Annotated in this window: 46 protein-coding genes, 2 tRNA genes and 1 riboswitch (1 of these 49 running past the window's edge); of the genes, 26 read left to right on the top strand and 22 right to left on the bottom strand. The window is 70.5% G+C overall.

The window, feature by feature from the left end; translation table 11 throughout:
- Positions 1–45 precede the first annotated feature (45 nt).
- A complete protein-coding gene (locus tag BEK98_RS10915; RefSeq protein WP_094216232.1) occupies positions 46–1,416 on the bottom strand; it encodes an ABC1 kinase family protein in 1,371 nt (456 codons plus the stop codon).
- A complete protein-coding gene (locus tag BEK98_RS10910; RefSeq protein WP_094216231.1) occupies positions 1,409–2,623 on the bottom strand; it encodes a TOMM precursor leader peptide-binding protein in 1,215 nt (404 codons plus the stop codon). The genes BEK98_RS10915 and BEK98_RS10910 overlap by 8 nt, the downstream gene beginning before the upstream one ends.
- 290 nt (positions 2,624–2,913) lie before the next feature.
- On the opposite strand from BEK98_RS10910, the gene BEK98_RS10905 reads away from it, so the two are divergent.
- The 4 genes from BEK98_RS10905 (at position 2,914) to BEK98_RS10890 (ending at position 6,776) form a co-directional block, all read left to right on the top strand.
- Positions 2,914–3,510 carry a M48 metallopeptidase family protein gene (locus BEK98_RS10905; RefSeq protein WP_094216230.1) on the top strand — a complete coding sequence of 199 codons (597 nt, stop codon included), beginning with the start codon at positions 2,914–2,916 and terminating at the stop codon, positions 3,508–3,510.
- Positions 3,511–3,639: 129 nt separating this feature from the next.
- Positions 3,640–5,310 carry a TerD family protein gene (locus BEK98_RS10900; RefSeq protein ID WP_094216229.1) on the top strand — a complete coding sequence of 557 codons (1,671 nt, stop codon included), beginning with the start codon at positions 3,640–3,642 and terminating at the stop codon, positions 5,308–5,310.
- Positions 5,311–5,321: 11 nt separating this feature from the next.
- Positions 5,322–6,002, top strand: coding sequence for an AIM24 family protein (locus BEK98_RS10895; RefSeq protein ID WP_094216228.1), 681 nt, complete (start codon positions 5,322–5,324; stop codon positions 6,000–6,002).
- Positions 6,003–6,020: 18 nt separating this feature from the next.
- Positions 6,021–6,776, top strand: a complete 756-nt coding sequence (locus BEK98_RS10890; protein WP_094216227.1) for an AIM24 family protein — start codon at positions 6,021–6,023, stop codon at positions 6,774–6,776.
- Positions 6,777–6,831: 55 nt separating this feature from the next.
- Here BEK98_RS10890 and BEK98_RS10885 read toward each other — a convergent pair whose 3' ends face one another.
- Both BEK98_RS10885 and BEK98_RS10880 read right to left on the bottom strand, forming a co-directional pair.
- Entirely contained in the window at positions 6,832–7,353 is a 522-nt protein-coding gene (locus tag BEK98_RS10885) for an NUDIX hydrolase (RefSeq protein ID WP_094216226.1), read from the bottom strand.
- Positions 7,350–8,798: a zinc-dependent metalloprotease gene (locus BEK98_RS10880; protein WP_094216225.1), complete on the bottom strand. Its 1,449-nt coding sequence runs from the start codon at positions 8,796–8,798 to the stop codon at positions 7,350–7,352. The genes BEK98_RS10885 and BEK98_RS10880 overlap by 4 nt, the downstream gene beginning before the upstream one ends.
- Positions 8,799–8,990: 192 nt before the next feature.
- Here BEK98_RS10880 and BEK98_RS10875 point away from each other — a divergent pair, with 192 nt between their 5' ends.
- The 4 genes from BEK98_RS10875 to BEK98_RS10865 all read left to right on the top strand — a co-directional run bounded on the left by BEK98_RS10875 (position 8,991) and on the right by BEK98_RS10865 (position 12,258).
- On the top strand, positions 8,991–10,100 hold the full coding sequence (locus BEK98_RS10875; RefSeq protein ID WP_094216224.1) for an SDR family oxidoreductase: 1,110 nt from the start codon (positions 8,991–8,993) through the stop codon (positions 10,098–10,100).
- A gap of 218 nt (positions 10,101–10,318) precedes the next feature.
- Positions 10,319–10,780 carry a molybdenum cofactor biosynthesis protein MoaE gene (locus BEK98_RS10870; protein WP_094216223.1) on the top strand — a complete coding sequence of 154 codons (462 nt, stop codon included), beginning with the start codon at positions 10,319–10,321 and terminating at the stop codon, positions 10,778–10,780.
- Positions 10,781–10,936: 156 nt separating this feature from the next.
- Positions 10,937–11,110, top strand: coding sequence for a hypothetical protein (locus BEK98_RS48930; protein ID WP_167444129.1), 174 nt, complete (start codon positions 10,937–10,939; stop codon positions 11,108–11,110).
- A gap of 50 nt (positions 11,111–11,160) precedes the next feature.
- Complete coding sequence (locus tag BEK98_RS10865; protein WP_208643069.1) at positions 11,161–12,258, top strand: YlbL family protein; 1,098 nt, start codon at positions 11,161–11,163, stop codon at positions 12,256–12,258.
- Between the two features lie 138 nt (positions 12,259–12,396).
- Here BEK98_RS10865 and BEK98_RS10860 read toward each other — a convergent pair whose 3' ends face one another.
- Positions 12,397–12,939: a PPA1309 family protein gene (locus BEK98_RS10860; RefSeq protein WP_094216222.1), complete on the bottom strand. Its 543-nt coding sequence runs from the start codon at positions 12,937–12,939 to the stop codon at positions 12,397–12,399.
- Between the two features lie 164 nt (positions 12,940–13,103).
- On the opposite strand from BEK98_RS10860, the gene BEK98_RS10855 reads away from it, so the two are divergent.
- The 4 genes from BEK98_RS10855 to BEK98_RS10840 all read left to right on the top strand — a co-directional run bounded on the left by BEK98_RS10855 (position 13,104) and on the right by BEK98_RS10840 (position 18,252).
- A complete protein-coding gene (locus BEK98_RS10855; RefSeq protein WP_244201829.1) occupies positions 13,104–15,980 on the top strand; it encodes a UPF0182 family membrane protein in 2,877 nt (958 codons plus the stop codon).
- A 41-nt stretch (positions 15,981–16,021) separates the two neighbouring features.
- Positions 16,022–16,095: transfer RNA gene (locus tag BEK98_RS10850), tRNA-Met, on the top strand.
- A 204-nt stretch (positions 16,096–16,299) separates the two neighbouring features.
- Positions 16,300–18,111, top strand: a complete 1,812-nt coding sequence (locus tag BEK98_RS10845; RefSeq protein ID WP_208643067.1) for a tetratricopeptide repeat protein — start codon at positions 16,300–16,302, stop codon at positions 18,109–18,111.
- A gap of 67 nt (positions 18,112–18,178) precedes the next feature.
- Positions 18,179–18,252, top strand: a tRNA-Met gene (locus BEK98_RS10840).
- A gap of 104 nt (positions 18,253–18,356) precedes the next feature.
- On the opposite strand, the gene BEK98_RS10835 is transcribed toward BEK98_RS10840, so the two are convergent.
- The 4 genes from BEK98_RS10835 to hisN form a co-directional block, all read right to left on the bottom strand.
- Complete coding sequence (locus BEK98_RS10835) at positions 18,357–18,773, bottom strand: Fur family transcriptional regulator (protein ID WP_094216219.1); 417 nt, start codon at positions 18,771–18,773, stop codon at positions 18,357–18,359.
- A gap of 106 nt (positions 18,774–18,879) precedes the next feature.
- On the bottom strand, positions 18,880–19,272 hold the full coding sequence (locus tag BEK98_RS10830; protein WP_094216218.1) for a CBS domain-containing protein: 393 nt from the start codon (positions 19,270–19,272) through the stop codon (positions 18,880–18,882).
- Between the two features lie 187 nt (positions 19,273–19,459).
- Positions 19,460–20,773, bottom strand: coding sequence for a phosphatase PAP2 family protein (locus tag BEK98_RS10825; RefSeq protein ID WP_425276602.1), 1,314 nt, complete (start codon positions 20,771–20,773; stop codon positions 19,460–19,462).
- A 59-nt stretch (positions 20,774–20,832) separates the two neighbouring features.
- Positions 20,833–21,633: a histidinol-phosphatase gene (gene hisN / locus BEK98_RS10820; protein ID WP_094216216.1), complete on the bottom strand. Its 801-nt coding sequence runs from the start codon at positions 21,631–21,633 to the stop codon at positions 20,833–20,835.
- 188 nt (positions 21,634–21,821) lie between these two features.
- Here hisN and BEK98_RS10815 point away from each other — a divergent pair, with 188 nt between their 5' ends.
- A complete protein-coding gene (locus BEK98_RS10815) occupies positions 21,822–22,433 on the top strand; it encodes a TetR/AcrR family transcriptional regulator (protein ID WP_244201826.1) in 612 nt (203 codons plus the stop codon).
- Positions 22,434–22,468: 35 nt separating this feature from the next.
- On the opposite strand, the gene BEK98_RS10810 is transcribed toward BEK98_RS10815, so the two are convergent.
- The 4 genes from BEK98_RS10810 to BEK98_RS10795 form a co-directional block, all read right to left on the bottom strand.
- The gene (locus BEK98_RS10810; RefSeq protein WP_094216214.1) at positions 22,469–22,792 is read right to left on the bottom strand and encodes a DMT family transporter; all 324 of its coding nucleotides are present in this window, start codon (positions 22,790–22,792) and stop codon (positions 22,469–22,471) included.
- Between the two features lie 84 nt (positions 22,793–22,876).
- Positions 22,877–23,887 (bottom strand): ribosome small subunit-dependent GTPase A, encoded by a 1,011-nt coding sequence (rsgA, locus tag BEK98_RS10805; RefSeq protein WP_094216213.1) that lies wholly within the window; start codon positions 23,885–23,887, stop codon positions 22,877–22,879.
- 16 nt (positions 23,888–23,903) lie between these two features.
- Entirely contained in the window at positions 23,904–25,220 is a 1,317-nt protein-coding gene (aroA, locus tag BEK98_RS10800) for a 3-phosphoshikimate 1-carboxyvinyltransferase (RefSeq protein WP_094216212.1), read from the bottom strand.
- 28 nt (positions 25,221–25,248) lie between these two features.
- Complete coding sequence (locus BEK98_RS10795; RefSeq protein ID WP_094216211.1) at positions 25,249–25,971, bottom strand: M50 family metallopeptidase; 723 nt, start codon at positions 25,969–25,971, stop codon at positions 25,249–25,251.
- A gap of 49 nt (positions 25,972–26,020) precedes the next feature.
- Between BEK98_RS10795 and BEK98_RS10790 the strand changes: the two genes are divergently transcribed.
- The 10 genes from BEK98_RS10790 to BEK98_RS10745 all read left to right on the top strand — a co-directional run bounded on the left by BEK98_RS10790 (position 26,021) and on the right by BEK98_RS10745 (position 35,916).
- Positions 26,021–26,836, top strand: coding sequence for an SOS response-associated peptidase (locus BEK98_RS10790; protein ID WP_094216210.1), 816 nt, complete (start codon positions 26,021–26,023; stop codon positions 26,834–26,836).
- 9 nt (positions 26,837–26,845) lie between these two features.
- A complete protein-coding gene (locus BEK98_RS10785; protein ID WP_094216209.1) occupies positions 26,846–27,472 on the top strand; it encodes an alpha/beta hydrolase family protein in 627 nt (208 codons plus the stop codon).
- A 255-nt stretch (positions 27,473–27,727) separates the two neighbouring features.
- On the top strand, positions 27,728–28,411 hold the full coding sequence (gene sigR, locus BEK98_RS10780) for a sigma-70 family RNA polymerase sigma factor (protein ID WP_208643066.1): 684 nt from the start codon (positions 27,728–27,730) through the stop codon (positions 28,409–28,411).
- Positions 28,408–28,710: a mycothiol system anti-sigma-R factor gene (gene rsrA, locus BEK98_RS10775; RefSeq protein ID WP_094216207.1), complete on the top strand. Its 303-nt coding sequence runs from the start codon at positions 28,408–28,410 to the stop codon at positions 28,708–28,710. The genes sigR and rsrA overlap by 4 nt, the downstream gene beginning before the upstream one ends.
- A gap of 122 nt (positions 28,711–28,832) precedes the next feature.
- Complete coding sequence (locus BEK98_RS10770) at positions 28,833–30,176, top strand: HD-GYP domain-containing protein (RefSeq protein ID WP_094216206.1); 1,344 nt, start codon at positions 28,833–28,835, stop codon at positions 30,174–30,176.
- Complete coding sequence (locus tag BEK98_RS10765; RefSeq protein WP_094216205.1) at positions 30,173–31,402, top strand: HD-GYP domain-containing protein; 1,230 nt, start codon at positions 30,173–30,175, stop codon at positions 31,400–31,402. Before BEK98_RS10770 ends, BEK98_RS10765 begins: the two co-directional genes overlap by 4 nt.
- A 108-nt stretch (positions 31,403–31,510) precedes the next feature.
- Complete coding sequence (locus BEK98_RS10760; RefSeq protein ID WP_094216204.1) at positions 31,511–32,491, top strand: hypothetical protein; 981 nt, start codon at positions 31,511–31,513, stop codon at positions 32,489–32,491.
- A 65-nt stretch (positions 32,492–32,556) separates the two neighbouring features.
- Positions 32,557–33,207 carry a peptide deformylase gene (def, locus tag BEK98_RS10755; protein ID WP_094216203.1) on the top strand — a complete coding sequence of 217 codons (651 nt, stop codon included), beginning with the start codon at positions 32,557–32,559 and terminating at the stop codon, positions 33,205–33,207.
- 259 nt (positions 33,208–33,466) lie between these two features.
- Positions 33,467–34,549 (top strand): epi-isozizaene synthase, encoded by a 1,083-nt coding sequence (cyc1, locus tag BEK98_RS10750; protein ID WP_094216202.1) that lies wholly within the window; start codon positions 33,467–33,469, stop codon positions 34,547–34,549.
- Entirely contained in the window at positions 34,546–35,916 is a 1,371-nt protein-coding gene (locus BEK98_RS10745; RefSeq protein ID WP_094216201.1) for a bifunctional albaflavenone monooxygenase/terpene synthase, read from the top strand. Before cyc1 ends, BEK98_RS10745 begins: the two co-directional genes overlap by 4 nt.
- Before the next feature lie 56 nt (positions 35,917–35,972).
- Here BEK98_RS10745 and BEK98_RS10740 read toward each other — a convergent pair whose 3' ends face one another.
- The 3 genes from BEK98_RS10740 to BEK98_RS10730 all read right to left on the bottom strand — a co-directional run bounded on the left by BEK98_RS10740 (position 35,973) and on the right by BEK98_RS10730 (position 40,568).
- Positions 35,973–36,938 carry a helix-turn-helix domain-containing protein gene (locus BEK98_RS10740; RefSeq protein WP_094216200.1) on the bottom strand — a complete coding sequence of 322 codons (966 nt, stop codon included), beginning with the start codon at positions 36,936–36,938 and terminating at the stop codon, positions 35,973–35,975.
- A gap of 247 nt (positions 36,939–37,185) precedes the next feature.
- A complete protein-coding gene (locus BEK98_RS10735) occupies positions 37,186–38,196 on the bottom strand; it encodes a ribonucleotide-diphosphate reductase subunit beta (protein ID WP_094216199.1) in 1,011 nt (336 codons plus the stop codon).
- Positions 38,196–40,568, bottom strand: a complete 2,373-nt coding sequence (locus BEK98_RS10730) for a ribonucleoside-diphosphate reductase subunit alpha (protein ID WP_094216198.1) — start codon at positions 40,566–40,568, stop codon at positions 38,196–38,198. Before BEK98_RS10730 ends, BEK98_RS10735 begins: the two co-directional genes overlap by 1 nt.
- 125 nt (positions 40,569–40,693) lie before the next feature.
- Positions 40,694–40,817: riboswitch (cobalamin riboswitch) on the bottom strand.
- Positions 40,818–41,068: 251 nt separating this feature from the next.
- Here BEK98_RS10730 and BEK98_RS10725 point away from each other — a divergent pair.
- Positions 41,069–44,698, top strand: coding sequence for an NACHT domain-containing protein (locus BEK98_RS10725; RefSeq protein ID WP_094216197.1), 3,630 nt, complete (start codon positions 41,069–41,071; stop codon positions 44,696–44,698).
- A gap of 75 nt (positions 44,699–44,773) precedes the next feature.
- Here BEK98_RS10725 and mctP read toward each other — a convergent pair whose 3' ends face one another.
- From mctP to BEK98_RS10700, 5 genes are all read right to left on the bottom strand, one after another.
- Complete coding sequence (gene mctP, locus BEK98_RS10720) at positions 44,774–46,384, bottom strand: monocarboxylate uptake permease MctP (protein WP_094216196.1); 1,611 nt, start codon at positions 46,382–46,384, stop codon at positions 44,774–44,776.
- Positions 46,381–46,647 carry a DUF3311 domain-containing protein gene (locus BEK98_RS10715; RefSeq protein ID WP_094216195.1) on the bottom strand — a complete coding sequence of 89 codons (267 nt, stop codon included), beginning with the start codon at positions 46,645–46,647 and terminating at the stop codon, positions 46,381–46,383. Before BEK98_RS10715 ends, mctP begins: the two co-directional genes overlap by 4 nt.
- Positions 46,648–46,783: 136 nt before the next feature.
- Positions 46,784–47,545: a GntR family transcriptional regulator gene (locus tag BEK98_RS10710; protein ID WP_094216194.1), complete on the bottom strand. Its 762-nt coding sequence runs from the start codon at positions 47,543–47,545 to the stop codon at positions 46,784–46,786.
- A 156-nt stretch (positions 47,546–47,701) separates the two neighbouring features.
- A complete protein-coding gene (nagB, locus tag BEK98_RS10705) occupies positions 47,702–48,487 on the bottom strand; it encodes a glucosamine-6-phosphate deaminase (protein ID WP_094216193.1) in 786 nt (261 codons plus the stop codon).
- A gap of 135 nt (positions 48,488–48,622) precedes the next feature.
- Positions 48,623–49,375 (bottom strand): SDR family oxidoreductase, encoded by a 753-nt coding sequence (locus BEK98_RS10700; RefSeq protein ID WP_094216192.1) that lies wholly within the window; start codon positions 49,373–49,375, stop codon positions 48,623–48,625.
- Between the two features lie 96 nt (positions 49,376–49,471).
- Between BEK98_RS10700 and BEK98_RS10695 the strand changes: the two genes are divergently transcribed.
- Both BEK98_RS10695 and BEK98_RS10690 read left to right on the top strand, forming a co-directional pair.
- Positions 49,472–50,101, top strand: a complete 630-nt coding sequence (locus tag BEK98_RS10695) for a TetR/AcrR family transcriptional regulator (RefSeq protein WP_094216252.1) — start codon at positions 49,472–49,474, stop codon at positions 50,099–50,101.
- A 339-nt stretch (positions 50,102–50,440) separates the two neighbouring features.
- Positions 50,441–51,916 (top strand): sensor histidine kinase, encoded by a 1,476-nt coding sequence (locus BEK98_RS10690; protein WP_094216191.1) that lies wholly within the window; start codon positions 50,441–50,443, stop codon positions 51,914–51,916.
- 200 nt (positions 51,917–52,116) lie between these two features.
- On the opposite strand, the gene BEK98_RS10685 is transcribed toward BEK98_RS10690, so the two are convergent.
- Positions 52,117–52,258 carry the 3' portion of a WhiB family transcriptional regulator gene (locus BEK98_RS10685; RefSeq protein WP_016639615.1) on the bottom strand. The gene runs 116 nt beyond the window's last position, so only the last 142 of its 258 coding nucleotides appear in the window; its start codon lies beyond the right edge, outside the window; it ends in the stop codon at positions 52,117–52,119.

Genomic DNA, 52,258 nt, shown 5'->3' with positions numbered 1-52,258 from the left:
CCGGCAGCCCGGCAGCCCGGAGGACCCGTACCCCCGTACCCCCGATCAGGCCTCCGCCGCCGGTTCCTCCTCGGTCCATTCGTCCTCGAGTGCGAACCCGGGCAGCCACTCCTCCAGTTCCTCGCGCAGCCGTACCGTGGCTCCCAGTTGGCACAGCACGCCGATGGTGCTCAGCGTCACCCGGTGTATCAGCAGATAGGCCGGCGGCAGGTTGAGCTGTTTGCCCAGCTGGTAGGCGGGGGAGCGGGGGTCGGCGATGCGGGCGGCCTGGCTGCGCATCCACGAGCGGGTGAAGGTGAACGCGTCGACCCGGGCCGGCTCGATGATCGGCAGCAGGTAGTCGAGGACCGCGTCGGGGTCCAGCTCTATGGAGTCCTTGACGAACCCCTCCGTGCACAGCAGCTCGTAGACGGTCTCCGCCTCGCCGTCCAGGGTCATCCGCAGTGAGATGCCGATCGGTGAGGGCAGGCCGCCCGGGAGCCGGTCGACCGTGCCGAAGTCCAGGACGCCCAGGCGCCAGTCGTCGTCGCCGTCCGGGCCGCCGGGCAGCAGACGGAAGTTGCCGGGGTGCGGATCGGCGTGCAGCAGGCCGGTGCGGGCCGGTCCGGAGAACAGGAAGCGGGCCAGGAGCTGGCCGGCACGGTCGCGCTGCTCCTCGGTGCCGTCCGTGATGATCTCCGACAGCGGGATCCCGTCGATCCACTCCGTGACCAGGATCTGGTCGCACTGGTGCACCACGGCCGGGACCACCACGTCCGGGTCGTCCGCGAACTCCTGCGCGTGGGCGTCCTGGGCCTGGGCTTCCAGCGCGTAGTCCAGTTCCTCGGAGACGCGGTCCCGCATCTCCGCGATCAGCGGCTTGATGTCCATGCCGGGGATGAGCGGCCCCAACAGCCGGGCGAAACGGCTCAGTTGACTCAGGTCGGACAGCAGGGCCTCGCCCGCGCCCGGGTACTGCACCTTGACCGCCACCTCACGGCCGTCGTGCCACACCGCCCGGTGCACCTGCCCGATGGAGGCCGCGGCCGCCGGTTTGTCCTCGAACTCCAGGAACAGGTCCCGCCAGTCCGCTCCCAGCCGCTCCTCGAGCACCGCGTGCACCGTGCGGGTCGGCATCGGCGGAGCCGCGTCCTGGAGTTTGGTCAGTGCCGCGCGGTAGGGACCGGCGACCTCCTCCGGGAGGGCGGACTCGAAGACGGACAGGGCCTGCCCGAATTTCATGGCTCCGCCCTTCAACTCCCCGAGGACTTTGAACAGCTGCTCCGCGGTGCGCTGTTGCAGCTCCCGGCCGACGATCTCCGCGGACTCGCCCACGATCCGCTTGCCCAGCCCCCAGGTCGCCCGGCCTGCGAAGCCGAGCGGGAGCGCGGCGAGCTTGGCGGTACGGGTGACCGCCTTCCGGGGAAGATCAGACATGCGCCCTCCAAGTCCCAGTCGGCCGCGCCGCGCCTGCCTTGCTTCGTCGCACCGTCGTCGGCCGTTGCACCGCCATTGTCTCGCGCGGCTCCCCGTCGGTTGAGGAGTGTTCCCCCTTTCCTCTCTCCGCCGCCCCGCACCCGCACGCCGGGTGTGGCCGCACCGGCCGGGAACGCCAGTTCAGACGGGGCAGGGACGTCTCCCAGCGGGCGCCCGCGCTGGACGGCGACGCCCCGTCGAGGAAGGCGAGGGCGTGTGCGGCGGCCAGTCCCGCGACCGTCGTGGCAAGCGCCAGGTCGCAGGCGCCCACGCGGCGGGCCTTTCCGGAGCGCCACTGGGCGACCAGGCGGGGCCAGGCAGGGTCCCGGTCCGTGCGGTCCTGGTGCAGGCAGCCGGCGCAGCTCGTCTCGCCGGGCAGGACGAGCGGTCCGACGACTCCGGTGCCTTCCACGACGCCTGCGTAGAGATGGGGCGTTCCGGAGGCCATGAGCGGTTCGGCGGCGAACGGGTCCGGTGTGTGCACGGCGACGTCGTCCCGGGGGGTGAGGATCACCAGGGAGAGTCCGGGATCCTCCGTGCCGCAGCGGGTGGAGCGGGTGTGGCGCGGTGGGCGGTCGGGGGCGGCGCGGCGGACTGCTGCCCGTGCCGCTGTGTCCCGGCGCTCTCGGAGGGACTCGGCGGGCAGCCCGCCCGGGGCCACGTCCCACGGTTCCACGCGTCCCACGTCGCGCACGTCGACCTCGCCGATGCCTGCCCCGGACAGTACCGAGGCCAGTACGGCGCCGACCCGCCCCGCGCCCCGGACCTGCACCCGCAGGGAGCGGCGGGCCGCGAGCCGGCCGAGGGCGCCGCCGGGTTCGGGGGTGCTCAGGGAGAGCGAGGCGAGGTCGGGGCGCAGCCGCTCCAGGACGTCCGTCTTCTCGCGCAGGGTGTCGGCGGCCGGTCCGCCGCCGCGCGTGTCGTCGAGCAGGCCGGCCCGGGCCAGCCGGTCGAGGAGTGCGTCGACGTGGTCTTCCTGCAGGTCCATGCGCCGGCCCTCCTCGCGCAGCAGGGGGAGGGCGCGGGTGCCGTTGAGCAGTTCCAGGAAGCTGCCGGTGGCCGTGTCCATCGGTCCCAGTGTCATCGCGTGCGCCGGAGTCATCCCGAACTGCACGGTGTTGAGGTCGCGCCAGCCGCGCCGCAGCGCGGGTTTCACCATCGGGTGCATGACAGGTCCCCCGTATCGCGTGAATTGCCCTGAAACATTCCTTGAGCGAGTGGATGTCGATGGACATCCGTGTTGTCGGTGGAGCCGGTCGTGCTCTGTCGACGTCTGCCAGCATGCCGGGACGTGCTGACGGGTGGCGGGCGTTGTCCACAGGCGGGGGATGATCGTCGTACGAATCGGCCGCACCAGTCGGACATATCGGTCGTACAAATCAAACGCATGGTGGGGCATCGGCATCGAACCGTCCCGGAGCCGGGACTTCGGCGCTGTGCAGCGGGTAACGTCGGGGCGTGCCCGCCGACCCCCTGCACCGCGCCGGAAAGTCACAGCGCAGCACGACGAGCCAGCCGCCGAGCGGCTCGGGGGCGAGCGCGATCGAGGTCCGCAGGAGTACCCGGCGCCGCCGCACGGTCTCCGCGTACCGCGAGGGCGATCGCACCGTCGTGCTGATCCCCGCCCGGATGTCCGAGGCGGAGGAGCAGCGCTGGGTGACCGTCATGCTCGACAAACTGGCCGCCCAGGAGAGCAAACGGGTGCTGGGCGACGCGGAGCTGACCGAGCGCGCCGAGCGGCTGTCGGCCCAGTACTTCGACGGCCGGGCGCGCCCCGCCTCCGTGCGCTGGGTCACCAACCAGAACACCCGGTGGGGTTCGTGCACCCCGGCCGAGGGCAGCATCCGGCTCTCGCACCGGCTGCAGGGGATGCCGGAGTACGTCGTCGACTACGTGCTCTGCCATGAGCTGGCGCATCTGCTGGTGCCCGGTCACGGGCCGGACTTCTGGCGGCTGCTGGAGTCCTACCCGCGCACCGAGCGGGCCCGTGGTTACCTCGAAGGGGTGGTGGCGGCCGAGCGGCTGCCGCATGTGCCCGGCGCGCGCGGGGAGTGAGCCGGGCGCCGTACGTCCTCCGCCGCTCGCGGTTGTGTACCGGGTCTGTACCGACTGCGTCCGTTGTCGGGGTTTGCCGTTAGCCTGGCGCGACGCACTCACATTCGGGATGGGGGACGGTCGTAACGCATGGCCAGGGAATTCCAACGCGGCCACAAGGCCAAGGTCGGTGACCTCACGGCGGGCACGGATCTGTACGTAGGTGTGCAGATCTCCGCCCCCGGACTGACCTTCGACATCAGCTGCTTCGGTCTGGACGCCGACGAGCGTCTCTCGGACGACCAGTACTTCGTCTTCTTCAACCAGCCGAAGTCCCCGGAGGAGTCCATCCAGCTGCTGGGTGCCCAGTCGGGCGACACGGAGTCGTTCCGGGTCACCCTGGACCGGATCCCCTCCCACATCCGCAAGCTGTCCTTCACGGCGACCATCGACGGTGCCGGGCAGATGTCGCAGATCGATCCCGGATACGTGCGCATCGTGGCGGGCGGCGAGGAGGTCGCGCGGTACTCCTTCAACGGCTCGGAGTTCTCCACCGAGCGGGCCGTGATGCTCGGTGACTTCTACTTCAAGGACGTGTGGCGGTTCGCCGCGGTCGGGCAGGGCTTCGACGGCGGCCTGGAGGCGCTGCTGAAGAACTTCGGCGGCGAGGTGATGGAGGAGGAGGCGCCCGCCGCCCCGCAGCAGCCGCAGTCCGGCGCCGCCCCCGGTTTCGCCCCGCCCGCACAGGCCGGCCCGCCGCCCGCGTTCGGCGCCCCGGCCGCACCGGCACCCGCCCCCGCGCCGGCGCCCGCTCCGCAGGGATTCGCGCCGCCGGCCGCACCCGCGCCCCCGGCCCCGGCGCCCGTGCCGAACGTGCACGCGGCGCCGACGATCGTCGCCCCCCTGACCCCGCCCCCCGGCGGCACGGTCCATCCGCCGGCCCCGGCGCCCGCGCCCTACGGCCAGCCGCCGCAGCAGCCGTCGTACGGCGGCCAGCCCGGCGCGCCGATGCCTCCGGGCTACGGCCAGCAGCCCTCCTACGGTGGCCAGCCGGGCGCGCCCATGCCCCCGGGCTACGGCCAGCAGCCGCCCTACGGCGGCCAGGTCCCCGGCCAGCAGGCAGCCCCCTACGGAGTGCCGCAGGGCGCTCCCCAGGGCGGTGCCGGTGTGTCGGCCGCGCTCCAGGCGTTCAAGGAGACGCCCACCGGGCAGCGCTGGACGCAGCAGAACTCGAAGCTCGTCCGGGTCGACCTCGGCATCGGCGGGCAGCCCGTGCTGGCCCGGCAGGGCAGCATGGTGCTCTACCAGGGCAAGGTCGACTTCGGCTACAAGGGCGCCGGGTTCGCCGGGCGGCTCGTCGGCAACGCGACCGGCCAGGAGATGCAGCTGATGCGCTGCACCGGCCAGGGCCAGGTGTTCCTCGCCGAGAACTCCACCTACCTGCACCCCGTCGAGCTGCAGGGCGACGCGATCTGCGTCTCCTCGGAGAACGTCCTCGCCTTCGACGAGAGCCTCCAGTACGAGGTCCGCCGGATCGAAGGGCACGGCATCCCCGGCGGCGCGCTGTTCACCATGCAGTTCCAGGGCACCGGCACGATCGTCGTCAAGACGCACGGCACGCCCGTCGTGCTGCCCGTGACGCCCACGACCTTCGCCGACTGCAACGCGGTGGTCGCCTGGTCGGCCGCCTCCCAGGTGATCGTCTCCAGCCAGGTCCGGATGCGCCGCAACGCCTACCCGGGCGACACCGGCGAGAGCGTCAACCTGCAGTTCCGGGGCGCGCCCGGCAACTTCATCGTCGTCCAGCCGTACGAGGTCTGAGGGAGCCCGTCATGAACCAGCCGCTCGCGGGCTACGCCCCCGCACCCGTCACCGCCCGTATGGAGAACCACGGCGACCACATGCTGAAGGTCGCCCTGCAGACCGGGAACGACCTCCTCGCGCGCGTGGGGTCGATGGTCGCCTACGAAGGCTTCATCCAGTACGAGCCCAACCCGCCGGCCGTGCGCCAGATCGCCCGCGACTGGATCACCGGCGAGGGCGCGCCGCTGATGAAGTGCTCCGGCGACGGACTGCTCTACCTCGCCGACTACGGCGCGAACGTCGTCGTGATCAACCTCAACGGCGACGGTATCTCCGTCAACGCCACCAACCTGCTCGCCTTCGACGCCCACCTCAGCTGGGGCGTGGAGCGGGTCAAGGGGCTCGCCAAGTTCGCCGGGCAGGGCCTGTGGAACACCAGGATCTCCGGGCAGGGCTGGGTCGCGCTGACCTCCCGGGGCAAGCCGATCGTCGTCGACTGCGGCGGCGGCGAGGACGAGACGTACGTCGACCCCGACGCGCTCGTCGCCTGGTCGCCGAACCTGAAGGTGAAGGGCAAGCGCAGCTTCAAGGCGCAGTCACTGATCGGCCGGGGCAGCGGTGAGGCCTACCAGATGGCCTTCTCCGGCCAGGGCATCGTCGTCGTCCAGCCCAGCGAGGACAGCACCGACCGTCTCCGGTTCCGGGGCTGAGGGGGAGTCAGAAGCACCATGCAGAGTCCGCTTTTCGCGTACAACGACTCCCAGACGCAGGAGCGTTGGAGCCTGCAGAACAAGCAGATGCTCCGTGTCACCCTGGAGGGCCACGACGACCTCCTCGCCCGCAAGGGCACCATGGTCGCCTACCAGGGGCTGGTCGAGTTCGACGCCGAGTACCGCAGCAACAACCAGGCACGCGCGCGTGCGTACACCGGCGAGGGGCTGGACCTGATGCGCTGCCACGGGCAGGGCACGGTCTACCTCGCCAACCTCGCCCAGCATGTGCACGTCCTGGACGTCGAGCAGGACGGCCTGACGGTCGACAGCAGCTACGTCCTCGCCATGGACTCCTCGCTGCACCACGAGGTCATCGCCGTCGACAGCCTCTACGGCATCTCCGGGTCCGGGAAGTACCAGCTGAACATCACCGGGCGCGGCAAGGTGGCCCTGATGACCTCGGGTGCGCCGCTGCTGATGCAGGTCACGCCCGACAAGTACGTCAACTGCGACGCCGACGCGATCGTCGCCTGGTCCACCGGGCTGCGCGTGCAGATGCAGGCCCAGACGCACTCCTCGGGAGTGTGGCGGCGGCGGGGCAACACCGGTGAGGGCTGGGAGCTGAGCTTCATGGGCTCCGGGTTCGCGCTCGTGCAGCCCAGCGAGCTGCTGCCGCCGCAGAACGCCCAGATCGGTCAGGGCCTCGCCGCGCAGTTCGGCATGGGGCAGCAGGGGGCGCGCGGTCAGAACCAGGGCAACGTCTGGAGCTGACCGTCCGGAAAGCAAACGTAAGGGGCGACCGCTATGGCGGTCGCCCCTTACCCGTTCACAGCCTGGCGCGTGTGGCGTCCAGCAGGCGTACGACCGACTCGTCCGCCACGTCCGGCACCTCGTCGTAGGCGAACCAGCGCACGTCCAGCGACTCGTCGCTGATCACGTGCTCGGCGTCGCTCGGGGCCAGTGCCGCGTACTGCACGTCGAAGTGCCAGTGGCACGGCGCCGGGATCGAATGCCGGTCCAGTCGCACCGGTCCGCCGGACAGCAGCGTCAGCCCCGGAATGCCGGACTCCTCGGTCGCCTCGCGCAGGGCCGCCGCGGCCAGCGAGGCGTCGCCCGGCTCGCAGTGGCCGCCCATCTGCAGCCACATCCGCAGCTTCCGGTGCAGCGTGAGCAGCACCCGGCCGTGCTCGGGGTCGATCACCAGCGCGCTCGCCGTGACGTGGCCCGCGTGGCAGGCCTTCCATATGCCGTCCGGGTGCGCCGCCAGATGGTCCAGGTAGGCCTGGCGCAGGTCTCCCTGGTCCTCGTACCCCTTCAGCACGAGGACCGCGTCGTCGTACAGGCTCACTCGGCGTCGTCGCCCTTGGGCTCGTCGTCCTTGTCGTCCTTCGTCAGGTTCGGCTTCTCGCCGGAGCCGCTCGCCGCCTCGCCGAGCATCTTGTCCAGCTCGGAGAAGTCCAGCTGCTCACGGTGCACGAAGCCGTCCGGGTCGTCCAGGTCGGAGGCCGTCGGCAGCATGTCCGGGTGGGCCCACAGGGCGTCCCGGCCGTCGACCCCGCGCGCGTCCGTGAGCGAGGCCCACAGACGGGAGGCGTCGCGCAGCCGGCGCGGGCGCAGCTCCAGGCCGATCAGCGTGGCGAACGTCTGCTCCGCGGGGCCGCCGGTGGCCCGGCGCCGGCGCAGGGTCTCGCGCAGGGCGTCGGCGGACGCCAGACGCGGCTTCGCGGCCGCGTGGACCACCGCGTCCACCCAGCCCTCGACGAGCGCCAGAGCCGTCTCCAGACGGGCCAGAGCCGCCTTCTGCTCGGGCGTGTCCTCCGGCTGGAACATGCCCTGCTGGAGGGCGTCCTGCAGCTGCTCGGGGTTCTGCGGGTCGAATTGGCCGACCACGTCCTCCAGCTTGGCCGTGTCGACCTTGATCCCGCGCGCGTACCCGTCGACCGCCCCGAACAGGTGCGAGCGCAGCCACGGCACATGCGAGAAGAGGCGCTGGTGGGCGGCCTCGCGCAGGGCCAGGTAGAGCCGGACCTCCTCCTGCGGCACGCCGAGGTCCTTGCCGAAGGCCGCCACGTTGGCCGGGAGCAGCGCGGCCCGGCCGGCCGGGCCCAGCGGCAGGCCGATGTCGGTCGAGCCGACGACCTCGCCCGCGAGCACGCCTACGGCCTGCCCGATCTGCGTGCCGAACATGGCACCGCCCATCGAGCGCATCATGCCGATCAGCGGGCCCGCCATGGCCTGCATCTCCTCCGGCAGGACGTCACCCATGGCCGCGCCGACCCGCTCGGCGACCGGGTCGACCAGCTCCTGCCAGGCGGGCAGGGTCGCCTCGACCCACTCCGCGCGGGACCAGGCCACCGCCGAGGCGGCGCCCGACGGCAGGGACGTCGCGTCGTCCAGCCACAGGTCGGCCAGGCGGACGGCCTCCTCGACCGCGGTGCGCTCGGCGGTGCCGACGCTCGCGTCCTTGACGCCGTCCGGGGTGCCCTGGGAGACCGTCTGGCGGGCGATCTGCTTGGCCATGTCCCAGTTCACCGGGCCGCCCTCGTAGGAGAGCATCTGGCCCAGCTGCTGGAACGCGGCGCCCAGGTCGGTGGGGTTCAGGGAACCGAACATCGCTGCGAGCGGATTGTCGGCGCCGGAGCCGCCAAAGCCCCCGGCTCCGGGCAGGCCGCCGAAACCGAACGGGTTGGCCGGTCCCTGCCCACCACCGCTCTGCTGGTCCTTCTTCTTGCCCTCGTCGCCGTCTTCCGGCTCCTCCGGCGGAAGGCCGAATCCGAATGGGGTGTCACTCACGGGGTTCCTCGGCTGGTAAGGCCGCCGGTCTGTCTCCGGCGGCGCGGCTGCCCGACTTCACCACCCAGCGTAGACACCCGGACCCGATCGGGCCTCGGTGCTTCGTCCAGAGAACGCCTGCGGCAGGATGGATGCACCTGGTACGGACGCGTCGGTCGCGCTCGTACTGAAGACAACCGCTGGAGACGCCCGGTGAGTTCCCCAGATCCGCAGGTTCGCGCAGCGCGAAACCCCTCAACCCCGCCCTCCGTGCGCGGACCCGTCGTCGCGGTCACCGGTGCCGCCGGCGGGGTGGGCGCCCTGCTCACCGAGCGGCTCGCCGCGTCCGAGGAGATCAAGCAGGTCATCGCCATCGACGAGCGGCGCGGCGAGTGCGCGGCCGCGCAGTGGCACATCCTCGACGTGCGCGACCCCGCGATCGCGGACAAGCTGCGCGGCGCGGATGTCGTGGTGCATCTGGCGCTCGACCTCGACCTCGGGAGCGACACGGCCGCCCGCACCGCTTACAACGTCCGGGGGACACAGACCGTGCTGACCGCGGCTGCGGCTGCCGGCGTGCACCGGGTGGTGCTGTGTACGTCCGCGATGGTGTACGGCGCGCTGCCGGACAACGAGCTGCCGCTGTCCGAGGACGCCGAGCTGCGGGCCACGGCCGAGGCCACCGGGGTCGGGGATCTGCTGGAGATCGAACGGCTGGCGCGGCGCGCTCCGCGGGCGCATCCGGGGCTGAACGTGACCGTGGTACGGCCGGCTGTGCTGGTGGGAGGTACGGACACCGCGCTGACGAGGTACTTCGAGTCGCCTCGGCTGCTGGTCGTCGCCGGGTCGCGGCCCGCGTGGCAGTTCTGCCATGTCGAGGATCTGTGCAGTGCTCTGGAGTACGCGGTTCTGGAGAAGGTCGACGGGGAGCTGGCGGTCGGCTGTGACGGGTGGCTGGAGCAGGAGGAGGTGGAGGAGCTGAGCGGGATCCGGCGGATGGAGCTGCCGTCGGCGGTCGCGCTCGGCGCGGCGGCCCGGTTGCACCGGATCGGGCTCACTCCGTCTCCGGCGGGGGATCTGGCCTACACGATGTATCCCTGGGTGATCAGCGGGAGCCGGCTGCATGACGCCGGGTGGCGGGCGCGGTGGACCAATGAGGAGGTGCTCGCGGAGTTGCTGGAGGAGGTTTCCGGGCGGCATACGGTTGCCGGGCGTCGGCTGGGGCGTAAGGACGCGACGGCTGCGGGTGCTGCGGGGGCGACGGTTGCCCTGCTGGGCGCGGCTGCTGTCGTACGGCGGGCTCGTAAGGCTCGGCGGCGCTGAGGCAAGGGGCTCCGCCCCTTGGACCCCGCCAGGGGGCTCCCGCCCCCTGGACCCTCGGCCTATGCCCACCCACCACCCGACTCGGTCGGCTGAGAGGTGGCCCTACCACCCGACCCTGTGGGTCGAGAGGTGACTGTAGAAGGCTCCAAAGCATCCCGCGCGCGTGCATGGTGAAACGCGTATTCCTCGTTGTCGGGGGCATGCGGCACGATGGACGTATGGCAGTTACGAACGATCACCCCGGTGAGCAGGCGGCTCAGGACCCCATCAAGCTGATCGGCATCCGGGAGACCGCGCTGTCCGTGGACGAGGTGTTCCGGGCCGTGGGGGACGACGCCGCCGGTGGTATCGCGCTGTTCGTGGGGACCGTGCGGAACCACGACGGAGGTGCCGACGTCGACCAGCTCGGGTACTCCTGCCATCCCAGTGCCGAGGCCGAGATGCGGCGGATCGCCGAGAAGGTCGTCGCCGAGTACCCGGTGCGCGCGCTGGCCGCCGTCCACCGGGTGGGTGACCTCGAGGTCGGGGACCTCGCCGTCGTCGTGGGTGTGTCGTGCCCGCACCGGGGCGAGGCCTTCGAGGCGTGTCGCAAGCTGATCGACGACCTCAAGCACGAAGTGCCCATCTGGAAGCACCAGAAGTTCTCCGACGGGACCGAGGAGTGGGTCGGCGCCTGTTGACATCAGCCACACCCGAGTGCACGCACACCTGTGTTCACGTTCGGCCCACCACCCCCTCCGGTTGCGTAACCGCCCCCCTGGCGTGAGCGTTGTCAGTGCGGATGGTTAATCTGCTGATCAGTCAGTTGCGGACGCTCATGGGGTTGGGAGGTCGGCATGGCGGCGCTTGCCTGGTTGCTGATTCCGCTGGTGGCTGCGGTCGGTGCCGGACTGTGGGGCAGCTGGGCCAACCGGACCCGCAAGGCCCGCAGCGACGGGCCCGAACTGGACGGGTACGCGCGCTTCCGCGAGGCTATGGAGAAGCCGCGCTCGGGTGCGCGCGGCGCCTGACGGGGGTGCCCTGACGGTGCGCTGACAGGGGCGTCCCGTACTGTCGTGACATGCCACGCCGCACCGCGACGATGCTCGCCTCCACCCTGATGCTGATCGCGCTCCTGTGCGCGGGAGTGCTCATCCCCGTGCCGTACTCGGAGATGTCCCCGGGGCCGACCGTGAACACGCTCGGGGAGCACGACGGCGAGCCGGTGCTGCAGATCGACGGGCACAAGACCTATCCGACGGACGGGCATCTGAACATGACCACCGTCCGGGTCACCAGCGCCGACTTCCGGATGAACCTGGTGGAGGCCGTCTACGGCTGGCTGGCGCGCGACGCCAAGATCGTGCCGCACGACACGCTCTACCCGGACGGCAAGACGGAGGAGCAGTCCACCCAGGAGAACGCCGAGGAGTTCAGCCAGTCCCAGGAGAGCGCCAAGGTCGCCGCCCTGAAGGAACTGGGCGTCCCGGTGAAGTCCTGGGTGATCGTCTCCACCGTCGTCAAGGGCACCCCGGCCGAGGGCCGGCTGCACGCCGGTGACGTGATCAAGGCCGTGGACGGCACGGCGGTGAAGCAGCCGTCCGACGTCGCCAAGCTCGTCACCAAGCACAAGCCGGGTCAGGACGTCGTCTTCACCGTCGTCCCCGCCAAGGAGCAGGCCGCCGCCGAGAAGGAGCACAAGACGGCGACCAGGACCCAGGACGTGACGATCACGACGGCGGCCTCCTCCGACAGCGGCCCCAAGCGGGCCATCGTCGGGATCTCCGCCGGGACCGACCACACCTTCCCGTTCACCATCGACATCAAGCTCGCCGACGTCGGCGGGCCCAGCGCCGGACTGATGTTCGCGCTCGGCATCTACGACAAGCTCACCCCGGGCAGCCTCACCGGCGGCAAGTTCGTGGCGGGCACCGGCACCATCGACGACAACGGCACGGTCGGGCCGATCGGCGGCATCGACATGAAGACCGTCGGCGCGCGCAGCAAGGGCGCCCAGTACTTCCTGACACCCGCCGACAACTGCGCGGCCGCCGCCAAGGACACCCCGAGCGGGCTCACCCTGGTCAAGGTCAAGACCATCGGCGACGCGCTCGACGCCCTGAAGGACATCCGCAGCGGCGACACCGCCGACCTGCCGAAGTGCACCGCCAAGGGCTGACGAGCGGACCCCGGTACACGGCTGGGGGCGCCCCTTGTCACAGGGGCGCCCCCAGCGCCGTACCAGCCCTACGAAAAGCGGACCTGCGGAAAGCGGACCTACGAGAAGCGGACCTGCGAGAACTACGAGAAGCGGACGTCAGTCCTCGAACGTGGCCGACAGGGCCTCCGCCAGGCCCGGCACCAGGTCCGGGCCGGTCAGCACCTCCGTCGAGGAGTCCTTCTCACGCAGCCGCAGCGCCGACTCACGGCTGCCGTCGCGCAGCACCGCGACCGTCATGCGGACCTCCTGGCGCTCGGGGTGGTCCGCCACCCACTTGGCCAGCTTGCCCTCGCTCAGGCCCTGCGGGACCTGCGCCTCGGCCGACGGAGGCAGCATCAGGCGCTCCACCGTCAGCGCGCAGCCGACCACCGCGTCCGGCCAGGCGATGGTGCCGAGGAACTCGTCGAGCGGCTTGTCCGCCGGGATCTCGTCCTGCTCGATCGGGGTGAGACCGGTGGTCTCGGGCGCGTCCTCCAGGCCGAGCTGGGCGGCGAGCGAGGGTTCCTGAACCCGCAGCCGTGCGGTGTCTACGAGGGCGAAGAGGCGAGCGGGCTGGTCCCAGCCGAGGCCGGAGGCGTACTCGTCGATCTCGAGTACGGCCCGGGTGAGCGGGCTCGCTGCCATGGGAGTGTTGGACATGGTCACAATCCTGCCTCGTTACCGGCCGGAATCGGGAACCGAGTAAACCGTGAGTAAGTTGCATAGGTGTGGGCCCGCGATCACGGGGGGCCACGGAGGGCCCGCGAACACGAGGGCCTGACGGATCGACAGCGAACTTCGAGGTGCGCACCTTGGCTTTCCAGATGCCGGACCGCGGCGGAGGCCCGACGGGGCCGCGGATCAGAGCGGGCCGCCCGTCCCGGCGGGTCCGGACCCTGCTCATGACACTGGGCGTCCTGTCCGTCCTCGGCATGGCGTTCACCATGTTCGCGGGCTTCTGGACGGACTGGCTGTGGTACCGGTCGGTGCACTACTCGTCCGTGTTCACCACCACCCTGTCGACCAAGATCGGGCTGTTCTTCGTCTTCGGCCTGCTGATGGCTCTCGCCGTGGGCTTCAACATCTGGCTCGCGCACCGGCTGCGGCCCCCGCTGAGCGCCATGTCCATGGAACAGCAGAGCCTGGACCGCTACCGGATGGGCATCGCGCCGTACAAGACGTGGATGCTGCTCGCCGTCACCTCCCTCGTCGGTCTGATCGCGGGTGCTTCGGCCTCCAGCCAGTGGCGCACCTGGCTGATGTGGGTCAACGGCGTGCCCTTCCACCAGAAGGACCCGCAGTTCCACCTCGACGTCTCCTTCTACGCCTTCGATCTGCCCTGGTACCGGTTCCTGCTCGGCTTCGGCTTCGCCACCGCGATCCTCTGCCTGATCGCCGCCGCGCTCACCCACTACCTGTACGGCGGCCTGCGGGTCACCAGCCCGGGTGCTCGTGCCACCGCCGCCGCGACCGGGCATCTGTCGGTGCTCCTCGGCATCTTCGTGGCGCTGAAGGCGGTCGCCTACTGGCTCGACCGGTACGGCCTCGCCGTCAAGTCCAGCGACTTCAAGGCGACCGGCAACTGGACCGGTCTGCGCTACGTCGACGCCAACGCCTATCTGCCGGCCAAGACGATCCTGTTCTGCATCGCCGTCATCTGCGCGCTGCTGTTCTTCGCCACCCTGTGGCGGCGCACCTGGCAGCTGCCCGTCATCGGCTTCGGCCTGATGGTGCTCTCCGCGATCCTGATCGGCGGCCTGTACCCGGCCATCGTGCAGAAGTTCCAGGTCCAGCCCAACGAGCAGGCCAAGGAAGCCCCGTACGTCCAGAAGAACCTCAAGGCGACCCGTGAGGCGTACGGCATCGACGACGCCAAGGTCACCGAGTACGCGGGCAGGTCCACCACCGCGGACAAGACCAAGCTGCGCGACCAGGTCGACGACACGGCCAGCATCCGCATCATGGACCCGAACGTCGTCTCGCCGACGTTCCAGCAGCTCCAGCAGATCAAGGCCTACTACGGGTTCCCGACCAACCTCGACGTCGACCGGTACTCCACCAAGGACGGCAAGGACCAGGACACCGTCCTCGGTCTGCGCGAGCTGAACCTGGACGGTATCCCGAAGAACAACTGGATCAACGACCACTTCCGCTACACGCACGGCTACGGCGTGGTCGCCGCCAAGGGCACCGAGGCCGACAGCGAGGGCCGGCCGGTCTTCATCGAGAAGAACCTCCCGTCCCAGGGCGACCTCGGCACGTACAAGCAGCAGATCTACTACGGCGAGAAGACCACCACGTACTCGATCGTCGGAGGCCCCCAGAAGGAGGTCGACTACTCCGACAACGAGCGCGAGAAGACCACCAGCTACACCGGCAAGAGCGGGGTCAACCTCGACAACCCGATCAACCGGGCCGCGTACGCGGTGGCGTTCAACGAGCCGCAGATCCTCTACTCCGGCGCGATCGGCAAGGGCTCGCGGATCCTGTACAACCGCACGCCCAAGGACCGTGTCGAGGCCGTCGCCCCCTGGCTGACCATCGACGGCGACGCCTACCCGGCCGTGGTGAACCACCGGATCCAGTGGATCGTGGACGCGTACACGACCACGAACGGATACCCGTACGCCTCCCGTACGACCCTCGGTGACACGACGGCCGACTCGCTGACCGCGACCAACAACTCCCGTGCGGTGGTGGCCCAGCAGAACCAGGTCAACTACATCCGCAACTCGGTGAAGGCGACCGTCGACGCGTACACCGGCGAGGTCAAGCTGTACCAGTGGGACACCGCTGACCCGGTGCTGAAGACCTGGATGAAGGCATTCCCCGGCACGGTGAAGCCCCGCGCGGACATCTCCGCCGACCTGATGGCCCATCTGCGCTACCCGCAGGACCTGTTCAAGGTCCAGCGCGAGCTGCTCACCCGTTACCACGTGACCGACGCGCAGACCTTCCTCAGCGGCAGCGAGGTGTGGGAGGTCCCGGACGACCCGACCAACGACTCCGGCAGCGCGGTGCCGCCGTACTACCTGAGCATGAAGATGCCGGACCAGAGCGCCCAGGCGTTCTCGCTGACGACGACGTTCACGCCCAACGGGCGGGACAATCTCAGCGCCTTCATGGCCGTCGACTCCGACCCGCGCACGAACGACTACGGCAAGATCAGAATCCTGAAGCTGCCGACGAACACGACCGTCGACGGACCCAAGCAGGTCCAGAGTCAGTTCAACTCCGAGTCGGACATCGCCGAGACCATCAGCCTGCTCAGCCGCGGGCATTCGAAGGTCGAGTACGGCAATCTGCTGACCGTGCCGCTCGACGGTGGACTGCTGTATGCGGAGCCCGTCTACGTCCGCGGTGGTTCGCTCAAGTACCCGTTGCTGAGGAAGGTCCTGGTCACCTACGAGGGCAAGACCGCCTTCAAGGACACCCTGGACGAGGCCCTCAACGAGGTGTTCGGGGTGAAGAGTTCGACCACGCCACCGGAGACCACCAACCCGCCCAACTCCAGCAATCCCACGGTCAGACAGGCACTGGAAGACGCCCAGAAGGCCTTCGACGCCGGGCAGCAGGCCCTGAAGGAGGGGCCGGACTGGGACGCGTACGCCAAGGCGCAGAAGGACCTGCAGGACGCGCTGAAGCGGGCCGAGGACGCGCAGTCCAAGGCCGACAAAACGGGCGACAAGAACAAGAGTTGATCAAGACCCTCCGTGCCGTGGTACTGTTACCAGGCAAACGGCGCGGGGTGGAGCAGCTCGGTAGCTCGCTGGGCTCATAACCCAGAGGTCGCAGGTTCAAATCCTGTCCCCGCTACTGAAGTCGAAGGCCCGGATCCTCAGGGATCCGGGCCTTCGTGGTGTGCGAACTCATGTACAGGCGGGTGAGACGGCCGCGCCGCCATGGGGAGTTGGGCGACCTGTGTTTGACTTATCTCTCTGTGGGCATGTCGACAAAACGCTGAAGTGACCTCACGGGCTGCGGTATACCGGGTGTACCCAGGTTGCAGGTGGTGCGACGATGGACGTTATGGGGGACAAGGCAACTCTGTTCGAGACAGGGCGATTTGTGCAGCCTCCGAGTGAGGAGCCGACGCGGGACGAGATGGGCGACATGGGGGAAGCCGCCGAGGAGGTACGCCTCCGGCTCGCCGCGGAGACCGGCGACACCGAGGCGATCAGCGTCCTCGGAGCCATGCTGCTGCGCCGCGGCGACCTCGACGGAGCCGAGCCCCAGCTGCGTGCCGCCACCGCGGCCGGGGACCGGGCCGCCGCCAACAACCTGGGCGTCCTCCTGCACCAGCGCGGCTATCCCGAGGAGGCCGCCGGCTGGTGGCGGATCGCCGCCGTCGCCGGCTCGGCCGCCGCCGCGCACGCGCTCGGCCGGCACCACCGCGAGCGCGGGGACGAGCCCGCCGCCGAGTACTGGCTGCGCCAGTCCGCCGAACAAGGTCATGTGCTGGGCGCGTACGCGCTCGCCGACCTCCTGGAGCACCGCGGGGACGCCAGTTCCGGACAGTGGATGCGTGCCGCCGCCGAGCGCGGGCACCGCGAGGCCGCCTACCGGCTCGCACGCGCGCTCGACCGCAAGGCCGCACACGAGGACGGGGACGCCCCTGACAACGCTGTCGGGGAGATCGAACAGTGGTACCGGCAGGCCGCCGCGCGCGGCCACCGGCGGGCCGCGCTGCACCTCGGGGCGATCCTGGAGAAGCGCGGGGAGCTGAAGGAGGCCGGGCGCTGGTACCTGACCTCCGCCAAGGACGGGGAAGCGCGCGCCGCCTGCGCCCTCGGGTTCCTGCTGCGGGACGCCGGGGACACCGAGAGCGCGGCCGTGTGGTGGCTCAGGGCCGCGCAGGACGGCGACGGCAACGCGGCCAACGCGCTGGGCGCGCTGCACGCCGAGCGCGGGGAGACACAGACCGCCGAGCGCTGGTACCGGGCCGCGCTGGACGCCGGGGACGACAACGGGGCGTACAACCTCGGGCTGCTCTGCGCCGAGCAGGGGCGGACCGCCCAGGCCGAGCAGTGGTACCGGCGGGCCGCCTACGCCGGGCACCGGGAGGCGGCGAACGCGCTGGCCATCCTGCTGCTCCAGGGCGGCGACACGAGCGGCGCGGAGCCGTGGTTCTCCAAGGCCGCCGAGGCCGGGAGCGTGGACGCCGCGTTCAACCTGGGGATCCTGCACGCCGGGCGGGGCGAGGCGCCGGCCGCGCTGCGCTGGTACGAGCGGGCGGCCGCCGCTGGGCACACCGAGGCCGCGCTGCAGGTCGGGATCGCCCGGCTGCGCGAGGGGGACGAGCGGGAGGCCGAGCGGCATCTGCGGTGCGCGGCCGGCGGCGGCAGCTCCGAGGCGGCGTACCGGCTGGCCACCGTGCTGGACGCGCGCCGGCCTCCGGAGCCCGCGCACGAGCTGGGCGAGGTCGTGCACGAGAAGACCGAGTGCGAGGAGTGGTACGAGCGGGCGGCCTCCCAGGGGCACCGGCGGGCGCAGGTGCGGGTGGGCATGCTCGCGGCGGCCCGGGGTGACGTGGTCGAGGCGGCGCGGTGGTACCGGGCGGCGGCGGAGGCCGGGTCGCGCAACGGGGCGTTCAACCTGGGGCTGCTGCTGGCCCGGGAGGGGAGCGAGCCGGAGGCGGCGATCTGGTGGACGCGGGCCGCTGACGCGGGGCACGGGCGGGCGGCGCTGCGGCTGGCCCTCGTCTACGCGCGTCGCGGCGAACTGGCCGAGGGGCAGAAGTGGGCCGACCGGGCGGTGGTGCTCGGGCCCGCGGAGGTTGCGGAGCGGGCGGGGCGGTTGCGGGACGCGCTGCGGGAGGAGCTGTCGGCGTGACCGCGGCCACTCCCCGCCCATCGATTTGCTTCCGCGGGCTTCCCTCACGTAATGTCGTGTTCACCGACGCGGGGTGGAGCAGCTCGGTAGCTCGCTGGGCTCATAACCCAGAGGTCGCAGGTTCAAATCCTGTCCCCGCTACTGAAGGCCTAGGGCCGGAATCCAGAGATGGATTCCGGCCCTAGGTGTGTTCGCGGGCACAAAGTGTTCGCGGGCAAAAAAAGGGGGGCTCGCGCCCCCCTGTGTCACGCGCTCGCGCAGTTCGGGCACAACCCCCGGTACGTCACCTCGACGTCCGACACCGTGAAGCCGAAACGCTCCGTGTCGGGGAGGTCGGCGAGCGGGTTGCCCGTGGGGTGCACGTCACGGATCGAGCCGCACTGGGCGCAGACCAGGTGGTGGTGCGGCCGGTGCGCGTTCGGGTCGTACCGCTTGGCGCGCTTGTCGGTGGTGACCTCGAGCACCTCGCCGAGGGAGACCAGCTCGCCCAGCGTGTTGTAGACGGTCGCCCGGGAGATCTCCGGCAGTTTCGCCACGGCCCGCGCATGGACCTCGTCGGCCGTCAGATGGACGTGCTCGCCGTCGAGAACCTCGGCCACGACGCGACGCTGTGCGGTCATCCGCCATCCGCGTCCGCGCAGCCGTTCCAGAAGGTCGCTCATGGAATCCAGCGTAACAGCATCGAGACCAGGTTCTGAACGGGTGTGACTTTGGAACTTTGTCACCCTTAGACAAAGTCTAAGGGTGCTCGAGGCCGGCTTCGAGGGTTCACACGGGTACCTCCCGCCGTGCCGGCGCCCAGCAGCGGATGATGTCGCGGACCGAGACGATGCCGGCGGGCTCGCCGCGATCGAGGACGACCAGATGCCGGAAGCCGCCGTGCGCCATGGCGCGGGCCGCCTCCTCCAGGGTCCAGGCCGGGGCGGCGAAGACGACGTCGGTGGTGGTGTGGGCGTGGGTGCGCTCCGTGTCCGGATCCTGGCCGAGGCCCACGGAGTTGAGGATGTCGCGTTCGGTGATGATGCCGATGCCGCCGGCGTCGGGATCGAGGACCACGGCGGCGCCGACCCGGCGGGCGGACATCAGGGAGGCTGCCTGGCGGAGGGTGTGGTTGGGGCCGAGAGTGAGGACCACGGTGCTCATGGCGTCACGGACGAGCATGGGATGGGCCACCTCCTATGGGAGTCCCCGGACCGCGGCACCCGGCCGTTAGTTCAGGGATTCACAAGTTCACAAGTGGGGGTGGCTTCAGGGTGACAGGTAAAGGGCGGGTCAACAAGAGGGCGCGCGTGGCCAGTTGAGGGCGTGCGCGGGCTTCTCTCCTTGCTCAGGAGCGCCGCCAATGCGCTCAGACCATCTCGGGTTGCGGTTCCGGTCGCGGCGCCGGTGCGGCCTCCCGCTCCCACTCGTTGGTGGTCCGTACGTAGCCCTGGATCACCGAGGCCATCGCCAGAAGGAGAAGTGGTCCGGCCACCCATGGATGTTCGGCCATCTGCATCGGCAGATAGCGATACGACACCAGGAGCGCGGCGAAGACCGTCGCGCCGCGAGCGACCAGCTGGGTTCCCGACCGGTCCCAGCCGCGTGCGAGCGAGCGCAGAGCCGCCTCGATCGTGAGGGTGAACACCACCCCGGCGATGAGATCCGCGCCGTAGTGGTAGCCGAAGCCCAGCGTCGCGCCGAGCGTGCTGACCAGCCAGAACGCGCCGAAGAACCGCAGGGTTCGTGGGCCCTTGCGGGAATGGATGAAGATCGCGGTGGCCCACGCCGTGTGCAGGCTGGGCATGCAGTTGCGGGGGGTGAACTCGTCGAACGGCATCGGGTGCGGGGTGCTGATCGGCGGTGGCGTGTCCGGCCACAGGTCGGCCGCCGCCCAGTGCACGCCACCCGTGCCGAAGGCGCCCGGGCCGTAGGCGAAGACCGGTCCGACCACCGGGAAGATCATGTAGATGGCCGGCCCGACGAGGCCGATCACCAGAAAGCTGCGCACCAGATGATGGCTCGGGAAGCGGCGCTCGACCGCCACGTTGCGCAGCTGGTACAGCGTGACGACGACCGCGGCCACCGCCAGCTGGATGTAGACCCAGTCGAGAACGTGGGCGCCGATCGGACCGGTGGCCTCGACCATCCGGCCCACCAGCCACGACGGGTCGCCCAGCGCGTGATCGGCGGTCGCCACGTACTGGTCGAGCACCGTCGGACGGGTCTTCGACGTGATGAGGAGCCAGGCGTCGCCGGTCTTGCGGCCGGTCACCAGCAGCAGGCCCAGCCCGACCCCCTTCAGCAGCAGGGCACGTTCCCGGCCGGTGCGGCGCGTGACGGCGATGACCGCACAGCCCAACATCACCCACAACGCGCCGTTGCCGAACATCATCTTGGCGTCGAAGGCCCACCGCACCAGAAAGAAGGCGACGTCGATGCCGATCGCGACACCTGCCGCGATGAAGCGTTGCCGCCAGGTGAGCACCACCATCATCAACGCCATGCTGGCGTACAGCAGCGGCCCCGACTTGGGGGCGAACACCACCTCTCGTGCCTGGTTGGTGATCGGCCCGGGCAGGCCGTAGTGACGTGCGGCGATCTCCAGCGCGATGAGGAATCCGAGGACCGTCACACCTGCCGCGGCCCACAGGGTCGCCCGTGGTTTGTTTGTTGTAGTTATCAATTATTTTTGCCGATTTATCTATTTAGTTGATACGCCAGGTCAGGCCACGAACGCCGTCAGTAGCGCTGGTTGAGATAGCCCAGCAACTCGTCGTGCAGCAGGCCGTTGGACGCGGCCGCGTTGCCGCTGTGCGGGCCCGGGCGGCCGTCCAGGCCGGTGAAGGTGCCGCCGGCCTCGGTGACGACGATCGCGTTGGCGGCCATGTCCCACAGGGACAGCTCCGGTTCGGCGCAGAGGTCGACCGAGCCCTCGGCGACCATCATGTACGGCCAGAAGTCGCCGTACGCGCGCGTGCGCCACACCTCACGGGTGAGGTCGAGGAAGCCGTTCAGGCGGCCCTGTTCCTCCCAGCCGGAGAGCGAGGAGTACGCGAAGGAGGCGTCCGCGAGCTTGCCGACCCGGGAGACGTGGATGCGGCTCGCGGCGGACAGGCTGCGGCCGGTGAAGGCGCCGTGGCCCTTCGCGGCCCACCAGCGGCGGCCCAGGGCGGGGGCGGAGACGACGCCGACGACGGGATGGTAGCCGCCCTCGCCCGCTTCCATCAGGGAGATGAGGGTGGCCCAGACGGGCACGCCGCGGACGTAGTTCTTGGTGCCGTCGATCGGGTCGATCACCCAGCGGCGGGGGCCGGTGCCCTCGATGCCGTACTCCTCGCCGAGGATCGCGTCCCTCGGGCGGGCGCGCTGGAGGTGGCCGCGGATCAGTTCTTCCGCCGCCTTGTCCGCTTCGCTCACCGGGGTCATGTCCGGCTTCGTCTCCACCTTCAGGTCGAGGGCCTTGAAGCGGGCCATGGTGGTGGCGTCGGCCGCGTCCGCGAGGACGTGGGCGAGGCGGAGGTCGTCGAGGTAGTCCGGCATGTGACGAACGGTATCTGGCGAGGGGGTAACGGGCTATAGGGGGCCTGGGGGACAGGGGGTGTCGGTGCCCGGTGTCGAGTGCCGGGTGCGTCGTGACCGAAGGGCGCCCTTCCGCACCACCGCGAACCCTTGACAGTGCATGTATGCGCGTCAAATCTGGGCGCAGAGTTGCTCGCCCCAGGGAGGCGATGATGCCTGCAGCCCGGGAATCGCTACTGGACGCCGCCTGTACGGCGCTCGGGCGTCGGCCGTGGTCCGCGGTGCGGATGGTCGACGTGGCCGCGGCGGCCGGGGTGTCCCGGCAGACGCTGTACAACGAGTTCGGGAGCAAGGAAGGGCTGGCCAGGGCGCTGGTGCGGCGGGAGGCCGACGGGTATCTCGCCGGAGTGGAGCGGGCCCTCGCCGCGCACACCGACCCGCGGGACCGGCTGACCGCCACCGCCGAGTGGATGGCGTCGGCGGCCCGGGACAACGCGCTGGTACGGGCCATGCTCACCGGCTGCTGGAGCGAGCGTCTACCCACGCCGACCCTGTCCGCCGTGCCGTCCTCCTCCGCCGTACCCGCGCAGCGCCGGGCGGACGGACCGCTGCCCTCGCCCCGCGACTTCGTGCAGATCGTGCGGGACCGGGCGGTGACGGTGCTGGCCGGTTCCGCCGCGGCCACGGCGGACACCGCCGAGCTGGTCCGGTCCTGCGAACTGGCCGTACGGGTCGCCCTGTCGTGCGTCGCGGCCCCACCGGGCGAGGGCTCGGTGGCCGAGCTGGTGCGCAGCGCCCTGGTCAGGCAGCGCGTCGGCTAGGGCCGGGCTGGCAAGGCCGGGCCGGGACGCCAGGCTTAGTGCGACGAGCCCGACAGCTGCAGGCCGATCACGCCGACGATCACCAGGGTGATCGAGACGATCTTCAGGGTGGACACCAGGTCGCCGAGGAAGATCATGCCGTAGATCGCCGTGCCCGCGGCGCCGATCCCGGTCCACACGGCGTACGCGGGGCCGACGTCGAGCTTCTTCAGGGAGAGGGTCAGCAGACCGAAGCTGCCCAGCGCGAAGGTGGCGAACGCGACCGTCGGCCACAGGCGGGTGAACCCGTGGGAGAGCTTGAGGCACACGGCGAAGCCGGTCTCCAGAATCCCGGCCACGATGACCAGCAGCCACGCCATGTGCTGTCCTCCCGTAGGTCCGGCCGTCCGGCTCGGTGCGATTATGCACTTACCGTCGCGGCACCCCGGCAAACAACGCGGTGCTCAGTCGCCTTCCCGGCGCTCCCGCGTCGACAGCAGCCGGCGCAGGGAGAACAGCCGCGCCGGGTCCGCGTGACCCTCCTCGACCCACGCGTCCAGCGCGCAGTCCGGCTCGTCGTGGCTGCACGCGCGCGGGCAGCCCTCGGTGCCCGGTTCCAGGTCCGGGAAGGCGTGGATCACCCGGGACGGGTCGATGTGCGCGAGACCGAAGGAGCGCACACCGGGGGTGTCGATGACCCAGCCGTTGGCAGTGGGCAGGGGCAGTGCCAGCGCCGAGGTGGTGGTGTGGCGGCCGCGGCCGGTCACCGCGTTGACGTGGCCTGTCAAACGGCGGCGGTCCTTCGGCACCAGCGCGTTGACCAGCGTCGTCTTGCCGACGCCCGAGTGGCCCACGAAGGCGGTGATCTTGCCGTCCAGGTATTCGCGCACCCGGTCCGCCGCGTCGCCGTTCTCCAGCTCCTCGCGGCTGGTGACGACGTAGGGGATGTCGAGGTGGCCGTACAGCTCCAGCAGCTTGTCCGGCGGGGCCAGGTCCGACTTGGTCATCACCAGCAGCGGCTCCAGACCGCCGTCGTAGGCCGCGACCAGACAGCGGTCGATCAGGCGCGGACGGGGTTCCGGGTCCGCCAGGGCCGTGACGATGGCCAGCTGGTCCGCGTTGGCGACGACCACCCGCTCGTAGGGATCGTCGTCATCGGCCGTGCGACGCAGCAGCGAGCTGCGCTCCTCGATGCGCACGATCCGGGCCAGGGTGTCCTTCTGGCCGGACAGGTCGCCGACGATGGCTACCCGGTCGCCCACCACGGCCGCCTTGCGGCCCAGTTCGCGGGCCTTCATCGCCATGATCGGACGGTCCTCGACCAGGCAGGTCAGGCGGCCCCGGTCGACGGTGAGGACCATGCCCTCGGCCGCGTCCTCGTGCTTGGGCCGGATGTTCGTACGCGGCCGGTTGCCCTTGCGGTTCGGGCGGCTGCGGATGTCGTCCTCGTCGGTGTGCTTGCCGTAGCGGCGCATGGTCCCAGTCCGCCCGTCAGTTCCCCAGCATCCCGGTCCACAGGTCGGGGAAGTCGGGCAGGGTCTTCGCCGTCGTCGCGACGTTCTCGATCTGCACGCCCTCGACCGCCAGGCCGATGATCGCACCGGCCGTTGCCATGCGATGGTCCTCGTACGTGTGGAAGGTCCCGCCGTGCAGCGGGCGCGGGCGGATGTGCAGGCCGTCGGCCGTCTCGGTCACGTCACCGCCGAGTTCGTTGATCTCCTTGGTGAGCGCGGCCAGCCGGTCCGTCTCGTGCAGCCGCAGATGCGCCACGCCCCGGAGGGTGGAGGGGGAGTCCGCGAGAGCGGCCACCGCCGCGATGCCCGGGGTCAGCTCGCCGACGTCACCCAGGTCCACGTCGATGCCGTGGACGGCGCCCGATCCGGTGAACTCCAGCCCGTACTCGGTCAGTTCGCAGGAACCGCCCATCTCGGTGAAGATCTCCCGCAGCCGGTCACCCGGCTGGGTGGTGCGGGCCGGCCAGTCCGGGATCAGCACCTTGCCACCGGTGACCAGGGCCGCCGCCAGGAACGGCTGGGCGTTCGACAGGTCCGGTTCGATCGTCAGGTCCCGGCCGAGCAGCGCGCCCGGCGTCACCCGCCACACGTTCGGCTCGCCGCCCGCCTCCGGGGTGTCCACCTGGGCGCCGACCGCGCGCAGCATGTCCACGGTCATCCGGATGTGCGGCAGGGAGGGCAGGGTCGCGCCGGTGTGGCGGACCTCGACACCCTGGTTGAAGCGCGGGCCGGACAGCAGCAGCGCCGAGACGAACTGGGAGGACGAGGAGGCGTCGACCGACACCGGGCCGCCGTCCAGCGCCCCGCCGCCGTGCACGGTCAGCGGCAGCGCGCCCCGGCCGTCGTCGTCGATCCGGGCACCGAGCACGCGCAGCGCGTCGATGACGCCGTTCAGCGGACGCTCGTACGACCGCGGGTCCCCGTCGAACCGGATGGGACCGTCGGCCAGCGCGGCCACCGGCGGCAGGAAGCGCATCACCGTGCCGGCGTTGCCGACGTCGACCGTGGCCGGACCGCGCAGGCCCGTGGGCAGCACCCGCCAGGCCTCACCGGAGCCGTCCGGGCCCACCCCCTCCTCGATCTCCACGCCCATGGCCCGCAGGGCACCGGCCATCAGCAGCGTGTCGCGGGAGCGCAGCGGACGGCGCAGCCAGCCGGGCTCGGAGGCGAGGGCGGCCAGCACGAGGGCGCGGTTGGTGACCGACTTGGACCCCGGCACGTGGACCGTCGCGTCGACGGCTCCGCTCGCGTGCGGGGCGGGCCAGAGGGCGGGGTGTGCGGTGTTCGGGGCCATGAGGCCACTTTATAAGGAGGGCCCGGCATCAACCTTCCAGCAGCCAGCCGCCCCCACCGATCAGCGAACACAGCGACACCGCGTGGAACAGGAACAGCCACAGACCCGCCGGGACATGCGTGAGCCGCGACAGCTGGTCCGCGTCCGAGTCGCCCGCGCCGCCCCGCGCCCGCTTCGACTGCAGCTCGAACGGCGGTCGTACGCCCCCGAAGAGGAGGAACCACACCACCGCGTACGCGAAGGCGGCCTGCACCTGCGGTCCCGCCAGCCAGGAGACCAGCAGGAAGGCGCCCCCGGCGAGGACCACGGTCAGGACGCCGTACGCGTTGCGGATCATCACCAGCATCACCACGAGCAGCGCGGTCGCCACCCACAGCAGCAGCGTGATGCGGCCCGCGGCCAGCAGGGCGGCGCCGCCCAGGCCCAGCAGCGAGGGGGCCGTGTAGCCCGCGGCCGCGGTGAGGATCATGCCGAGGCCGTACGGCTTGCCGCGGCTGACCGTGAGGCCGCTGGTGTCGGAGTGCAGGCGTATGCCCGTGAGCTGCCGGCCCGTGAGCAGGGCCACCAGGCCGTGGCCGCCCTCGTGCGCGATGGTGATGGCGTTGCGCGCGAGCCGCCACACGGAGTGCGGGACGACGACGGCGAGCGCGGCGACCAGGGTGGCGAGCACCACCCACAGGTCGGGGTCGGGCTGGGTGCCGGTGAGCCGGTCCCAGAGGTCGGGCAGCGCGGTGGCGGCGAGGCTGTCCATTCCGGTGGTGGCTCCCTGTCGTCGTGCGAAGTCTGGCAGTGTGGCACGTATGTGCGGACGGTATGCATCCAGTCGTAGGCCCGAGGATCTCGCAGGAGTCTTTGAGATCGAAAAGTGGGAGCCCGAGGAGACCCTGGAGCCGGACTACAACGTGGCTCCGACCAAGGAGGTCTACGCCGTCCTGGACCGTCCGTTGAAAGACGCGGAGAGCCCGCGTCCGGTTCGGCAGCTGCGCAAGCTGAAGTGGGGACTGGTGCCTTCCTGGGCCAAGACGCCCGAGGGCGGCGCCCGGATGATCAACGCGCGCGCGGAGACCGTGCACGAGAAGCCCTCGTACCGGCGCGCCTTCGCCGCCCGGCGCTGCATCCTGCCCGCCGACGGCTACTACGAGTGGGTCACCGGCAAGGACGAGCGGGAGCTGGAGGTCGAGGGGAAGAAGAAGCGGCCGCGCAAGCAGCCGTACTTCGTGCTGCCCGCCGACGGCTCGGTGTTCGCGATGGCCGGACTCTACGAGTTCTGGCGGGACCGGACCCTGCCCGACGACCACCCGCAGGCCTGGTGGGTCACCTGCTCGGTGATCACCACGGACGCGGAGCGGACCCCATTGGCCGTCGCCCCCGCCGAGGGCCCGCACTCCCTCGCCGAGATCCACCCCCGGATGCCGCTGATGCTCACCCCGGACCGCTGGGACGCCTGGCTGGACCCCTCCCGCACCGACCCGGACGACCTGCGCGAGCTGCTCGCCCCGCCGCCGCCCGGCCTGATGCGCGCCTACCCGGTCGCCACGGCCGTCAGCAACGTCCGCAACAACGGCCCGGAGCTGCTGGAGGAGCTGGAGGCGCCGGAAGTGGGCACCCTCTTCTAGCCTTCTAGCGTGATCGAGATTGTCGAGACCGACGCCGGGACCGCCCGCATCACCTGGCACCGGGCGAAGCAGGCGCGGCTGGTGCTGGCCGTGAGCCATGGGGCCGGCGGCGGCATCGAGGCGCGGGACCTGCGGGCCCTCGCCCAGGTGCTCCCGGACCACGGCGTGACCGTGGCCCTCGTCGAGCAGCCCTGGCGGGTCGCGGGCAAGAAGGTCGCGCCCGCGCCGAAGACCCTGGACACCGGCTGGCGCGGCATCTGGCCCGCGCTGGCCGGGATGGATCTGCCGGTGATCTCCGGCGGCCGCAGCGCGGGCGCCCGGGTCGCCTGCCGCACCGCCACGGAGCTGGGCGCCCACGCCGTGCTGGCGCTGAGCTTCCCGCTGCACCCGCCGGGCAAGCCGGAGCGCTCCCGCGCCGACGAGTTGCTCGGTGCCGGGGTACCCACGCTCGTCGTACAGGGCGGAAACGATCCCTTCGGCAAGCCGGACGAGTTCCCCGAGGGGTCCTACGAGCTGGTCGAGGTGGCGTACGGCGATCACGGGTTCGCCGTGCCGAAGCGCGCGGAGATCACGCAGGAGCGGGCGATGGAGATCGTCACCGACGCTGTCGTGGAGTGGGTCGCGTCACTCGGCTGACTCCCGGGAATGTTGCACGCTGAAGCGCTGTTGTGGCGGACAGAAGTGCTGAAGCACCGGCACCGACGTCGTAGAGAGGAAGTCCGCCGCATGGGTTCGACCATCTGCCCGAGCCGCGACAGCCGCGCTGACCTGGAGTGGACGGTGCTGCACGCGGCCAAGGCCGCTCCTATTCGAGCGGCGGCAGGCACGGGTCGTGTTCTATCCTCCGAAACGAGTGGGATCGGTTTCGGTCCTGCCCGGGATCTTGAGGAGGTGGGTCCGGTCACTGGGACCGACGCAGGGACCGACAACGGCCAGGCGGAGCTGCCCGAGGGCCGGGGCGACAGCGCGGAGTCGTCCGCCGAGCGCAGCGCGCGCTTCGAGCGGGACGCGCTCGAATTCCTCGACCAGATGTACTCGGCCGCGCTGCGCATGACGCGCAACCCGGCCGACGCCGAGGACCTGGTGCAGGAGACGTACGCCAAGGCGTACGCGTCCTTCCACCAGTTCCGCGAGGGCACCAACCTCAAGGCGTGGCTGTACCGGATCCTCACCAACACCTTCATCAACTCGTACCGCAAGAAGCAGCGCGAGCCCCAGCGCAGTGCGGCCGAGGAGATCGAGGACTGGCAGCTGGCGCGTGCCGAGTCGCACATGTCGACGGGTCTGCGCTCCGCCGAGTCGCAGGCGCTCGACCACCTGCCCGACTCGGACGTGAAGGAAGCCTTGCAGGCGATCCCCGAGGAGTTCCGCATCGCCGTCTATCTCGCGGATGTCGAGGGCTTTGCGTACAAGGAGATCGCGGACATCATGGGGACACCCATCGGTACGGTGATGTCCCGGCTGCACCGGGGCCGCCGTCAACTGCGCGGCATGCTCGAGGACTACGCCCGTGAGCGAGGGCTGGTCCCGGCCGGCGCCGGAGAGTCGAACGAAGCGAAAGGTTCGGGCTCATGAGCTGCGGAGATCCGCACGAGACGGACTGCAGTGAGGTCCTCGACCACCTGTACGAGTTCCTCGACAGCGAGATGCCGGACGTCGATCGCGACAAGTTCCAGCACCACTTCGAGGAATGCTCGCCGTGCCTGGAGAAGTACGGCTTGGAGCAGGCCGTGAAGAAGCTGGTCAAGCGGTGCTGCGGCCATGACGACGTGCCCGCCGACCTGCGCGCCAAGGTCATGGGGCGCATCGACCTGATCCGCTCCGGCCAGACCGTGCCCGAACACGATGTGACCGCCACGGCTCAGGAGAGCTGAGTACCGGAGCTGCGTACCGGCCATCACCCGAATGTGCTAATCCTCGGGTCATAAGCTCCCGGATCCCCCGATTCCCGCCCTAGGCTCCGAGCCCGGACAGGCGTGGTCGGGGGAGGGGCGCGATGGAGGCGGTTCCAGCGAGGGCACGGGGCTATGTGGCCTGCGTCGCCCTGCTGGCCGTGGTCTGCGTCCTGCCGCTGCCGGCCACCCACACGCCCTGGTGGTCCCTCGCCCCGCTCGTCGCGCTGTACACGGCCTGCGAGCACGCCGTACGGCACCGTCTGGGCGGCACCTTCTACCCCGTGCTGCTCGCCGGGGCGTTCCTGCTGCCCCCGTCCGCCGCCGCGCTCGTGCCGGTGCCGGCCGCCCTGCTCGCCCGAGTCGAGGAGCGGCCCGTGTGGCTGCGCCGCGTGTGGCGGGCCGCGCAGCCCTCGCTCGCCGTGTGGGGCGCGGCCCACGTGCACGGGGCGCTCGACGGCCGGGACGCCGTCGTGGGCTGCGACTTCCCCTACGCCCTCGTGCCCGCCGGGGCGGCCGTCCTCGCCTTCTGCCTGGTGCTGACCGCGCTGGACGGCGGCATGCTCGCGGCGGGCGTGGGGGCACCCCCCACGCCGTTGAGGCAGTGGGGGAGGGTGCCCCTGCGCCGGGCCTGGCGCGGGCTGCTGTCCCGCTCCCTCGCGCCGGTCGCCGTGCACGGACTCGCCGGGCTGATGATGGCCGTGCTGTGGCGCAGCCGGTACGGGCCGGTCGCCGCGCTGCTGGTGCTGCTGCCGATGTGCGTCTCCTGCTGGGTCTTCGCCCAGTACCACCGGGAACGGGCCGCCCACCAGGCCACCATCCGCGCCTTGGTGCAGGCCGTCGACATCAAGGACGGCTACACCCGCGGCCACAGCGAGCGGGTCGGCCAGGCCTCCGTGATGATCGCCCGCGAACTCGGCATGGACGACGAACGCGTCGAGGTGCTGCGCTTCGCGGGCATCCTGCACGACGTCGGCAAGCTCGGCGTGCCCACCCGGCTGCTGCGCAAGGACGGCCCGCTGACCCCCGAGGAGCGGCGGATCATCGAGCTGCATCCCGAGTACGGCCACGAGATGGTCCGCGGGATCTCCTTCCTCGGCGAAGCCCGCGCGGCGATCCTGCACCACCACGAACGGCTCGACGGCAGCGGCTACCCGTACGGTCTGGCGGGCGGTCAGATCCCCGAGTGCGCCCGCGTGGTGGCCGTGGCCGACGCCTTCGACGCGATGACCTCCACCCGCTCCTACAGCAGGGCCCGCCCGGTCGAGGTGGCGGTCGCCGAGCTGGAGCGGTGCGCCGGGACCCAGTTCGACCCGCGCATGGTCACGGCGCTCGCCCGGGCTCTCGGCCGCCACGGCTGGCACCCGGCCGTCACGGCCGACGAGACGGCGCAGCCGATCCCGGCCCAGCAGCCGGTCACCGGCAGCCCCAGCGGGGCACCCCGATGACCGCCCTCCGGCTCATCCACGCCTCCGCCGCCCTCACGGCCGCCGCCTCCCTCGCCGTCACCCTGTGGACCGGCATAGCCGACCGGGGCGTCGGACTCGCCTTCGGGGTGCTCATAGCCGTCGGCGAACTGACCCGGTGGAGCGGAGCCCAGGTGCGGCAGGCCGCGCCGCTGGGCACCGCCGGATCACTGTCGTACGCCCTGCTGGGCGCCGACGCGGGGCACCCGACCCACCACGACGCACCGCAGGTCGTCACCATCGTCCTCGCCGCCTCCCTGCTCGGCGGCGTCCCGCACATCTGGTGCGGACGCACCCCGACCCTCGACCACCTCGCCCGCCGCGTCCTGAGCGTCGGCTTCGCCGCCGTCTGCTTCCAACCCCTCTACAACAAGGGCGCGTTCGAGTCCTGGAACGGCGCCGCCTACGCGCTGCTGCTGGTCGCCCTCCTGGTCCTCACGGCCCTGTGCGACGCCCTCCTCGCCGCCGCCCTCGCCCACTCCCGCACCCACTGGCCCTTCGGCCCGCTCCTGCGCGACGAACTGCGCGGGCTGCTCGGCATCGGGTCCGCCGTCTGCTCGACCGGCGCCGTGATGGCGCTCGCGGTCGCCGTGGTCGGCCTGTGGGCGCTGCCGGTGTTCTGCCTGCCGCTGCTGCTCGCCCAGCTGTCCGTGCGCCGCTACGCCGCCGTGCGCGCCACCTACCGGCAGACCATCGCCTCCCTCGCCCGGGCCACCGAGATCGCCGGATACACCCCTACGGGGCACGCCCGCCGGGTCGCCGCGCTCAGCCTGGCCGTCGGCCGGGACCTCGGCCTCTCGGGGCCCGGGCTGACCGTCCTGGAGTACGCGGCCCTCATGCACGACATCGGCCAGCTCAGCCTGGTCGACCCCGTCCCGGCCGGCGCCACCGCCGCCCTGCCCCGGGAGGAGCAGCGGCGCATCGCCCTGCTCGGCGGGGCCGTCGTACGGCAGACCGGCGTGGACGCGGCCGTCGCCGTGGTCGTGGAGCGGCAGGCCGACCCCTGCCGGGAGCAGCCGCTGGCCGCGCGGATCGTCAGGGCCGTCAACGCCTACGAGGAGAAGGCCCGGGACGCCGGGCCCGACGGGCCGCTCCGGGCCCTGGAGGAGCTGCGCCTGGCCACCGCCGGAGACTACGCTCCCGAGGTCGTGGAGTCGCTGGCCCGGGTTCTCTCCAGGGACTGTCTGACGCTGCCCGCGGCGGGGTAACCCATGGGTAATGAGCGCCCTTCCCGGCGTACGTGGTTGGATGCGAGGGAGAGGGTGTCCGGGGGCACAAGCCAGCCCACGTGGAACTGGAACTGGCAGGCGGGAATCGTGAGGATCTTCGGCAAGGGACGGCACCGGCCCTCCGCCTCCTGGCGGCAGGCCACCGACCGCGCGTTCACGCTCATCGGCGACGGCCGGTACGAGGACGCGGGCGAGCTGCTGACGCGCGCCGCCGACCTGGAACCGTGGCTCGCGGAGTCCTGGTTCAACCTCGCCCTGCTGCACAAGTTCCGGCACGACTGGGAGCAGGCCCGCGCCGCCGGGCTGCGCGCCGTGGCCCTCCTGGACCGGGAGACCGGCGCCCCCGACTGGTGGAACGTGGGCATCGCCGCGACCGCCCTGCAGGACTGGCCGCTGGCCCGCCGCGCCTGGCAGGCGTACGGGCTGCGGGTCCCCGGCGCCGCCGCCGCCTCCGGCGAGCCGCTCGGCATGGAGCTGGGCAGCGCGGCCGTACGGCTCTCCCCGGAGGGCGAGGCCGAGGTGGTGTGGGGCCGCAGGCTGGACCCGGCCCGCATCGAGGTGCTGTCCATCCCGCTTCCCTCGTCCGGGCGGCGCTGGGGCGAGGTCGTCCTGCACGACGGCGTCCCGCACGGCGAGCGCACGACGTCCGCCGGGCACTCCTACCCGGTCTTCGACGAGATCGAGCTGTGGGCGCCCTCGCCCGTCCCCACCTGGGTGGTCCTGCTGGAGGCGGCCACCGAGGCCGACCGGGACGCGCTGGAGCAGCTGGCCGCGGACGCGGGGTTCGCCGCGGAGGACTGGTCGTCCTCGGTGCGGCTGCTGTGCCGGATGTGCTCGGAGTCCCGTATGCCTTCCGATGAGGGTGACGGAGTGCATCTGGATCCGCACGATCACAGTGAGCCCGGGCATCCCGGGCCGCTGGGGCATCGCACGGACGGGCAGCTGTGGGTTCCCGAGCGGGAGTGTGGCGTCGCGGCGCCGGCTTCGCTCGTGCGGGGGCTGCTGGACGGGTGGGTGGCGGACAGTCCCGATTCGCGGGACTGGAGGGACTTGGAAGAGGTCTGCTGAGGGATCGCCGTACCCTGTATCAGCAACTTCACCCCTTGTTTTCCTGAGGAAGGCGTACGTCGGTCATGGCGCAGCAGGACACCGATCAGCAGCACGCGGGCGTGCTCCCCGTCGACGACGAGGGCTATGTCGTCGACACGGAGGACTGCGAGGAGCGCGAGAACGCCTGGCGCGAGCGCGGCACCTCGCGGCCGATCACGGTCGTCGGCAACCCGGTCCTGCACAAGGAGTGCAAGGACGTCACCGAGTTCGGTGCCGAGCTGGACCAGCTGGTCGCGGACATGTTCGCCAGCCAGCACACCGCCGAGGGCGTGGGCCTCGCGGCCAACCAGATCGGTGTCGACCTGAAGGTCTTCGTCTACGACTGCATGGACGACGAGGGCGTCCGGCACGTCGGTGTGGTGTGCAACCCGAAGCTGGTCGACCTGCCCGCCGACCGGCGCCGGCTCGACGACAGCAACGAGGGCTGCCTGTCCGTGCCGACCGCGTACGCGCCGCTCGCGCGTCCCGACTACGCCGAGGTCACCGGCCAGGACGAGAAGGGCAACCCGATCAAGGTCCGCGGCACCGGCTACTTCGCTCGCTGTTTGCAGCACGAGACCGACCACCTGTACGGGTACCTGTACATCGACCGTCTCTCCAAGCGTGACCGCAAGGACGCGCTCCGGCAGATGGCCGAGAACGAGCCACGCTACCCCGTGGTCGCCAACGACTGAGACGTGCGGTCCGACTGTCCGGACACCGTACGAGAGCAGCAACGACGTACGCTACGGCGCCCGTTCGGGATCCTTCCCGAGCGGGCGTCGTTCGTTTGTTCGTCGCAAGATTCCCGGCATCTTGGGGTGGTGATGGGGGCAAATCCGTTCCCATAATGGTCAGTTGTGGTGCTGAATGGAAGGGCGGGGATACGCAACGGCGCACGCCCGGCACGGCAAGGAGGGGTGTGCGCTCCTGGCAGCTGAGAGGGGACTGTTCGTGCACGCTTTCTCACACGGCACCACATCGTCGACAGCGGTCGCAGTACCGCCGTCTGTCGCCCTCCCGGTGATCGAGGACTCGTTTTCCCGGCAACTCCACCCGTATTGGCCAAAGCTTCAGGAGAAGACACGGCAGTGGTTGCTGGAAAAGCGGCTGATGCCGGCGGACAAGGTGCGGGAATATGCCGATGGCCTTTGCTACACCGACCTCATGGCCGGGTACTACACCGGCGCCCCGGACGAGGTCCTGCAGGCCATTGCCGACTACAGTGCCTGGTTCTTCGTCTGGGACGACCGGCACGACCGTGACCGGGTGCACGGCCGGGTGGGCGACTGGCGCCGGCTGAGGCACCGCCTGCACGCGGCCCTCGACGCACCCCGGCACCATCTGCACCATCCGGACCCCCTGGTGGCAGGGTTCGCGGACAGCGTGCTGCGGCTGTACTCGTTCCTGCCGCGCACCTGGAACCAGCGGTTCGCCGGGCACTTCCGCGAGGTGATCGAGGCCTACGACCGCGAGTTCCGCAACCGGACCGCGGGGTATGTTCCGAAGGTCGAGGAGTACCTCGCCCTGCGGCGGCTCACCTTCGCGCACTGGATATGGACGGACCTGCTGGAGCCGAGTGCCGGGTGTGAACTCCCGGACGCGGTGAGGAAACATCCGGCCTATCACCGTGCGGCATTACTGAGCCAGGAATTCGCCGCCTGGTACAACGACCTCTGCTCGCTGCCGAAGGAAATCGCGGGCGACGAGGTGCACAATCTCGGAATCAGTCTCATCACCCATGAGGGACTGACACTCGAAGAAGCGGTGGAGGAAGTCAGGCGGCGCGTCGAGGAATGCATCGCCGAATTCCTCGACGCCGAGCGGGACGCCCTGCGGTTCGCCCGCGAACTCGCCGACGGAACACCCCGCGGAAGGGAACTCAGCGCAGCCGTCCGCGCCAGTGTCGGCTATATGCGGAACTGGTTCAGCTCCGTCTACTGGTTCCACCACGAGTCCGGCCGGTACATGGTCGACAGCTGGGACGACCGGTCCACGCCCCCGTACGTCAACAACGAAGCGGCAGGTGACGAATGACCGTCGAGTCTGTGAAACCCGAGACGTCCGAGAGCGCCGAACTGCGCGAACCGCCCCTCGCCGGCGGCGCCGTCCCGGTCCTCGGCCACGGCCTGAAACTGGTCCGCGACCCGCTCGCCTTCATGTCCGGCCTGGGCGTGCACGGCGACGTCGTACGCCTGAAGCTCGGCCCCAAGACGGTGTACGCCGTCACCACACCCGCGCTCACCGGCGCACTCGCGCTCAGCCCCGACTACAAGATCGACGGCCCGCTGTGGGAGTCCCTGGAAGGCCTGCTCGGCAAGGAGGGCGTGGCCACCGCCAACGGCCCCCGGCACCGCCGCCAGCGGCGCACCATCCAGCCCGCCTTCCGGCTCGACGCGATCCCCGCGTACGGCACGGTCATGGAGGAGGAGGCGCACGCGCTGACCGAGCGCTGGCAGCCTGGCGAGACCGTCGACTGCACCTCCGAGTCGTTCCGGGTCGCCGTGCGCATCGCCGCCCGCTGCCTGCTGCGCGGCGACTACATGGACGAGCGCGCGGAGCGGCTGAGCATCGACCTTGCCACCGTCTTCCGCGGTATGTACCGCAGGATGGTCGTCCCGCTCGGACCGCTGTACCGGCTGCCGTTCCCCGCCAACCGCGAATTCAACCGGGCGCTGGCCGATTTGCATCTGTTGGTCGACGAGATCGTCGCCGAGCGGAGGGCATCTGGTCAAAAGCCGGACGATTTGCTGACGGCATTGCTGGAGGCGAAGGACGACAATGGCGACCCCATCGGGGAACAGGAGATCCACGACCAGGTGGTCGCGATACTCACCCCCGGCAGCGAAACAGTCGCCTCCACGATCATGTGGCTGCTCCAGGTGCTCGCGGAACATCCGGAACACGCCGAGAAGGTGCGCGCCGAGGTCGAATCCGTGACCGGCGGCCGGCCCGTTGCATTCGCGGACGTCCGTGCGCTCAGGCACACCAACAATGTCGTAGTCGAGGCCATGCGGCTGCGGCCCGCCGTATGGATATTGACGCGGCGCGCGGTGACCGACACCGCGCTCGGCGGCTATCGCATTCCGGCCGGGGCGGACATCGTGTACAGCCCTTACGCCATCCAGCGCGACGCCCGCTCCTACGGTCACCACCTCGACTTCGACCCCGACCGCTGGCTGCCCGAGCGGGTCAAGGAGGTGCCCAAGTACGCGATGAGCCCCTTCAGCGTCGGCAACCGCAAGTGCCCCAGCGACCACTTCTCCATGTCCCAGCTGAGCCTGATCACCGCGGCGATCTCGGCGAAGTACCGCTTCGAGCAGGTCGGCGGGTCGAACGACACCACCCGTGTGGGCATCACACTCCGGCCGCACCGGCTGCTGCTGCAGCCCGTGCAGTGGTGAGCGAAGTGCGGTGAGCGACGAGTGGTGAACGACGCCCGCCGACGACCGGCGCGCGCTCAGGCGGCCTCCGGGCCCCGGAACGCGCGCCGGTAGGCGTTCGGGGTCGTGCCCACCGCGCGGACGAACTGGTGGCGCAGCGCGGCCGCCGTACCGAAGCCGGTGCGTGAGGCGATCGCGTCCACGGTCTCGTCCGTGCCCTCCAGCAACTGCTGTGCCAGCAACACCCGTTGGCGCAGGATCCAGCGGTAGGGAGTGGTCCCGGTCTCCTGCTGGAAGCGCCGGGCGAAGGTGCGCGGCGCCAGGTGGGCGCGGGCGGCGAGCTGCTCGACGGTCACCTCCCGGTCGAGGTGCTCCTCCATCCACACCAGGACCTCGCCGACGGTGTCGCACGGGGCCTTGGGCAGCGGCCGCTCGATGTACTGCGCCTGCCCGCCGTCCCGGTGCGGCGGTACGACCATCCGCCGGGCGATCTTGTTGGCGACCTCAGGCCCCTGCTCCTTGCGCACGATGTGCAGACAGGCGTCGATCCCGGCGGCCGTACCGGCGGAGGTGATCACCGGGTCCTCGTCGACGTAGAGCACGTCCGGCTCGATGATCGCCCGGGGGTTGCGCACCGCCAGCTCCTTGGCCTGCCGCCAGTGCACACTGCACCGCCGCCCGTCGAGCAGCCCGGCCGCGCCGAGCACGAAGACACCGGAGCACACGCTCAGCACCCGGGTGCCCCGCTGCACGGCCCGTACCAGGGCGTCGAGCAGCGCGGGCGGGTACTCCCGGGTGACGTAGTCGCTCCCGGCCGGCACCGCGATCAGGTCGGCCTCCTCCAGCCGCTCCAGACCGTACGGCGTCGACACGGTGAGCCCGCCGACATGGGTGCTCAGCGCCTCGCCCTCCGCCGAGACCACGGCGAAGTCGTACACCGGCAGCCCCTCGTCGCTGCGGTCGATGCCGAACACCTCGCACACCACACCCAGTTCGAAGGGGTGCACGCCGTCCAGCAGTACGGCGGCCACGTTCTTCAGCATGCTGCCAGTGTGCCTCGGAAGTGGCAGTAAATCGAGGGTGTACGGCAGTCCTGCCACTCCCGGTAAGGAGCATCCGGCGCGACAGTGGTGACATGAACGGAAACCAGATAGAAGGCCTGATCGGAATGCTCGCCACGCTCGGAATCCTGGTCCTCCTGGTCCTCCCCTCCGTGCTCGGCATCGTGCGCGACAGGCGCATCGACCGGCAGCTCAGGGAGGCCCAGGAGACCCGCGGAGACAGGAGGGATCAGAAGTCCTCGTCCAGGTCGACCGTGCCCTCCACGGCGACCTGGTACGCCGACGGGCGGCGCTCGAAGAAGTTCGTCAGCTCCTGAACGCCCTGCAGCTCCATGAAGGAGAAGGGGTTCTCCGAGCCGTACACCGGGGCGAAGCCGAGGCGGGTGAGGCGCTGGTCGGCGACGCACTCCAGGTACTGACGCATCGACTCGGTGTTCATGCCCGGCAGACCGTCGCCGCACAGGTCGCGCCCGAACTGCAGCTCCGCCTCGACAGCCTCCCGGAGCATGTCCGTGACCTGCTGCTGGAGCTGGTCGTCGAAGAGCTCCGGCTCCTCCTTGCGGACGGTGTCGACCACCTCGAAGGCGAAGGACATGTGCATCGTCTCGTCGCGGAACACCCAGTTGGTGCCGGTGGCGAGACCGTGCAGCAGACCCCGGCTGCGGAACCAGTAGACGTACGCGAAGGCGCCGTAGAAGAACAGGCCCTCGATGCACGCGGCGAAGCAGATCAGGTTGAGCAGGAAGCGGCGGCGGTCCGCCTTGGACTCCAGGCGGTCCAGCTTCTCCACCGAGTCCATCCACTTGAAGCAGAACTCGGCCTTCTCGCGGATGGAGGGGATGTTCTCCACGGCCGCGAAGGCGGCGGCGCGGTCGTCCGGGTCGGGGAGGTAGGTGTCCAGGAGGGTCAGGTAGAACTGGACGTGCACGGCCTCCTCGAACAGCTGGCGGCTCAAGTACAGCCGGGCTTCCGGGGAGTTGATGTGCTTGTACAGCGTCAGCACCAGGTTGTTCGCGACGATCGAGTCACCCGTCGCGAAGAAGGCCACCAGGCGGCCGATCAGGTGCTGCTCGGCCGGGGTCAGCTTCGCGAGGTCGGCGACGTCCGAGTGGAGGTCGACCTCCTCGACGGTCCAGGTGTTCTTGATGGCGTCCCGGTAGCGCTCGTAGAAGTCCGGGTAGCGCATGGGGCGCAGAGTCAGCTCGAAGCCGGGGTCGAGCAGGTTCTGGTTGCTGGGCATTACTGGCAGGCCTCGCAGGACTCGGGGTTTTCCAGGGAGCAGGCGACGGCGTCGGGGTCGGCCGCCTGCTGGACGGGGATGGTGGGCTGCGCCTGTGCCGCGCGGGCGATGCGGGTCGCCGGGCGGGAGCGCAGGTAGTACGTCGTCTTCAGGCCCTGCTTCCAGGCGTACGCGTACATCGAGGAGAGCTTGCCGATGGTCGGCGTCTCCAGGAACAGGTTCAGGGACTGCGACTGGTCCAGGAACGGGGTGCGGGCCGCGGCCATGTCGATCAGGCCGCGCTGCGGGATCTCCCACGCCGTGCGGTACAGCGCCCGGACGTCGGCCGGGATCCACGCGAAGTCCTGCACCGAGCCGTTGGACTCGCGCAGCGCCTCACGGGTGCGCGCGTCCCAGACACCGAGGTCCTTGAGGTCCTGCACCAGGTAGGAGTTGACCTGCAGGAACTCACCGGACAGCGTCTCGCGCTTGAACAGGTTGGAGACCTGCGGCTCGATGCACTCGTACACGCCCGCGATGGAGGCGATGGTGGCGGTCGGAGCGATCGCGAGGAGGAGCGAGTTGCGCATGCCGACGGTGGCGATCCGCTCGCGCAGGGCCGCCCAGCGCTCCGGCCAGGTCAGCTCGGCGTCGTAGTGGTCGGGGTGGAGAACGCCCTTGGCCGTACGGGTCTTCTCCCAGGCCGGCAGCGGGCCGTTGCGCTCGGCCAGGTCGGCGGAGGCCTCGTACGCGGCGAGCATGATCCGCTCGGCGACACGGGTGGACAGGGCCTTGGCCTCGGCGGAGTCGAAGGGCAGGCGCAGCTTGAAGAAGACGTCCTGCAGACCCATCGCGCCCAGGCCCACCGGACGCCACTTGGCGTTGGAGCGGCCCGCCTGCTCGGTCGGGTAGAAGTTGATGTCGACCACGCGGTCGAGGAAGGTGACGGCCGTGCGGACCGTCTCGTCCAGGCGCTCCCAGTCGATGTCCCCGTCGCGCACGAAGGCACCGAGGTTGACCGAACCCAGGTTGCAGACCGCCGTCTCGCCGTCGTCGGTGACCTCCAGGATCTCCGTGCAGAGGTTGGAGGAGTGGACGGTGTGGCCCGGCAGGGCCGTCTGGTTGGCGGTGCGGTTGGCGGCGTCCTTGAAGGTCATCCAGCCGTTGCCGGTCTGCGCGAGGGTGCGCATCATGCGGCCGTACAGGTCGCGGGCCGGGATGGTCTTCTTCGCGAGCCCGTCCGCCTCCGCCTTGCGGTAGGCCGCGTCGAACTCCGGGCCCCACAGGTCCACCAGCTCCGGCACGTCCGCCGGGGAGAACAGCGACCACTGCTCGTCGGCGTTGACCCGGCGCATGAACTCGTCCGGGATCCAGTGGGCGAGGTTGAGGTTGTGCGTACGGCGGGCGTCCTCACCGGTGTTGTCCCGCAGCTCCAGGAACTCCTCGATGTCGGAGTGCCAGGTCTCCAGGTACACCGCGGCCGCGCCCTTGCGCCGGCCGCCCTGGTTCACCGCGGCCACCGAGGCGTCCAGGGTCTTCAGGAACGGGACGATGCCGTTGGAGTGCCCGTTGGTGCCGCGGATCAGCGAACCGCGGCTGCGGATCCGGGAGTACGACAGACCGATGCCGCCGGCGTGCTTGGAGAGGCGGGCGACCTGGTGGTAGCGGTCGTAGATGGAGTCCAGCTCGTCCAGCGGCGAGTCGAGGAGGTAGCAGGACGACATCTGGGGGTGCCGTGTGCCGGAGTTGAAGAGCGTGGGGGAGGAGGGCAGGTAGTCGAGGCGGCTCATGAGCCCGTAGAGCGCCGCCACTTCGTCGACGGACCGGGTGGTGTCGTCCTCGGCCAGACCGCTCGCGACCCGCAGCATGAAGTGCTGGGGCGTCTCGATCACCCGACGGGTGATCGGGTGCCGGAGCAGATAGCGGCTGTGCAGGGTGCGCAGGCCGAAGTAGCCGAAGCGGTCGTCGCCGGCGGCGTCGATCAGCGTGTCGAGACGCTCGGCGTGCAGCCGTACGAACTCCGCCGTGCGGTCGGCGACCAGGCCCTCGCGGTGGCCCACGGCGACGGACTCGGTGAAGGACGTCACACCCTGCGAGGCGGCCTCGGCGCGGATCGAGATGGTCAGCAGCCGGGCGGCCAGCCGGGAGTAGGCGGGGTCCTCGGAGATGAGGCCCGCGGCCGCCTCCGTGGCCAGCTCGCGCAACTCCGCCTCGTCGGCCCGGGCGGACCGGCCCCGCAGCGCGGCCGCGGCGACCCGGCCGGGGTCGGCGTCGGGGAGGTCGGCGGTCAGCTCGGTCAGGGTCCGCAGCAACGCGGCACCGGGACCGTCGGTCTCCACCGGGGCTGCGGTCGCCTGGACGGCTGAAGCCGGGTCGGCTGGCGCGATGGTCACGTGGGGCTCTCCCTCGCTCGGCACGGGGCCTGACGGAGGGCGGGGGGCAGCACGAGCGCGCACGGCGTCGCGTCCACCGGCCCACTCCACGAGGCCCGGACGTCTGAAGGCACCCGGACCGGACGGCCGGGCGCGCGCTGCCGACAGGTCCTCGGACTGAACAGGCGTGCGGATGCACGCAAGTACACCGTTGCGGGACAGTTCCGGATTCGCACCGGATTCCCCTGCGGCGACAGCGAGGACGAGCATACATCTAGTGCCGGGTCGTGGTGTCACCCCCAGATGTTGTGTCTGTTGCGTGTTGCGGTGGCTTCACAGGGTCAACTCGTGGGTGAGGAGAGTGAGGTCGGCCAGGCGGGAGAGGGGATTCCGGTCCCGCTCGGGTGTGCGGACCGGGGCAGCCGGGTTGCGGGGCCAGCCGTGAGTGATTCCATGGAAGGAGGTGCCGACACCGGCGGGGGTCCTCCGTCCCGAGCCAGCTCAGGGGAGGAGAGCGCACCATGCCGAAGGTCGTCCGTCATCCGCCGGGCAAGGAGCGACCACGCAACGAGCCCATGGCGACACTTGCGTTGAGGGGGCTGGGGCGACGGGCCAGACGCGTCTATCTGAGGCGCTGGCACGCTCTGACGGTCTGGTGGGAGGCCCGCAAGGACACCACCCGTCCCAAGCAGTGGCGCAGGTGGTTCTCCTACACCAATGGCATGAGGGTCGTCTGGGTCGTCGCCTCGCTCGCCGTCCTCGCCTGGGCCGGGGAGGCCGTGTACAACACGGTCACGCACCAGGAGAACTGGTTCGACCGCTGGCGGCGGAGCGCTGGGTTCGAGGGCATCTCCCGCATCCTCGGTCCCGTCCTTGCCGCCTCGCTCGCCGCCGCGTTCTTCCTGTTCGCCTGGTACAGCTGGACCAAGCGCCGCTACCTCGCGAAGGCGCGCCGGCAGCCGCAGGACCTGGTCGTCACCGCCGGGCCGGACATCGCCGAGATCGTCGGCCGGGAGGAGATCGCCGAGGTCATCGCCCAGCGGCTGCGCGAGCGCGAAACCCGCCGCCCGTATCTGCTCGTCGGCGGGGTGGGCGTGGGCAAGACCGCCGTCCTGGTGCGGCTCACCGAGATGCTGGCCGCGCAGGGTGCCGTCCCCGTGCCGATCCGTCTGCGCGACGCCACCGGCCCCGACCTGGACTTCAAGCGCATGGCCCGGAAACGCTTCGCCGAGGAGGCGCCCCAGGGCGTCCTGGCGCGCACCAAGACCGAGCGGGTCTGGCAGCAGCTGCTCGCCGACGACAAGGTGGTCGTCATCGCCGACGGCCTGGAGGAGGCCCTTCTCGGCGAGGGCCTGCAGGAGGACCGGGACAACATCATCCGCAGGGCCATCAAGCACGCCCACGAGGAGCGGCTGCCCCTCGTCGTCGCCTCCCGGCCGCACAGCCCGCTGGAGAGCACCCCCGCCGCCATCGTGGAGCTGGAACCGCTCAGCGAGGAGGAGGCACTGCACTTCGTCAAGGCGCGTGTGCCGGAGACGGACGAGCGCCGCGTCGACTGGATCGTGGAGACGGCGGAGGTGACCGAGTCCCCCATCTACCTGCAGATCGCCCGGGAGCTGCACCACCACGGCGACCTCGAGCGCGACCGCCGCAACGACCCGCGGCGCCTGGACTCCCGCAGCAGGGACCGCGGCCAACTGCGGCTGTGGCTGCTGGAGACATGGGAGCACTCCCTGCTGGAGGGCCGGCTGCGCGCGAACGTGGCATTGGAGCCGAGGGAGCGGCAGGACGCCCTGGAGGTGGTCTCCGCCCTGGCCTGTGTGGGACTTCTCCAGGACTCGCTGGAGGTCGGCTTCACGGAGCTGTTGGACAGGGACGTCCACCCTGGCCGGGTCCGGCGGGTGCGGGCCCATGCCGAGCATCTGTGGGAGCAGCGGAGTGTCGACCGGTACGGCAAGCGCCGCAACGCGTTTTCCGAGTGGCACCGGGAACGGATCTGGAACCTTCTCTGCGACGGCAGCGATGAGGTGAGCAGGACGCTGCGGGAGGGGGACCTGAGCCAGTGCCATGGCATTCTCGCCCGTTTCGCATGCCACGCCGACAAACTGAAGTTGGTGGAGGGATCCGAGCAGAAGGTCCGTTTTCCGCACAGCATCCTGCAGGCGTACTTCGGCTACCGCATGCTCTACCGCCTGGGGGAGCGCGCCGCCGGGGAGCTGGTCGAGCAGGCACTGCAACCTCCGGGTCCCAGCCGGGAGTTGCTCATCGCGCTGGTGCTGCTGTCCCGCCGGCGGGCGGCGGACCGCTCCGCGAAGGGCGGCAGTGTGACCGCAGAGCTGAAGAAGTGGGAGGAGGAGGTCCGGCGGCAGTCTCCCGGGCCTGGGCGGCCGATGGCCCACCGGTTGCTGACTGCCGCCAAACACCGCCCAGCCGACCCGAAGGCGCTCGACCTGTACACGGCGGCCCTGGAGATCGAGAGCGTGGAGGACACTCCCAGACTGCTCAGCACCATCGTCCGCGCGGTGCACGACCGGTGGCGGGACTTCGAGGGAGACCGGCGCACACTGGAGGAGGCGAAACTAGGACTGCTCAAGCAGCTCGGCACGGCGTTGCGGGCCACCTCCGGCAGGATCGACACCACCCCCCTCTACCAGGAACTCTTCGACATGGGCAAGCAGGAGCCCGCCTACTCCATCCGCCTGGCGGCTGCCCAGGAGTTCGGCAGCGGCGGCAATGACGCGTTCGCCGTGGTCCGCCAATGGATCAGCAAGCACACCGACCCCGTGCAGGAGTACAACGACAAGGTCAGCGGCCTGAAGGACTGTAAGAGACGGCTGTGCGTGAAGTGGGCGGCGGACATACAGCAGGCGAGAGCCGTCCGTGTCTCGTCACGGCCCCAGGACCAGCTCAAGCAGCTGACAGCCCGTCGGCTCAAGCAGCTGACAGACCGCCGGGAGGCGTTCAACCAGCAGTACCAGCACGAACGTGTCCTTCTGCTGCGGGAGTTCGTGATGCGGGCCTGGATGATCCCCATGCTCCTGGGCTCCGTCGAGGACAGCCACCGCGACGAGGCCCGGGAGCGTCTCACCAAGTGGCTGCGCCACCTCGACCCGCGGCGCGGCACCCCCGATCTGCCCCTCGCGCTCGAGGAAGCCCTGGCTCAGGGCTTCAAGTACGCGGCCAACCGGCGCAAACGCCACCCGTACACCTACCCGGGCGCCCGCGCCGACCTGATCCGGCAGGCGGAGACCGTACTGCGGCAGAGCCGCTGCTGGTACGCGCAGCTCAACCTGCTCCAGGCGCTGTGCCTGTGGGAACTGCCGGACACCAGTACGCGCCGGGAGCAGGACGATCGGCTCGGGACAGAGCAGGAACAGGACGGGGAGGCGCCGCGTGAGCCGTCCGGAGCGGTCCGCGGGCTGACCGCCGTACAGACCGTGGAGCGCTGGCTGTCGATGGCGGGTACGGTCAACCAGGCACCCGCCCGGGCCGGTCCCGACGGCGCCTCGGCCCGGGTGCGGCTGCATCCGTTCGTCGCCGAGGCCGGAGACCTGGTGGCGCTCGCCCTGGAGACCAGGCGGCCCGAGCGGTTCGTCTGGATCGACGAGAAGGGTGTGGCCGACACCATCGGCTCCCGCACCACTGCGCCGCAGGGCTACCGCAAGCACAACCTGTGGATTCCGCCCTCGGCCGGCTGGCGCACCCTGGACGGGCGGGCCCAGCGCCTGGTCGCCGATGTGCTGGTCATGCTGAACCTCATCGAACGCGAGGGGCACCCCGACGAGGTCGAGGAGCGTCTGGCCCGCGCCGAGCAGCCGGGCATGCCACTGCCGCCGTGCATCCGCCGTGACCGGGGGGCACTGCGTCCCGGCATGAAGGCCGGTAAGTCGCGGCCGCCCGCGCCGGGCACCACCTGCCTGCCCGACTGCACATTCCAGCTGTGCCCCTACCCACCGCGCGGCGCGGTGCCCCGGGGCGAGATCCGTGAGCCGTTCTGCCGCCAGCAGCAGGCCCTGCTGCCCGGACGCTTCCGGCGCCGGCTCCCCCGAGGCGTGGCGAGCCTGCACCGCAAGACGCCCGGCTGGGTCGGCATGCGCGTCGGGGACCTGGACACCTTCTGGGACGAGATGGCCGGGCGCACGCGCGACTAGGGGGTGTCCTCTGGATCACGCCGACCCGAGAAGACACCCCCTGGAAAGCCGCCGGTGCGCCCGGCCGGAGCTTCGTCAGTGCGCCGACCCCGCCGTGGCCGGCGGCAGCTCCGCCTCCACGCCCGGGTCGCCCGCGTCCGCCGTGTAGTCCTCCGGGCGGGTCTCGTCGAGGCCCTCGGGTGCCTTCACGGCCTTCAGGACGAAGGTCAGGACCACCGTGACGACGGCGTTCAGGACGAAGGCCGTCAGGCCGATGTAGCCGATCTCGCCGATGCCGGGGATCTCCTTCGCCGAGCCGCCGAAGTGCTTCTGCGTCGGCGAGGCCACCCCGTACGCGGCGAACGTGCCGTACACCATGCCGACCGCCCAGCCGGCGAGCAGCGCCCAGCGGTGGAACCAGCGGGTGAACAGGCCGCCGACCAGGGCCGGGAAGGTCTGCAGGATCCAGATGCCGCCCAGCAGCTGGAAGTTGATGGCGACCGTCTTGTCCATGGTCAGGACGAAGACCAGCGCGCCCACCTTCACCAGCAGTGACACGAGCTTGGAGACCCGGGTCTCCTGCTCGGCCGTGGCGTCGGGGTTGATGAAGTCCTTGTAGATGTTGCGGGTGAAGAGGTTCGCCGCGGCGATGGACATGATGGCCGCGGGCACGAGGGCGCCGATGCCGATCGCCGCGAAGGCCACGCCCGCGAACCAGTCCGGGAACATGTCCTCGAACAGCTGCGGAATCGCCAGCTGCCCGTTGGTGACCTTCACCCCGGCCGCGATCGCCATGAAGCCGAGCAGCGCGAGCAGGCCCAGCATCAGTGAGTACAGCGGCAGGATCGTGGTGTTGCGCCGGATCACCTCACGGCTCCTGGAGGAGAGCGTCGCGGTGATCGAGTGCGGGTACATGAACAGCGCGAGCGCCGAGCCGAGCGCCAGCGTGGCGTACGTCCACTGGCCCGCCGGGGCCGGTACCAGACCGCCCGCACCCGCCGCCGCGTACTTCTCGCCCGCCTTGGCGAAGATGTCGTCGAACCCGCCCAGCTTGATCGGGATGTAGATGATCGCCACCGCGATGACGATGTAGATCAGCGTGTCCTTCACGAACGCGATCAGCGCGGGGGCACGCAGACCCGACGAGTAGGTGTACGCGGCCAGCACGCCGAAGGCGATCAGCAGCGGCAGGTCCTTCACGAACCAGTTGGTGTTCTCGCCGCCACCGACGCCCATCACGTCCAGCACCGCCTGGATGCCGACGAGCTGGAGCGCGATGTACGGCATCGTCGCGAGGATGCCGGTGAGCGCCACGGCCAGCGACAGGCCCTTGGAGCCGAAGCGGCCGCGCACGAAGTCCGAGGTCGTCACATAGCCGTGCTTGTGCGAGACCGACCACAGGCGGGGCAGGAACGTGAAGATCAGCGGGTAGACCAGGATCGTGTACGGCACGGCGAAGAAGCCGGCCGCGCCCGCCGCGTAGATCGCCGCCGGTACGGCGACGAAGGTGTACGCCGTGTACAGGTCGCCGCCGAGCAGGAACCAGGTGATCCAGGTGCCGAACGACCGTCCGCCCAGGCCCCATTCGTCCAGGGACTGCTCGTTGTCGGCCCGGCGCCAGCGTGCGGCCAGGAAGCCCATGACCGTGACGGCCAGGAAGAAGAAGATGAAGACGCCGAGCGCGACGCCGTTGACGCCGTCCTTCACTGTGCCGCCCCCTTGCCCTGCGTGGCCCTGCGGGCGCTCTGGTCACGCTGCCACAGCTTGTACGCGAGCATCGTGAGCGCGGTCGAGATCAGCACCCACAGCATCTGGTACCAGTAGAAGAACGGGATCCCGATGAACGCGGGGTCCGTCTTGGCGTACGAGCCCACCCACAGCATCGCCGCGAAGGGCACGACCAGACACAGGCCGATGATCACGCGGACCGGTGTCACGACCGGCGGTCTCACTTCAGGCGTTTCGGACATGACACGGCTCCGTCCCCTCGCTGATCACCTGTGTAATGCGCAGGCAATCTAGGTGACGGTGTCGTGGCAGCGGAAGACCTCGTCCGTATATCGGTATGTCGATTTGGGGGTTGAGGTGTGAAGACCTCAACTCCCGTCAGTCCTGCGGGCGCTTGAGCCTCGCGACGAACTTGTACCGGTCGCCCCGGTAGACGGAGCGCACCCACTCCACCGGCTTGCCCTCGCGGTCCAGGGAGTGGCGGGAGAGCATCAGCATCGGCAGGCCCACGTCGGTGCCGAGCAGGCCCGCCTCGCGCGGGGTGGCCAGGGAGGTCTCGATGGTCTCCTCGGCCTCGGCGAGATGGACGTCGTAGACCTCGGCGAGCGCGGTGTAGAGGGACGTGTACTTCACCAGCGAGCGCCTGAGGGCCGGGAACCGCTTGGCCGACAGATGGGTGGTCTCGATCGCCATCGGCTCGCCGTTGGCCATGCGCAGCCGCTCGATGCGCAGCACGCGTCCGCCGGCCGTTATGTCGAGCAGCTCGGCGAGCCGGTCGTCGGCCGTGATGTACCCGATGTCCAGCAGCTGCGAGGTGGGCTCCAGGCCCTGGGCGCGCATGTCCTCCGTGTACGAGGTGAGTTGCAGCGCCTGCGAGACCTTCGGCTTGGCGACGAAGGTGCCCTTGCCCTGGATGCGCTCGAGGCGGCCCTCGACGACCAGCTCCTGCAGGGCCTGGCGGACGGTGGTGCGGGACGTGTCGAACTCGGCCGCCAGCGTGCGCTCGGGCGGGACCGGCGTGCCGGGCGCCTGCGTCTCCGTCATGTCGAGCAGGTGCTTCTTCAAGCGGTAGTACTTGGGCACACGCGCGGTACGGACCGTCCCGGCCTCGTTCTCCGCACTGCCGACGTCGGTGCTCATGCTCTGCCTTCCCGGCTCCTGATGCCGAAATCGACCGACATCCCATCGGCCACGGCTCACATCGTGGCACGGCTGCGGGTGTCAGGGCTCCACCCGCACGGTCCGTGATCTCCTCTATATACCGGCGCACCCGCTGTTGGTCTAGTCCAACGAGTGCTAGATCCCCTGCCAGTCCGGCTTGTTCACGTAGGTGTGCCGGAAGTAGTCGGCCAGCTTGAGCTTGGACGCGGCGCCCTCGTCCACGACCACCGTGGCGTGCGGGTGCAGCTGGAGCGCGGAGGCCGGGCAGACGGCCGCGACCGGGCCCTCGACGGTCGCGGCGACCGCGTCCGCCTTGCCCTCGCCGGTCGCGAGCAGCACCAGGTGCCGGGCCTCCAGGATGGTGCCGATGCCCTGGGTGATCACGTGGTGCGGCACCTGCTCGATGTCGCCGTCGAAGAAGCGCGCGTTGTCGATCCGGGTCTGCTCGGTCAGCGTCTTGATCCGGGTGCGCGAGGCGAGCGAGGAGCACGGCTCGTTGAACCCGATGTGCCCGTCCGTCCCGATCCCCAGCAGCTGCAGGTCCACGCCGCCGGCCTCGGCGAGCGCCCTGTCGTAGGTCCGGCACGCCGCCTGGACGTCCTCGGCCGTGCCGTCCGGGCCCATGAACGCGTCCATACCTATGCCGAGCGGCTCCAGCACCTCCCGGCGCAGCACCGAGCGGTAGGACTCGGGGTGCTCGGCGGGCAGCCCCACGTACTCGTCGAGCTGGGCTATGCGGGCCCGCGCGGTGTCCACGGCGCCGGAGCGCACCTTGGCCGTCAGCGCCTGGTAGATGGGCAGCGGAGTCGAGCCGGTGGCCACACCGAGCAGGGCGTCGGGCTTGCGCCGCAGCAGCTGGGCCATGGCCTCGGCGATCAGCTCGCCGCCCGCCGCCGCGTCCGGAACGATGACAACTTCCACGCTGGGCCTGCCGTTCTGAAGAGAGCCTGGAGATCTGGGGAGAGGTCAGAGCAAAAGTCTCTATGTGGTGTAGACCAATCTAACAGAATCGGACTCCCGGGCCCAGGTGGGACGTCTGCTGCATCAGTGCCCCCGTCACGTCAGTGAGCCCCCTGTCGCGTCCACCCAGCTCCCGGTCACCCACCGCCCGCCGTCCGATACGAGGAACGCCACCACGTCCGCCATGTCGGCCGGCGCGCCCACCCGGCCGAGCGCCGATATGGTCGCGGCCTGTGCCCAGCCGTCCGGTGTCCCGTGCAGGAATCCGGCCGTGTTGTCCGTGTCGACGATGCCCGGCGCCACCGAGTTCACCGTGATGCCGCGGGCGCCCAGCACCTTCGACAGATCGCGGGTGAAGACGTCCAGCGCGCCCTTCGTCATCGCGTAGGCCACCTTGTCCGGCATGGCCGCGGTCCGGGCCAGCCCCGACGAGATGTTGATGACCCGCCCCCCGTCCCGCAGTCGCGACAGGCCCTGCCTGACGAGGAAGAACGGCGCCTTCACATTGACCGCGAAGACCCGCTCGTACTCCTCCTCGGTGATCTCGCCGATCGGGGGCGCCGTACCGATCCCGGCGTTGTTCACCAGGATGTCCAGCCCGTCCGCCTGTCGGTCGAACTTCTCCCACAGCAGCTCGGCGTCCCCCGGCTTGCCCAGCTCCACCCCGATCGCGAATGCCGAGCCGCCCGCCGCCCCGATCGCGGCCACCGTCTCCTTGGCGGCCGCCTCATTCCTGCCGTAGTGCACCGCCACCCGCGCCCCGTCGCGCCCCAGCCGCTCGGCGATGCCCCGCCCGATGCCCCGGCTCGCCCCCGTGACCAGCGCCGTCTTCCCTGTGAGCACACACATGTCCGCCACCCCTCCATATTTGTCTAGCGGTCGCTACAGAAAAACCGTACAACACTCCGCCGACATTTCTCTAGGGGGCGCTATAAAATGCACTCCATGGTGACCAGCGAGGACACGAACGCGCAGGCCAGGACCGCCCGGACGCGCGGGCGCCCGCGCTCCTTCGACCGTGCCACCGCGCTGGAGAAGGCGCTCATGGCCTTCTGGGAGCACGGCTACGAGGCCACCTCCGTCTCCGATCTCACCCGGATCATGGGCATCGGCGCCCCGAGTCTCTACGCGGCCTTCGGTGACAAGCGCACCCTGTTCGAGGAGGTCGTGCGGGTCTACGCCGACACCCACGGCGCCTTCGGGGACCGTGCCCTCGCCGAGGAGCCCACCGCCCGCGCCGCCGTCGAACGGACGCTTCGGGAGGCCGCCGCCGAATACACAGACCCCGCCCACCCCTACGGCTGCCTGGTCGTCCACGCGGCCACCAACTGCACCAGCCCCGAGGTCGAGCAGCTGCTGCGGGAGCGGCGCAACGCGGGCATCGCCACCGTCGAGTCCCGGATCCGGGCCGACGTGGCCGCGGGGCGGCTGCCGGCAGGCACCGACGCCGTGGCGCTCGCGCGGCACACCGGAGCGATGATCCAGGGCATGTCACAGCAGGCCCGGGACGGGGCGAGCCGGGCGGAGCTGGAGGCGCTGGCGGAAATTGCCATGGCCATCTGGCCCCGCGGCTGACCCGGGCGGGCTAGGCTGCGTGGCATCGCGTGCCAGCAGACCTCAACGCATACCCCCGCACGCATGGACACGCCATTGTGGTCTAGTCCAGAATGCGTAGGGGAGAATCGTAGGGAAAACTGAACAGCTTCCGTCTTCCCCGCACAGGAGGACGGACGAGGAACCGGAGCTCTCTGCCCTGACTGCCCCGGCTCCTCGACCTTCGGCCGAATGGGACCGCACACCCCGCGGCCGATGATGCTCCGGGCTGCGGTGCCGGGTGGGTTGAGGGTCCCTCCCAGGCGCCGCGGCCCGCGGGTGTTTTTTCGGCCATCGCGAGGCCCCGGGTACGCTCACAACGTGCCCTCCATGAACGAACTCGTACGCCAGCACACGGCCCTCGGTGACTCCGACCTCGAGTGGCTCCACCTGCTGGTCTCGGAGTGGCAGCTGCTCTCCGACCTCTCCTTCGCCGACCTGGTCCTGTGGGTCCCCACCCGCGACGGCACCCGGTACGTCTCGGTCGCCCAGATGCGCCCCAACACCGGCCCGACCTCCTACCAGGACGACATGGTCGGCCACCTGGTCCCGCGCGGCCGGCGGCCCATGCTGGACGTGGCGCTGGACGAGGGCCGGATCGTGCGCGAGGGCGACCCGGAATGGCGCGAAGAGGTCCCCGTCCGGGTCGAGTCGATCCCCGTACGGCGCGAGGGCCGCGTCCTCGGCGTCATCGCCCGCAACACCAATCTGCTGACCGTCCGCACCCCGAGCCGCCTCGAGCTGACCTACCTCCAGAGCGCCTCGGACCTCGCGCAGATGATCGCGGCCGGCTCCTTCCCCTTCCCCGGCCAGCAGGTCGACATGGACGCCTCCCCGCGTGTCGGCGACGGCCTGATCCGGCTGGACGCGGACGGCATCGTCCAGTACGCCTCCCCGAACGCCCTCTCCGCCTTCCACCGTATGGGCCTCGCCGCCGACCTGGTCGGACAGCATCTGGGGCAGACCACGGCCGAACTCGCCCCGACCCGGGGCCCGGTGGACGAGGCGCTCGCCAAGGTGGCGAGCGGCTGGGCACCGCGCGAGTTCGAGATCGAGGCGAACGACGGGGTGATCCAGTTCCGGGCCATTCCGCTCAAGCCCAAGGGCACCCGCATCGGCTCCCTGGTGCTGCTCCGGGACGTCACCGAACTCCGGCGCCGCGAGCGTGAGTTGATCACCAAGGACGCGACCATCCGGGAGATCCACCACCGGGTCAAGAACAACCTGCAGACCGTCGCGGCGCTGCTGCGGCTGCAGGCCCGGCGCATCGATTCCGAGCGCGGCCGGGAGGCCCTGGAAGAGGCCGTACGACGGGTCGGCTCGATCGCGATCGTGCACGAGACGCTGTCCCAGAACCTGGACGAGCGGGTGGAGTTCGACGACATCGCCGACCGGGTCCTCGCGATGGTCGCCGAGATCTCGCCGGGCAAGGTGGCCGGCCGGCGCAGCGGACGCTTCGGGATCCTCGACGCCGAGGTCGCCACCCCGCTGTCGATGGTTCTCACCGAGATCCTGCAGAACGCCCTGGAGCACGGCTTCCGCGAGGGCGACACCGGGACGGTCGAGGTCTCCGCGGTCCGCGGCGGCACCACCAAGGAGGCCCGCCTCCTCGTCACCGTCCAGGACGACGGCGTCGGCTTGCCCGAGGGCTTCGACCCGCACCGCTCGGGCAACCTCGGCCTGCAGATCGTACGGACGCTGGTGGAGGGCGAGTTGGGCGGCACCTTCGACATGGTCCCGGCGCCGGAGCGGGGGACCCAGGTGATCCTCGACATCCCGGTGCGGGCGCAGAAGTAGGAAGCGTCCGGCGCGCCGGACGGAAGGCGCCCCGAACAGCATTGAGCCCCGGGCCACTTGGTGGTCCGGGGCTTAAAGCTCGTTGCTGCTCTGCTTGTCGCTAAGCGCATCGGGGGTACTGCGCGCTGCGGCTCGGGGGCGGGAGATGCGTACTCGCTGTACGCGCCGCCAAGCTCAGGCTGTCAGCAGGGGTGGGACTGTCAGGCGGAGGCCTGACGGGCCCGGTTGCGGGCGGCGCGGCGCTTCATGGCGCGGCGCTCGTCCTCGCTGAGACCACCCCAGACGCCGGAGTCCTGGCCGGACTCGAGCGCCCACTGCAGGCACTGCTCCATGACGGGGCAG

The organism is Streptomyces diastatochromogenes, from assembly GCF_002242805.1.
GTDB classification, from domain to species: domain Bacteria; phylum Actinomycetota; class Actinomycetes; order Streptomycetales; family Streptomycetaceae; genus Streptomyces; species Streptomyces diastatochromogenes.
The sequence above is the reverse complement of the archived record's forward strand: the minus strand, read 5'-3'. Positions and strand labels throughout refer to the sequence as shown.

What these genes read in the sequence shown, in the direction of transcription:
- BEK98_RS10915 (WP_094216232.1), bottom strand. Translation starts at nt 1,416, where the DNA reads ATGTCTGATCTTCCCCGGAAGGCGGTCACCCGTACCGCCAAGCTCGCC.
- BEK98_RS10910 (WP_094216231.1), bottom strand. Translation starts at nt 2,623, where the DNA reads ATGCACCCGATGGTGAAACCCGCGCTGCGGCGCGGCTGGCGCGACCTC.
- BEK98_RS10900 (WP_094216229.1), top strand. Translation starts at nt 3,640, where the DNA reads ATGGCCAGGGAATTCCAACGCGGCCACAAGGCCAAGGTCGGTGACCTC.
- BEK98_RS10895 (WP_094216228.1), top strand. Translation starts at nt 5,322, where the DNA reads ATGAACCAGCCGCTCGCGGGCTACGCCCCCGCACCCGTCACCGCCCGT.
- BEK98_RS10890 (WP_094216227.1), top strand. Translation starts at nt 6,021, where the DNA reads ATGCAGAGTCCGCTTTTCGCGTACAACGACTCCCAGACGCAGGAGCGT.
- BEK98_RS10870 (WP_094216223.1), top strand. Translation starts at nt 10,319, where the DNA reads ATGGCAGTTACGAACGATCACCCCGGTGAGCAGGCGGCTCAGGACCCC.
- BEK98_RS48930 (WP_167444129.1), top strand. Translation starts at nt 10,937, where the DNA reads ATGGCGGCGCTTGCCTGGTTGCTGATTCCGCTGGTGGCTGCGGTCGGT.
- BEK98_RS10865 (WP_208643069.1), top strand. Translation starts at nt 11,161, where the DNA reads ATGCCACGCCGCACCGCGACGATGCTCGCCTCCACCCTGATGCTGATC.
- BEK98_RS10860 (WP_094216222.1), bottom strand. Translation starts at nt 12,939, where the DNA reads ATGTCCAACACTCCCATGGCAGCGAGCCCGCTCACCCGGGCCGTACTC.
- BEK98_RS10855 (WP_244201829.1), top strand. Translation starts at nt 13,104, where the DNA reads ATGCCGGACCGCGGCGGAGGCCCGACGGGGCCGCGGATCAGAGCGGGC.
- BEK98_RS10845 (WP_208643067.1), top strand. Translation starts at nt 16,300, where the DNA reads ATGGACGTTATGGGGGACAAGGCAACTCTGTTCGAGACAGGGCGATTT.
- BEK98_RS10835 (WP_094216219.1), bottom strand. Translation starts at nt 18,773, where the DNA reads ATGAGCGACCTTCTGGAACGGCTGCGCGGACGCGGATGGCGGATGACC.
- BEK98_RS10830 (WP_094216218.1), bottom strand. Translation starts at nt 19,272, where the DNA reads ATGCTCGTCCGTGACGCCATGAGCACCGTGGTCCTCACTCTCGGCCCC.
- hisN (WP_094216216.1), bottom strand. Translation starts at nt 21,633, where the DNA reads ATGCCGGACTACCTCGACGACCTCCGCCTCGCCCACGTCCTCGCGGAC.
- BEK98_RS10815 (WP_244201826.1), top strand. Translation starts at nt 21,822, where the DNA reads ATGATGCCTGCAGCCCGGGAATCGCTACTGGACGCCGCCTGTACGGCG.
- BEK98_RS10810 (WP_094216214.1), bottom strand. Translation starts at nt 22,792, where the DNA reads ATGGCGTGGCTGCTGGTCATCGTGGCCGGGATTCTGGAGACCGGCTTC.
- rsgA (WP_094216213.1), bottom strand. Translation starts at nt 23,887, where the DNA reads ATGCGCCGCTACGGCAAGCACACCGACGAGGACGACATCCGCAGCCGC.
- aroA (WP_094216212.1), bottom strand. Translation starts at nt 25,220, where the DNA reads ATGGCCCCGAACACCGCACACCCCGCCCTCTGGCCCGCCCCGCACGCG.
- BEK98_RS10795 (WP_094216211.1), bottom strand. Translation starts at nt 25,971, where the DNA reads ATGGACAGCCTCGCCGCCACCGCGCTGCCCGACCTCTGGGACCGGCTC.
- BEK98_RS10790 (WP_094216210.1), top strand. Translation starts at nt 26,021, where the DNA reads ATGTGCGGACGGTATGCATCCAGTCGTAGGCCCGAGGATCTCGCAGGA.
- rsrA (WP_094216207.1), top strand. Translation starts at nt 28,408, where the DNA reads ATGAGCTGCGGAGATCCGCACGAGACGGACTGCAGTGAGGTCCTCGAC.
- BEK98_RS10770 (WP_094216206.1), top strand. Translation starts at nt 28,833, where the DNA reads ATGGAGGCGGTTCCAGCGAGGGCACGGGGCTATGTGGCCTGCGTCGCC.
- BEK98_RS10765 (WP_094216205.1), top strand. Translation starts at nt 30,173, where the DNA reads ATGACCGCCCTCCGGCTCATCCACGCCTCCGCCGCCCTCACGGCCGCC.
- def (WP_094216203.1), top strand. Translation starts at nt 32,557, where the DNA reads ATGGCGCAGCAGGACACCGATCAGCAGCACGCGGGCGTGCTCCCCGTC.
- BEK98_RS10745 (WP_094216201.1), top strand. Translation starts at nt 34,546, where the DNA reads ATGACCGTCGAGTCTGTGAAACCCGAGACGTCCGAGAGCGCCGAACTG.
- BEK98_RS10740 (WP_094216200.1), bottom strand. Translation starts at nt 36,938, where the DNA reads ATGCTGAAGAACGTGGCCGCCGTACTGCTGGACGGCGTGCACCCCTTC.
- BEK98_RS10735 (WP_094216199.1), bottom strand. Translation starts at nt 38,196, where the DNA reads ATGCCCAGCAACCAGAACCTGCTCGACCCCGGCTTCGAGCTGACTCTG.
- BEK98_RS10725 (WP_094216197.1), top strand. Translation starts at nt 41,069, where the DNA reads ATGCCGAAGGTCGTCCGTCATCCGCCGGGCAAGGAGCGACCACGCAAC.
- BEK98_RS10715 (WP_094216195.1), bottom strand. Translation starts at nt 46,647, where the DNA reads ATGTCCGAAACGCCTGAAGTGAGACCGCCGGTCGTGACACCGGTCCGC.
- BEK98_RS10710 (WP_094216194.1), bottom strand. Translation starts at nt 47,545, where the DNA reads ATGAGCACCGACGTCGGCAGTGCGGAGAACGAGGCCGGGACGGTCCGT.
- BEK98_RS10700 (WP_094216192.1), bottom strand. Translation starts at nt 49,375, where the DNA reads ATGTGTGTGCTCACAGGGAAGACGGCGCTGGTCACGGGGGCGAGCCGG.
- BEK98_RS10695 (WP_094216252.1), top strand. Translation starts at nt 49,472, where the DNA reads ATGGTGACCAGCGAGGACACGAACGCGCAGGCCAGGACCGCCCGGACG.